We start from the raw sequence: 46,787 nt of genomic DNA, 5'->3' as shown, positions 1-46,787 counted from the left end.
GCCTGGACTCCAAAGGCTATGGACGCGACCAGCCAGCAGCCAATGCCGGCCAGCGCGACGACGAGGCGCAGAGCGGGATGCCACTGCGGGACGCGGCCTTTGAGATAGATCGAGAGCAGCGTTCCAGCGGCGAAGAACTGGAACTGTACGAAGCTGTTCGTCCACTGGCTGCTGAAGCCATTCGTCGGATGCATGGCGTAGACGACGACAGCTACATACGAGACGGCAATGAGGAACAGCGAGATCGTCTTCACGCCGAGGCGCCGACCTAAGAGGGCGATGATAGGGATGGCGATATAGAACTGCTCTTCGACGGAGATGCTCCAGAGGGGATTCACGGGATAGGCGGGAACCCAACCATGCAGGCAGATCCACCAGTTGCCGGCAAAAAAGGTGAAGGCGAGCCACGAGGCAGGATCCTTGGCGCCTGCCCATGGAACAAACTGTGTGAGGACGACCAAGCCGTAGAACACCAGGAAGTACAAGGGCCAGATGCGCAGGATGCGGCGCATATAGAACGCCTTGAGTTGGATGGTGCCAGTTTCGTCGCTCTCGCGGAAGAGAAGTTCGGTGATGAGGAAGGCGCTGAGCAGGAAGAAGACAGGAACACCCAGGTCGCCGAGTAGGCAGATATTGTAGAGCCAATAGTGCTGCGCCGGGTCGATAGGAATGAAGTCCATCCGATGGACGATGAAGACGATCATGAAGGCCAAGAAGCGGAGTACATCGAGTTCAGGGCGATAGTAGCGTTTGAGGGTCATCGTGCGCGGGTAAACCTTTCCTGCGATTTGCCGTAGCGATAATTGCGAAGTAGTCAGCGCTGATTTTGAGGGCAAGATGGATGGAATCGAGACTATCACCGCGAAGAGAGAGGCGAAGCAAAAGCAGGTCCTCCGCATCGCGAAGGGTGAAAGGATAGGAGTTCAGGACTTTAGTTTGAAGGCCTTGGTGACGATGGCGTTGGGAGAGCTTCCTGCGGGCAGGATGGTGAAGAGCGTGGGGCCGGTCTTGTCCTGGGTGCGGATGACGGAGACGTCGCCGGAGTGGGCGTCGGCGGCGAGGAGAAGATGCTCGTCGGCGGAGAAGGCGAGGGCGTCGGGCTCGGAGCCGGTGTGGACGCTGTTGGAGACGCGGCCGTCGTCGATGCTGTAGAGGCTAAGCGAGTCAGCGCCGAAGTTCGAGACCCAGAGCGAGCTGTTGTCGCGGCTGACGATACCGTGGGTGGGCTTGTTGCCGATGGCCTGGGTCCAACCAACCTGGTTGTTCCAGGTGTCGATCTCGGAGATGCTGTCGGAGTCGAAGTTGGAGACGAAGATCTCGCCGCCGTCGGGCTTCATGGCGAGGTTGACGGGGGTCTTGCCGACGTCGAGCAGGGTGAGGATGTGATCGGTCAGAAGGGATGGGTTCTGCTTCGCGTTCCAGGAGTTGGGGTCGGCGGCGAGGCTGACGGCCATGACCTGATGGCCGCCGGAACAGGCGACGAAGGCCTTGGAGGAGTCGGGGAGAATGACAGCGTCGGTGGCTCCGGGGCAACCGTCGAAGGTGGCGCGGAAGTGCAGGATGTGGGTGGGGTCCGAAGGGGATGCTTCGTAAGGGGCCACGTCGTAGAGAGAGATGCTGCCGCTGCCGCGATTGGTGACGACGAGGGTGCGGTTGTCGGGCGAGATGCGGGCGAGGCCGGGCTGCTCGCCGGTGCCGGCCAGGGCGATCTCGCGGCGGTGGTCGAGGTCGATGACGGAGACGGTGTTGGAGCCGGAGTTGGCGACGTACGCGCGGTGGCCAGTGCCGTCGACACTGATGGCGTAAGGCCGGTGATGGACGGGGATGGTGGCGACGACGTTGTTGGTCTCGGCGTCGATGACCGAGACGCTGTCGGACTTGGTGTTGACGACGTAGACCTCGTTGCGGACAGGATTCACAGCGAGGCCGGTGGGGTCGTCGCCGACGCGGAGAGTGCGGTCCTGACGGAGATAGACGAGGTCGAGCACGGAGACGGTGTTGGAGCCGCCGTTGCTGACGTAGGCGAACTCGTGGTATCCGGCGGGGACGTCGGGAAAGCTGTTGCGGCGACAGCCGGAGCAGGCGGCGAGCAGCGCCAGGGCAGCGGCAGCGGAGAGAGAGCGGGATGGGAGCAGGAAACGGCGGGGGGTTGGCACTGTTGCGAGTCTATCGGGGTGGATTGGCGGGAGCAAGGGGTTTGGGATGACGTGCGGGGGACGGGAGAGACTTAGCACCGATTTGCACCGATGAACACCGATCTAAAAACGATGAGCGACCACGGAGGAACACGGAGGAACACGGATTTTAAGGGCCAGTCTTTGTTTGATCCGTGGTGGTCCGCGTTGATCCGCGGTCGAGTTTTATGTTGTGGCTTCGAGGATGGCGCTCTGGGCTGCGAGCAGGTCGCGGATGCCCTTTTCGGCGTAGTCGAGCATCTGGTTGAGCTGCTGGCGGGAGTAGGAGTTCTTTTCCGCCGTGGCCTGAGTCTCGATGAGGCCGCCGTCGGCGAGCATGACGACGTTCATATCGACTTCGGCGCGCGAGTCCTCTTCGTAGCAGAGGTCGAGCAGGACGTGGCCGTCGACGATGCCGACTGAGGTGGCGGCGAGCATCTGGCGCAGGGGGGAAGCCTTGAGGGTTCCCGCGGCGACGAGCTTGTTGAGGGCGATGGCCAGGGCGACGCAGGCCCCGGTGATGGCTGCGGTGCGGGTTCCGCCGTCGGCCTGGAGGACGTCGCAGTCGAGGATGATGGTGCGCTCGCCGAGGGCCTTCATGTCTACTACGCTTCTTAAGGAACGCCCGATGAGGCGCTGGATCTCGTGGGTGCGGCCGCCGATCTTGCCGCGTTCGGACTCGCGGGCTGTACGGGTGAGGGTGGCCCGGGGGAGCATACCGTACTCTGCCGTGACCCAGCCGCGGCCGGAGTTGCGCAGCCAGCCGGGGACGCCCTGCTCGATGGAGGCGTTGCAGAGGACGCGGGTGTTTCCTGTCTCGATGAGGACCGAGCCCTCGGGCATGACGATGAAGCCGGGGGTGAGGCGGGTGGGACGGAGAGCGTTGGCGGCGCGATGGTCGGGCCTGAAGAGTTGCGAAGGGATTTGGGGCATGGTGGGATTATAGTTGCGAAGCGCTTTGATTACTAAAGTTTAGGTGCTTTTGTCCCGGAATGGGAAGGCGTTCCGGTTTGGGAGAATAGTCAAAATGGGAAATTATGCTGAGTATTTTGAAATATCCTATGAGGTAGGGGTAGCGCGGGTTCTGATTCGGGAATTTTGATTGTGATTACCGAGGGATGGAGTATAGTTCTGCTTTCTAAGCAATCACTTAGAGAATGAGTTCCAGTTTGGCACTTGAAATGATTACGAAAGTGCATCCGCTCTGGTGAGTGAGCGAATTTGGAGCTACGACATGCAGGCAATAGAGAGCAGGAGTGCCTCAGGATTGGTTGATCAGGGACAGAATTTCAGGGCGCTTCGATGCGGCGAGGGCGGGATCGCCGAGGGGGCAGGCCTTGCGCACGATGCAGGAAATCTGCTGGGCGCGCTGACGCTCTATTCGGAGCTGCTGGCGATGCCGGGAGTGCTGCATGAGGAGTACCGGGAGTTTGCGGGGGAGCTGCGGCTGCTGAGTGACCGGAGCTGGGCGATGATCAACCGCCTGGTAAACCATGCGCGCGGAGAGCGGGAAACGGCAGAGAGCGAAGGTGTGATACTGCCGGACTTGGTGGAGCGGTGTCGCGGGGTATTGAGCCGGGTCGCGGGGCGGCCGATCGAGGTCTCGTATGGTGCCGGAGCCTATGAGTTGGTCAACGTGCGGGCGGAGGCAGCGGAGCGAATTTTGACCAACCTGGTGAAGAATGCGGCGGAGGCGATGGTTGGAGGCGAGAGCATCGCGGTGTCGGTAGAAGGTGCGCTCGATGCCGGTCGGCGACGCGTGGTGATGACGGTTCAGGACCAGGGCTGCGGCATGAGCGCAGCGGCGGTTGGCAGGCTGATGCGGGCTGGGGGTATCTCATCGGCCCGCGGCAGGGGAATCGGCTTCTGCGTGGTGCGGGAGCTGGTGGCGATGTCGGGCGGTTGCCTGAACATGCACAGCGAGGTTGGAGTGGGAACGAGCATTTCGGTCGAGTGGTACTCGGCTCAAGCCGAGGTTGAAGTTGAGATTGAAGTGGACTGCGGCGAGCAGGATGCCGTGGCGTGTTGACGAATTTCAAACTGGAGTAGGCAGAGGAGGATTGGATGGCTGGAGTGATTGGATGGGACGAAGAAGTTCCGACGGGCGTGCTGATCGGGTTGACTCCGCTGGGCGGAGCGGCGGTTGCCGAAGAGGTAAAGAAGGACCGTTCGGCCGGGCACATGGAGCTGCTGCATGTGATGGTCGTCGATGACGACGAAGCGGTACGTAAGGCCTGTTGCGAGATAGCCAGCCGGCTGGGCTGCGTCGTGGTTGGCGCGGGCAATGCGACGGCGGCGCAGGCGATCCTCAAAGACCATCAGATCGACCTGATCCTGCTGGACCTGAAGCTGCCGGGCGGCGGCGGGATGGCCCTGCTGGAGCAGGTGAAGATGCTGCATCCGGAGACGGCGGTGGTGGTGATGACGGCGTTCGCAACGGTGTCGTCGGCGGTGGAGGCGATGCGGATTGGAGCGGGCGACTATCTGACCAAGCCGTTTGCGCTGGAAGATTTGACGCTGGTGCTGGAGCGTGCCGGACAACGGCACCACATGGACGTGCAGAGCCGCCAGTTGCGGGAGCGGCTGCGGACGCAGCAGGGCATGGGCGGGCTGGTGGGTCAGTCGCCCGAGATGGAGAAGCTGTACAGGATTCTGTCAAAGGTGGCTTTCTCGACGCACCCGGTGCTGATCCTGGGCGAGAGCGGGACGGGTAAAGAGCTGGTGGCGCGGTCGATCCACTACAACGGGACCAATGCGGCGAAGCCGTTTATCGCGGTGGATTGCGGCTCGCTGGTGCCGACGCTGATCGAGAGTGAGCTGTTCGGGCATGTGAAGGGCGCGTTTACCGGGGCTGACCGGGCCAAGGAAGGCTTGCTGGCCTCGGCGGACGGCGGAACGGTCTTTCTGGATGAGATTGGCGAGCTTCCGCTTGATATGCAGTCGAAGCTGTTGCGGGCGTTGCAGGAGAAAGAGGTGCGTCCGGTGGGCGCGACGCAGGCGCGGCCGATCTCGGCGCGGGTGCTGGCCGCGACGAACCGCGACCTGGCGACGATGGTGGAGCAGGGACGGTTTCGCAAGGACCTATACTTCCGGCTGAACGTGGTGAATCTACGGATTCCTCCGCTGCGCAACCGGCGCGAGGACATCGCTCCCCTGGCGATGCACTTTCTGGCGAAGATGCAGAAGGAGACGGGGGTGGAGCGGGTTTTCTCCGACGATACGCTGCGGATGATGACCGAGTATGACTGGCCGGGCAATGTGCGCGAGCTGGAAAACGCGATCGAACGGGCGTGCGCTTTGTCGTCGGGACCGGTACTGCACATGGGCGATCTGCCAACGCAGTTGCAGGACTTCAGGATGCAGCGCGGCGGTGTGAATCCAGCCGTAGGCGACGGCGATGAACAAGAGAGCGAACGGGCTGCGCCGAAGGCCGGGATCGTCTCGATTGCGGAGTTGGAGAAGAAGGCCATTATGGATACGCTGCGGCAGTTGGATGGTGACAAGCTGATGGCGGCGCGGCTGCTGGGGATTGGCAAGACGACGCTTTATCGGAAGCTGAAGGAGTATGGGATCGCCGAAGCTTAGGGGAGAGGTGGTCTGATGATGAGCGTGTAGGTTCGGATTGTGTTGGCGAGACGCATTCTCAGGCGATTGTTCTTAAGTCGCATTGGGTTCGCCTGGCGGGTCTGACCTTCATTCTGTTTGCGGAAGCGCTGCACACACGCAACTGGGCAGGGTTCGCCGTGATGCTGGTCCTGACGACCGCCGCGCTGCTTTATCGCATTCATGTGGAAGAGGCTGCTTTGTGCTCGGCCTTTGGCGAGGAGTATGCCGTCTACAGCAGGATGACCAAGCGCTTATTCCTGGCATGTATTGATTCGGATGGAATGGAATGGGGTGAGGTAGATTGTCAGAAGGTGTTTGGGAGGAGAGCGATTATGCGGTGTACGCATCTAAAAGAGATTCAGAAGGTGAAGCCTTCGTCGAAGGGCTGTGAGGATTGTTTGAAGATCGGCGGCCAGTGGGTGCATCTGCGGATGTGCATGATCTGCGGACATGTCGCGTGCTGCGACTCGTCTCCAAACCGCCATGCGACGGCGCACTTCCACGCGACCAGGCATCCGATCATGCGATCGGTGGAGCCGGGAGAAGACTGGGGCTGGTGCTATGTGGATGAGATCGAAGTGAATGTCGTTTGATTCGACGAAGGTTTTCCGGCCTTGTGCCGGGTTTGCTATGCTGGGCTCACCCTTTGAAAGAGAGTGAGTACTCAGAAAATGTCAGAAGAAGCTGTAAAGATTACCGTTCGTCCTAACGGCCCGTTGCGGGTGGAAGGCCATATTGTGTTGACCGATGCCGATGGCAAGGAGTGGGACCTGACGGGCAAGCCGGCGGTTTCGCTTTGCCGCTGCGGGGCGAGCGAGAAGCGGCCATTCTGCGATGGATCGCACAACAAGGTGGGCTTTCAGTGCTCGGCCAGCCCAGCGCTGCTTACCTAGCATGGGGTTTTATGCCCGGGATAAAGATACGAATCGGCCGTGCCATGCGCGGTCGATTCGTATTTCCGGATACTGATTTTATTTTGAGGTAGGGTTTTGATGCGCGTTCGCCGATGGTTTGCCGTGACACTTTGCGGGTTGGTGCTGGCGTCTTCGGCTGCGGCGTGGGCGGGGCAGAGATCCACTGATCCAGTTACGGTCACGTTGAGCGCGAGCGCGCTGGACCAGTATGTGGGGCAGTATCACGGGGCTGAAGAGCCGGATGCAGTGGATTCTGTGTACCGTGAGGGCGACACGTTATATATCGAGAGTGAACGAAAGGCGCGGGCAGAGCTGCGCCCCGAAGGTGGAGACCGCTTCGTCGCGCCGGGGTCGTTGTTGCGGACGGAATTTCTGCGCGATGCCGGCGGCAAGGTGACAGGCGTAAAGATGATGTACGGCCCCAATGCTTCGTGGGAGCTGCAGCGCTTCAGCGACGCAGGAGTTCGGCTGAACCATGCGCTTGCTTATACGCGCAGCGTGGTGATGATGCCGATGCGCGATGGGGTGAAGCTTCATGCGGTGATCCTGCGGCCAGTGGGCTCGGAGACGAGTGGAGCGCCGCTGCCGTTTATGATGCAGCGGACGCCCTATGGCACCGACGATAACAGCTCGGACAGCGTGAACAGCAGCAAGCCTGAGCTGGCCGCGAGCGGATACATCTTCGTGTTTTGCGACATTCGCGGGCGGTACGAGTCGGAGGGTCAGTTCGTGATGAACCGGCCCATCGTCGCGCATTTAACGAAAAAAGATGTGGACGAGACCACCGATACGCGGGACACCATTGACTGGCTGCTGAAGAATATCCCCAACAATAACGGGCGCGTGGGTGTGATGGGGGTCTCCTATCCGGGATTTCTGGCGATGATGGCGGGGATCGATGCGCATCCGGCGGTGAAAGCGATCTCGCCGCAGGCTCCGATGACCGATGTCTGGATGGGCGATGACTTCTTTCACAATGGGGCGTTTCGCGAGACGTATGGATTCGACTATGTGCAGGAGCTGGAAAAACAGAAGACAACCAAGACCGTCGAGAGCACTGGAGACACCTACGATTTCTTTTTGCAGCATGTGAACTTCGCTGGCGCGGCTAAGGAAGCTCACATGAGCAAGCTGCCTACGGCAAAGGCGTTTCTGACGCAGCCTTCGTATACGAAGTTCTGGCGAGACATGGCGGTGCAGCCGCATTTGACCAAGGTAGAGGTGCCTACGTTGGAGGTTGGCGGCTGGTGGGATCAGGAAGATATGTGGGGAACGCAGGCCGAGTATGCCGCGCTGGAGCCGCACGACAGCAAGCATGAGGTTTTTCTGGTGCTGGGGCCGTGGAACCACGGTGGCTGGTCGTGGACGACGCGGCACCTGGGGCCGCTGGACTTTGGCGCGGCTACCGGGGACCAGTATCGGAAGCAGATCGAAGCTCCATTCTTCGAGAAATATTTGAAGGACAGAGCTGGTTTTGACCTGCGGGATACGGACAGCTTTCGGACGGGTGTGAATCAGTGGAAGCGCTATGATGCGTGGCCGCCGAAGGTTGGATTCAGAGCAGAGAAACTTTATCTGAATGATGGCGGTGGGCTGAGTTTTACGGCTCCGACGGGCGGCGGCGTGGCGGCGAGTTATGTCTCTGATCCGGCGAACCCGATTCCTTACCGGCACCGGCCGATTCAGGCGACCTATGGCAACGGCTCGAAGTGGCGGACTTGGCTGGTGGAAGATCAGCGTTTTGTCAGCGATCGGAACGACCTGGCTAATTTTTCTACCCCGGTGCTCGATCATGACGTGACGGTGACGGGGGACGTTATGGCGGATTTGTTTGCGGCCACCACGGGCAGTGATGCCGATTGGGTGGTAAAGCTGATCGATGTCTATCCGGAGGATGGGGCTGAGGGGATGGGTGGCTATCAGTTGATGATCGCGGACGAGATCTTCAGAGGGCGCTACGCCAAAAGTTTTGAGAAGCCGCAGGCGCTGGTTCCGGGGAAGGTGACGGAGTTCAAATGGAGCCTCCACGGGGTGGACCATACTTTTCTGAAGGGGCACAGAATTATGGTCGAGGTGCAGTCGAGCTGGTTTCCGCTGTATGACCGAAATCCGCAGACGTTCGTGCCGAATATCATGACCGCGCCGAAGAAGGCTTACAAGGCTGAAACGGAGACCATCTATGGTTCGACGCAGTATCCGTCGCACCTGGAGATTTCGGTCGCACAGTAAAGGTATTTGTCTCTATCTTTGTAGTCATTGGTTTGGAGAGGTGGGCTTGAAACCGACGCTTGGGAGACTGGCATGATTCGGACGATCAGCAGCCGGGAGGTTTATCGGAACCGTTGGACGCGGGTGCGCGAGGACGTGATTGAGCGGACGGATGGGCAGCGGGGAATCTATGGAGTCGTGGATAAAGACCCGGCTGCGATCATCATTCCGCTGGAGGTGACGGCGGAGGGCGCGTTCGTCTACCTGATCGAACAGTTTCGCTATACGGTGGGCGCGCGGCACCTCGAGTTTCCGCAGGGTGGCTGGGAGTTGGCGGAGGTGGACGCGGAGGAGATGGCGAGGGGAGAGCTGCGCGAGGAGACCGGGCTGACGGCTGCGAGGATGACTCATCTTGCTACGTTGCAGATCGCCTATGGGGTCATGAATCAGCAGCAGCATGTATTTCTGGCCGAAGGGCTGACGATGGGCGAGGCCGAGCCGGATGTGGAGGAGCACGACCTTGTGGTGCGTCGGGTGAGCGTCGGCGATTTTGAGCGGATGTTGCTGGGCGGTGTGATTGTGGACAACTGCTCGGTGGCGGCGTGGGGGCTTTACAAGGTGTGGCGGGAGCGGCAGTAGAAATCGTTAGCGCTAACTTGGATTTGTCGATACATTGGAGCCATGCTTTGGAAGCGGCTTCTTTCCTGTTCGGTTGTACTTTTTCTTCTTTCGAGTGCCTTGGTGCAAGCGCAGCCTGCGACGGCTCCTGCGGAGGGTGTGCTGCAGCGGCTGATGCCTCAGCTTGCTCCGCAGTTCCAACTGGCGCTGACTCCACGGATTGACCACAAAGATTACTTTCGCATTACAGGAACGACTGGCCATATCCGAGTGGAGGCCGGGACAACGCCTACGCTGTTGTTCGGCGTGAACTGGTATCTGAAGTACGTTGCTCATCTTCAGGTTTCCACCAACGGGCTTCAGCTTGGAAAGGCTGGGTTGAAGCTGCCTGCGCCTGCTGCGCCGATTGAGCGGCCTGCACTTTATCCGTGGCGCTATGCGCTGAATGAGAATGTCGATGGCTACTCGGCGCCTTATTGGAGTTTCAAGCGATGGCAGCACGAGATCGATGTTCTGGCGATGAGCGGGACGAACGCCGTGCTGATTGAGCGGGGAACGGACCTTGTGCTTTACCAGACGTTTCGCGACGCAGGGTATTCGGACGAGGCGATTCGGCGATGGATTACGCAGCCTGCGCACCAGAACTGGCAGTTGATGGGGAACATGTGTTGCTTCGACGAGCCGATCTCGATGGAGCTGCTGAAGAAGCGAGCGGAGTCGGCAAAGGAGCTGATCGCGAGCCTGCGGCGGCTGGGGATTACGCCGGTGCTGCCGGGGTACTACGGGATAGTTCCAGCGGATTTTGCAGCGGCTAATCCGGGTGCGCATGTGATTACCCAGGGCGATTGGAACGGCTTTACGCGTCCGGGCTGGCTGGATCCCAGGGACTCGCACTTTGCCAAGCTGGCTGGGTCCTTCTATCGGCATCAGCGGGAGCTCTATGGCGATACGACGATCTATGACATGGAGATCTTTCAGGAGGGCGGGGGCGCCGGCGACGTTCCCGTGGCCGGGGGTGCGAAGCGGGTGCAGGAGGCGCTGGAGCGCGCGCATCCGAATGCGTTGTGGCTGCTGATGGCGTGGCAGAACACGCCTTCGCCGGAGTTGATCGCCGGAGTGGACGTCAAACATATTCTGGTTGCAGATATCGAGCAGGGACGGATTCCGCGAGATAACCGCGATGCCCAGTTTGGCGGTGCGGCGTGGCTGTATGGCGGGCTGTGGGAGTTTGGCGGACGTACGACGATGGGAGCTCCACTGTATGACTATGCGGTGCGGTTTCCGCTGATGGCGAAGCGGCCGGGTAGCCATATCGCGGGTACGGCGCTGTTTACCGAGGGCCTGGACACGAATCCTTATGCCTTCGATCTTTATACGGAGATGGCGTGGCACGCTGATCCGGTGGATCTTGCGGCATGGACGAATGATTATGCGGAGCGCCGCTATGGCGGAGAGGATGCTCATGCGCAAAAGGCGTGGCAGATACTGCTGAAGACGGCCTATGGCTATCGTGCTGACGGCAATCGGAAGCATGGCGAGCGCGATGCTTCGCAGGATTCACTGTTCAACGCGCAGCCTTCGCTGACGGCGAAACGGGCGTCCTCGCCGGGGCCGGACGTGTTGCGGTATGAGGCTGCCGATCTGCAACCTGCGCTGACGGAGCTGCTTGAGGTTGCCCCTGCGCTTCGCAGCAGTGAGACGTATTGCTATGACGTGGTAGATGTGGCGCGGCAGGTGATGGCGAACGAGAGCAGAAGGCTGCTGCCACTGATTAAGGCTGCTTATGAGGCCAAGGACAAGGCGGCGTTTGCGAGGCTGACGGCGGAGTGGCTTCAAGATATGAAATTGCAGGATGATCTTCTGCGGACCGATGGCGATTTTTTACTCGGGCGGTGGCTCTCCTATGTTGCGCCTTGGTCCTCATCAGCGGCGGAGAGCGAGCGGCTGAACTACGATGCGCGCTCGATTCTGACGACGTGGGGAAATCGCAGCGCAAGCGAGGCTGGACATCTGCATGAATACGGCAACAAGGACTGGGCGGGGTTGACGAGCGATTACTATATGCCGCGATGGAAGTTATACTTTGACTCGCTGACGAAGTCGTTGGCGACGGGGCAGCTGCCGGCGCCGATTGACTGGTATGCGTTTGGCGACCGATGGAACCATAGCCGCACGCACTATACTGCTACACCGGAAGGCGATAGCTATGCTGCTGCGCTCGAAGTTGCGCGACAGCTTCACCTGGCGCCAGGAGAATCGAAATGACGAGTGAGACGAAGACGGCGCTGGTTGGCTGCGATGAGGTGACGACGACGCGGGTGAAGCCGGGACGGTTGATGTCGATCGACCTGCTGCGCGGGTTGACCATCGGCTTCATGATTCTGGTGAACAATAATGGCAGCCGCGATGCGTACAGGGAGCTTGAGCACTCTTTATGGAACGGGTTTACTGCTACGGATTTGGTCTTTCCGACATTTTTGTTTCTGGTCGGCGTCTCGACGGTGTTTTCTACGGCGTCGCGTCTGGCGCGGGGGGATAGCAAGCAGTCGCTGTTCCTGCATACGCTGCGGCGTGCCGTGATTTTGTTTCTGCTGGGGCTGCTGGTCAACAGCTTTCCGCACTTCCACTGGCATACGCTGCGGTTCTACGGCGTGCTGCCGCGCATTGCGATCTGTTACTTCGTTGTGGCCACGCTCTATTTAATCAATCCAAAGTGGAAGAACAAGCTGGTGCTTGCGGTAGCTCTGCTGGTGGGTTACTGGGCGTTGATGCGGTTTGTTCCCGTGCCGGGCTTTGGGACGCCAGGGCGTGATGTTCCTTTGCTCGATCCTGATCGCAATCTGGCAGCGTGGCTCGACCGCAATATCTTTGCGGCTTCGCACCTTTACGAGCGGACGCGCGATCCCGAGGGGCTGCTGAGCACGCTGCCCGCACTGGCGACGACGTTGATGGGATTGCTTACGGGCATCTGGCTGCGGACGCAGCGGGCGCTGACCGAGAAGGTGCGCGGCATTGCCATTGCGGGCGTGAGTTGCGTGGTGCTGGGATGGGCGTGGAACTTCTCCTTTCCGATCAATAAGAAGCTATGGACAAGCTCCTTTGTGCTGTTCGCGGGGGGATTGAGCTTGTTGCTGCTGGCGCTCTCGATCTGGATGTTCGATGGAGGGACAGAAGGAGAGACGAAGGCGGCGAAGCGGTCGGGGTGGTTTACTCCGCTGCTGGTCTTCGGAACGAATGCGATTACTGCGTATGTGTTCTCAGAGCTGCTGGCCGGGGGGATTGGGAGCATCCTTGTGCGGCCGGGCATGAATCTTCAGCATTGGCTCGCGAATGGAATTTTGAGCGCAGTGCCTTATCCGGCGTTTGCTTCGCTACTGTACTCTCTTGGGTTCGTCGCTTTTTGCTGGCTGCCTACTTATCTGCTGTTTCGGCGAAAGATCTTCATCAAGATCTGAGCCGGTCTTTCAGAAGAGTGACGGTCGCGCCGAAGCTCCCAACAGTGTGTTGCTGATGGAGGCGGTGGTGTGATGACCCTCGCCGCCTCCCCACGAGAAGAGCAAAGAGACAACGGGGAGGCCGCCAGCGTGGACGGTGAGGCCTGCGGTGAAGGTGTGGCGGAGATGGTTGAAGGAAATATCGTCGCGGTTCATACCTACCTTGGCTTCGTCGATGGAGAAGAGAAAGCCCGCCGGTAGTTTGCCGAGCGAGTGCTCGAACGTTTCGCGCAGCAGCAGAACGTTGGGTGCGCGGAAGCGGTAGTCGGGATAGCTGGCGAGGATGGGCTGGCCGTTGAGATCGGAGCCGCCGATGGTGGGATCGAAGTAGAAGGGGACGACGCTTCCGGCGTTGGCGATGGAGCCGCTCATGAAGAGGCGAACGGCAATAGAGCCTTCGAGATTTTGCGTAAGTGAGACGTGGGGGCAGGCGGTAGTGGTGGCGCTTGTTGAGCAACTGTCGGGGCCGTTTTGGTCGTTGGCTGCGGTAAGACGGACGTTGCGGTAGAGCGGGAACTCATGGCCGAAGTCGGCCGTCCAGCGGCGAAAGGAGTAGTGTGAATCCGACACGGCGATGAACTGCTGGAATTGGAGGAGATAGTTAAGGCGGAGCGAGTCGCGGAAGAGCGAGGGACGAATGCGGAGGCCCTCACCAGCTTGCAGAAAGCCGGGCTGACTGGTGAGGCCGGGGGCAGTGGACTCGTTGTAGAGAAGCGCGATGGAGGGGCTGGACTCTCCGTTGTTGCCGCGTAGCTGGGGAATGCGGCCGTTTAGTTCGCCGACGAGCGAGATGCCGGTTTTGCCAGCGAAGGGAACAATGGCGCTGGCTCCTGCGATGGTTTGCGTAAGGCCGAAGACGCTTCGATCGGCGGGGAGCGTGTTGGGGCCGAGGCCGTAGAAGTAAATACGGTTGAGCGACGTGGTCTCGGCGTAGAGATTGAAGAGTGGAGCGGTGCGGTAGAGGGGACTGGTGCTTTTTGAGGGACCCGAGACTACGATGATCTTTCCACCGGGCTGGCGAAAGGCCTTCAGGTAGGCACCCGCGCGCCAGGAACCGTTGCCGCTGGCTACGGCGTCGAGGTCCCAGTTGAGACGCCACTCATTAGCGAAATCCTTGTGCTCGACGAAGGCTGCGCCTGCGGCGATGCCGTTCTGCGGGGCGAGGCTGCCGACGGCAATGTGCATGGGCTGGCCGGTGACGACAGTTTCGGCGCAGTTGGCGAGGCTGCCGAAGTTGAAGGTCTTGCACGACTGGAGCTGCTCGCCTTCGCGGCGGAAGTCGGAGTGGATACGGCCCTCGTTGCCAGACTGTGGATGTGCGGGCGGCACGGCGAGCATCAGCGTGGAGAGTAGAAGTGAGCACGTAGTCGCAGTCATGGTCTCTTCTTCTTCGCAGAGTTCGCGGGAGCTCGTTTTTTGGTGCGGGGTTTCTTTGCGGAGGCCGAGGCGGCGAGGTCGATCTGCTGAGGTTGGCGAAGCGGCTTTGGAATTGCTCTCAGGGCAGGCGTATTGTCGCGTCTCTGTGGTCGAGGGACGCGGATGGGAGCGGTCGTTTGCGGTGCGGCTGCGGACTGGTCGCGCAGTGCTGCGGTCATCTCGGCGATGTACCGGGACGCTGCGTCTTCCGTGGTGAGGTCGTGAGGTGAAAACTTTGTGGGCAGGTCGAGCCGCAGCTTCTGCTCGAGATGCTGGAAGTGCCTGATCTGCGACTTGATCAGATCGGAGATCGGCCGATTCTTTCGGAACGCTTCTGGAGGGGGCCCGGGAACGCGAATGATGGCCATGGTGCGGCTCCTGTGGGTTATTCGAGTTGGAAGCTGGGGCAGTCGTCGTCGCTGCGCATGGTGTCGAGCGAGAGGAGGTCGAGGAAGGTGTTCGCCACTTTCTCGCGGGGTGAGCGAGCGTCGTAGGCGCCGATGAAAAAGTCGGTGAGAGTGGCGGGGATCGAGGCATGTTCGAAAACATCGTTAATGACAGCCCCTTTTTGCACCCACGGAGAGACGAGGATGGCAGGCACGCGGACCCCGAGGCGGTCGAAGTGGAAGGCGTCGAGAGTGCCGGTGTCTGCGGGCTGGGCGACGAAGCCGTCGGGCGTGCAGGCGGGTGGTGGAACGTGGTCGTAGATGCCGCCGTGCTCGTCGTAGACGATGAGGATGGCGGTGTTGGGCCAGAGCTTGGGGTTATTGCGGATCTTGTTGTAGACGGTAGCGATGAACTGTTCGCCGGCCCGAACGTCGTGGTCGGGATGCTGGTCGCAGGCGATGGCTTCGCCGCTGCCGTCGGGTGCGTCGTGGTCGGTGTAGTTGGGCTCGATGAAGCAGTAGTCGGGGAGCGCGTTGTCATCGCAGGCGCGGAGGAAGTCGGGGAAGGTGCCGAAGAGGCTGGGCTCATTCTGAAGGAGGTTGACGACCTCCATCGTGGAGCTTGCCTGGTCGTAATAGAAGAGCTTGACGGTGTGGTTCGCGGCAAGCAGGCGGTCGTAGATGCTCTTGTATTGTTTGCCGACGTAGAAGAGGTCCATGCTGACCTGACCGAAGGAGGTGCCGTAGTGAGCGAAGGCACGGTTGCAGATGGTGGGGCCGGGGATGGAGGCGAACCAGCGATTGAAGAGGGCGTATTCCGTGGCAAGCGTAGTGAGGACCGGCAGCTTGTCGGGAGTGAAGTAGTAGAGGATCTTTTGCGAGTGGGCTACGTTCTGCTGCTGGGTGTAGTAACTGCGCACGAAGCCCTGCATGGTGGGCGGGAGCGGCGGACCGTTGGCGGGGTCCCCGAAGATCTGCAGGTTGACAGCGGCGAAGTGGTGGTTGGGATCGGGATCGAGCTGGCTCTGATATTCCGCCTGCGGCAGGACGGCGGCCTGAGCGCCAGTGGTGTCGGGATTGGTCTCGTTGCCGGTTAGCCCGTCGATGGATGGATATTGCGCCTTCAGGGCGCCGAGCATGTGGTCGAAGGAGCGGTTCTCCATCATGAGAACGACGACATGCTTTAGTTGCTGGATTCCGGGTTTTGATCTGTCTGGAGTCATTCCCGCGTCCTCGCTGATTTGTGAGGCTAAGTATGTGGGCAACGTGAAGGGAATGTCTACTAAAATCGTCGGACAGCAAGGCAAACATTGAGACTTAGGCCAGGATTTTTGCATCTGAAAAAGATGATTGAAGATTTTGGCGCACGAGGGAAGAAGCGCGTGAACGAGAGCGGAAAGATTGAGCGCAAACGTGGATTGTGGCGATGGATTGCTGTCTCTGCCTTGCTTGCCGTCATTGTGCTGGTGGTGGTGGCGGATGCCATGCTGCATCGCGCGGGCCCGATTCTGAAAGGGCGCGTGGTCGAGACGTTGAGCACGCGGTTCAAAAGCCGGGTTGAACTGGACAAGTTCCAAGTATCGGTGCTGAGCGGGTTGGAGGTCTCGGGCGACGGGCTGCGGATTTATCCACCGGACGATGTGGTCGCCGCTGGAGCGACGAAGCCCTTGATCTCGTTGGGGCACTTTTCTTTTCATGTTCCGCTGCACGGATTGTTTTTGAAGCCGACGCATGTGGGAACGGTGCATGTAAAGGGGATGTCAATCAATATTCCACCGCGCCAGATGAGGCAACAGGCGCAGGGGCCGAACCGAAAGCTGGGCAAGATCAAGATCGTCGTAGATGAAATCGTCGTTGACGACTCGCGGCTGGTGATCGGAACGAACAAGCCGAATAAAGATCCAAAGGACTTTGAACTGAAGCAGATTGTGATGCACAATGTGGGACAGAATGATCCCTGGAAGTACGACGCAACCTTGGTGAACGCTGTTCCGAAGGGCAACATTCACGCGGTCGGGACATTCGGCCCGTGGAATACGGAAAGCCCTGGAGACTCGGCGGTGACTGGACACTATACCTTCGATCATGCGGACCTGAATACGATCAAGGGCATCAGCGGAATGCTCTCTTCCGTAGGAGACTTCAAAGGCCAGCTTAACCGCATTGAAGTAGAGGGAACTACGGAGACTCCAGACTTTGCGATCGATACGGCGAACCATCCGATGCCTTTGCACACGGCGTATCACGCAATTGTGGATGGGACCAGCGGCGACACCTATCTGCAACCGGTGGAGGCAAAGCTGGGTGGGTCGGAGTTTTCGTGCAGCGGCGCAATTGTGAATGTGAAAGGCAAGGGGCACATCATCGACCTCGATGTGAACGTTCCGAATGGGCAGATTCAAGACTTTTTGACGCTCGCGGTGAAGACAGAACCGGCAGTGATGACGGGGCAGGTGTCGATAAAGGCGAGGCTTCATATTCGTCCGGGCAAGGAGAGCGTGTCGAAGAAGCTGGGATTGCAGGGAGCATTTACGCTACAGCGGATTCACTTCACGAATCCTGAAGTCGAGGACAAGGTGGACATGCTGAGCCTGCGAGCGCAGGGAGATCCGAAGGCGGCCAAACCGGGGGCAGCGGACGTTCATTCACAGATGAAGGGAATGTTTGTGATGGGCGATAGAAGGCTGCGCTTCTCGAATCTGCTCTATACGCTGCCGGGCGGAACGGTGCAGTTGAGCGGCGTGTACTCGCTGGATGGGCGGGAGTTCGACTTTACCGGAAAGGTGCGGACCGAGGCGAAGCTGTCCCAGATGGTGGCTACGAAGTGGAAGTCGTGGCTGCTGAAGCCGGTCGATCCTTTCTTCAGCAAGAATGGCGCCGGGACCGAGGTCCCCATCAAGATCACCGGAACCAAAGGAGCACCGAAGTTTGGATTGAACTTTGGGCATAAAGATAAAAAGAGTAGTAATCCATAGCGGCTAGCTATTGCCAACATGATCTTCCATCGCAGGTCCCAGCGGGCTTTGTATGATGCCCATTTCGATGTAGATAGGCCGCATGATGGTGCGAATGGATTTCAGCCGCGTTGTAAACCATAGAGACCCGGCGAGACAGAAACTCCCTGTGATCATGATCGCGTGAGGCGCGCCGAAGCGGTGGGCGAGGGCACCCGCGAGCAGGCTGCCGAAGGGCGCCATGCCGACGAAGGCCATCGTGTAATAGCTCATGACGCGGCCGCGTTTATCTTCGGGCACAAGCGTCTGAATAACAGTGTTGCTGGCGGCCATGCCCTGCATCATGCCGAAGCCGACGACCGTCATGAGCAGAAGCGAGAGCACAAGATTACTGGACAGGCCGAAGAGAATGAGCCCGGCACCGAAGACAGCGGCGGAGATCTGAATCATGGTGGTGAGGCCGCGGACAGTCTTGCGCAGAGCGAGCGATAGCGCGGAGACGAGCGCTCCTATGCCGGAGGCTCCCATGAGGAAGCCAAGAGTGTGCGGACCGCCATGCAGTACCTGCGAAGCGAAGATGGGCATGAGCACGACAAAGGGCATCCCCATGAGACTGAGCAGCGCGAACAGAGTGAGGATGGTGCGGATCGGATGGAAGCCGGTGACATAAGCCCAGCCTTCCTTGAGCTGTTCGAGCATGGGCGCTGCGGCCTGCCGGATGGGAGCCCACGGAATGGTCATCATCAGCAGTGAGACGACGACGGCGATATAGCTGAAGCCGTCGATGGCAAAACAGTAGCCTTCGCCGACTGCCGCGATGACGATTCCCGCGAGTGCAGGACCGATAAGCCGGGCCATGTTGACCATGGAAGAGGTAAGCGCGATCGCGTTGCCGAGGTCCTGCTTGTCTTCGACCATCTGGATGACGAAGGCCTGGCGGGCGGGCATATCGAAGGCGTTGATGAGGCCCTGCAAGGCGCTGAGAGCGATGATCTCGTGGATGGTAATGACTTTGGCGAGGGTGAGCGCGGCCATGGCGAGCGACTGCACGCCCGCGAGAATCTGCGTACAGACGAGGAGGTTGCGCCGGTTGAGGCGGTCGACGAGCACACCGGCGAAGGGCGCAAGCAGGAAAGTGGGAATCTGTCCGGCGAAGCCCACGAAGCCCAGCAGCAGCGCCGAGCCGGTAAGCCGATAGACGAGCCACGAGGTGGCGATGCGCGTCATCCAGGTGCCGATGAGCGAGATGCTCTGGCCCGTGAAGTAGAGACGATAGTTGCGATGGCGCAGCGCTCGCCACGCATGGGCGTAGCGGCTGGTGGATTTCGTCGATGATTCGGTCGAATTGGCCATGCCTGGAACTTAGATGTGTTTGCGGGCTTGCCGGACCATCTCTACAAGAGCGGTTCGGGTTTCGGTGGACGTGCGGACCTCATTCGGGAAATTGATGCGGGTTCCCTTCATGCCATCGGCCGTCCTGAGGCGGAGGTGAAAGCCGAGGCGATCGACGGCGGTCATGCTGGCCTCGATCGCTTCGAGCTGCGAGTGGGTACGTGCGAGAAGGATCATGGCGTCGGTATGGTCGGCATTCATGTGGGCGAGGATGCCGCCGGACTCCGCGCTGAGCGGATCGGGTGCGGCGCGGGTGTAATCGTCCGCGGTAACCCAGCCCATGACGCCGAAGCCGCCGACGTAGTAGAGGTCGAGGACGTCCATGCGGAAGAAGGAGAAGTCGGCGAAGTCGACCCAGTAGCGGGAGTTCTCGTGGCGCGCGAGGTAGAGTTCGCGGACGGCGAGCCTGTCTTCTTCGGGCACCTGCAGGATGTTGCCGATGAGCGTGGCGCGCGCGGCGCCGAGGGGGTCGCCGTCGGCTGCGGGCTGGGTGACGAAGAGGCTGGCTCGCGGGTCGGCTTTGATGTTCTGCGTATGCATTGCCATGTTGCTGATGAGGAATAGCGGCCGGCCGGTGGGATCGAACGCGTAAGGCATGAGTGAGCCGAAAGGGAAGCCGGGCTGCTTGCGCGAGAGCGTGGAGAGCGTCGCGAGGGAGTTGAGATGGAGGAGGGTGCGGGTGCGCTCGGCGTGCGTGGGCTCGGGGATGATAGGAAGGGCGGGGCCGGTATAGGCGTGTTGCGGACGTGAGGACATGGGCTCCGATCCTGTTGCGAAGTTTGAGCGTCGTACTGAAATTTCGGACTCTGTATTTAGAGTATCGCTTGTTGTAAGGCGCTATGTTTTGCGGATGGTCTGCCGCTTACGCCGGGCAAAGCGAACTGCGCTTTCGATGAGGATGAGAGCGAGTCCAGCGAAGAGCATGATCGCTGATGTTGCCGGGGAGAGCGGGAGATGTGAGGCCGTCCAGCGCATGAAGCTCAGCCAGATGAGGATGGCGAGGGCGAAGGTGCCGTCGTCGACGAAGAGGCCGTAGATTTCGCGGAGGATGGTTTTGATCCAGTTCATGATTGCCTCTCGCTGAATGCAGGGGCCTGCGATTGGCCGCGGCAGATTGGCACCATGACCAGAGCGATGGCCAGGTAGGCGGCGATGAGGATGAGGATCGACCAGTCGCCTGCGGGCCATGCGAGGTGCATGCCTTCGCCGACCCAGAAGGTTCCGAAGGCCGAGAGAAGAACGCCGACCGTGAACTTGAGCGTATTTTCAGGGACACGCGCGAGTGGGCGGTGCAGGATGAGGCCGAGGGCGATGACAACAAGCAGCGCGGCTACGGCTCCCAGGCTTGCCGGGAGCAGCATTCCGGTGCCACCTGCTCCGATGGCAATGACGATGAAGACCACCTCGGTGCCTTCGAGCATGGTGATGTTGAAGGCGGCGGCGAAGGCGACCTTGTCCCATGCAGTGTGGCCGGTGCCGAGGTTGCGCATGGTCTCTGTGTTCTTTGCAAACGCAGCCTGCTCGTCGTGAAGAGCGATGAGTCCGGCGGAGCGAAGGACAGCCTTACGCAGCCAGCGGAGGCCGAAGAGAAGCAGGAGCGTGCCGACAACAAGTTGGATGATGGGCAGCGGGATGCGAGTGAGCGCGGCTCCGAGTGCGGCGATGATAATGAGAAGCACCGCGATGGCTGTGGCAGCGCCGATCAATGCGGAGCGCCAGCCGCGGACGCTGCCGACGGCGAGGATGACCGTCAGTGCTTCGACGCACTCGACCAGCGAGGCGAGGAAGGACGCGACGACCGACGTTCCCATGTGTGCCCAGCCGATGCCCATATATCTCCTAAACTCAATGCTATTCGATGCGTTAGTGGACAGTCTTCATGCGGCGGGACATGAAGTCCATGAGGAGATAGTTGCCGAGATTTTCGGGGCTGGTGAAGTAGGCTTTGCCACGACACATGGCCGATACTTTTTGAACGAACTGGACGAGGGCAAAGTCGCTGGCCAGCATGAAGGTGTTGATCATGATGTTGCTGCGCTTGCAGCGGCTAACCTCTTGCAGTGTCTCTTCGATGACCAGAGGATCGAGGCCGAAGGCATTTTTGTAGATGCGGCCGTCGGCAAGAGTAAGCGCGCTGGGCTTGCCGTCGGTGATCATGACGATCTGCTTCATGTCCTTGGTTTGACGGGCGAGGATGCGCTGGGCGAGGCGCAGGCCCTCGCGGGTGTTGGTGTAGTGCGGGCCGACCTTGACGCGGGAGAGCTGCGAGATGGGAATCTCTTCGGCGCTGTCGTGAAAGAGGACAATGTTGAGCGTGTCGCCGGGGAACTGGGTACGGATGAGATGAGCGAGCGCCATGGCGACGCGTTTGGCTGGCGTGAAGCGATCTTCGCCGTAGAGGATCATCGAGTGCGAACAGTCGAGCAGAACGACGGTGGCGCAGCTTGAGGTGTAGTCGGCCTGCTGCACGTGGAGGTCGCTGTACTCGATGTTGAGGGGCGTGTTCTCTTCGCCTTCGACGGCGGTGCGAATGCCTTCGCGGGCGAAGACGCTCGAGAGTGTTGCAGTGAGATCGAGGTTGAGCGTGTCGCCGAACTCGTAGAGCTTGCTGCTGCCGTTGGTCTCGACGCCTGCGGCCTCGTGGCGAGTGTCGTGGCGGCCGAGATTGGATTTGCCGAGCGGACCGAGGAGTTCACGAAGAGCTTTGTAGCCGAGGAAGTCCATCGACTTGTCGGTGACCTCGAAGCGTGCCTGGGAGTTACCTTCGCCTTGTTCGCCCTGTCCCTGTTCGGGCATCTCAGCGTTGATGAAGTTCTGCTCCTGCATCTTCTGGATGATCTGATCGACTAACTCCTCGACCTGATCGGCATTGAGCTGGTCGAATTTCTCCTGTGCCTCTTCGTCGAAGAGCTCGCCGGATTCGAGCGCCTGCTTGATGGCGTCGCGCAGATTGTCGAGGGTCTGGTCGTTGAACTCCTGAAACTGCGAGTAGGGATCGTTGAATCCCGAATCGAGCAGGAAGTCGGAGAGGGCCTGCATCAGATCTTCCAGCCCGAAGCTGGAGGAGAGGTCGCCGGTGAACTTGGTATAGCGGATGCGCTTCATAGGGCTGTCTACCAGTTTAGACGCGCTGGGGTGGTCCGCAGTCGCTCAATTCGCCGCACAGCCCACAGTTACTATGCGCGCGTGCCTGCCATGACGGCGAAACGGTTGTCCTTGAACCAGCAATCGGCATCGGCGAAGCCTGCTTCGCGGAGCCAGAGAAGCTGATCGGCGACGGTGGCGCAACGGTCTTCCTGCTGACGGAAGAGAGATGCGGTGATCTGCGGCTCGGTGGCTCCTAAGGCGCGGACCTGCAGAAGCCAGAGGGCTTTGTAGCGTTCATCGAGCGCGGGGGTGGGGCCAGCTACCTGTTCGGCGTTGATGAAGACGCCCTTAGGGAGCAGAGAGGCGAAGACCTTTTTGAAGAGGCCACGTTTGTCGGCGTTGTCGAGGTGGTGGATGGAGAGCGAAGAGACAACGGCGCAGAGCTTCTCCGGCAACGGCTCAGTGACATAGTTGGCGTGCTGATAGGTGATGTTGCGGTCGTTGCCGAGGCGATCGCCCGCGAGTGAGAGCATGGGTGTGGAGAAGTCGATGAGGTGAATGCGCGCATTGGGAAAGCGGTTGCGGATGAGGATCGTGAGCAGACCGGAGCCCGCACCGAGGTCGAGGATGTTCTTTGCGCCCGCAGGAATGAGATCGATCGCCCAGCGGTAGAAGTTATCGCAGCCGGGAATGAGACGGGAGCGGTCGGCGTCGTAGGTGGAGGCAGTGGCGTCGAAGACGGCTTTGGTGCGGTTAATCATCTCTTGCTCCTTGTAGAGAAGCATAAGATAGGCGAATGATGTTTTCTATTTATATAAAAATTATGAATACTTGTATTTGTGCTTCAAGGCAGGGAACGGACTTCATGCACGGAGCATGCGCGCGTAGGTAATTAGCGTACGAGGCCAGCGAGGACAGTGGTGCTGCCGCCGATGCGTGTGGCAAAGGTGGGCTGTTCGAGGCCTTTCTGGATGGGAGCCGGCATGCGTGCGGAATCGGTGTCGTGCGAGTAGAACTCCGCAAAGGCAAAGAAGTCCGGGCCATCATCCAGCAGTTGTGTCTCAGGAGTGTAGGACTTGATAATCGCCGGGTCTGCCAAAGCGCTGCCGAGGAAGTTGACGGCGTCGTGGATGGTGCGGCCGCTGGGTGAGCGGTATTCGTAGAGGGGAACGTGCTGGCGCTCGGCGAAGGACGCCAGCGGAGTAAGCGGCTGCAATGCGAAGGATTGATAGTGAATCGCGCGCTCGTGACGGGCCATCTCCTGTGGGAAGGCGCCCCGTTGGTCGAGTTCGTTGATGGCTTGTTTGTAGACGCCGACGCCCCAGTCGAAGAGGCTGTCGTCGGAGGAGATGACGCCGGTCGAAACCGCCGCAAGACCGCGCCAGTAGTGGTGATTGTTTGTCTGTTTGCCGGCCTTATCAAATTCGACAGTTTGGTGCGCGACCTTGTTCATCCACTGGATATCACGCTTCACGACTGCCTGATCGAGCGATGGCTCGTTGACGAGAACAGACTCGCTGGTGGCGATGGCGCTTAGCGTCCACTCCACCTGATACCACGCCTGCGAGCTCTTCTTCGGCGTGTAGTCGAGCAATGCGCCAGCCTGTGCCCATGCGTCGATCTGCTGTTGTGCACACTGCGCCTCCTGCTTGTTGGAGGTGACCAGCCACTGATTCATGCCAGCGGTGACGCGTGTCTCGAAGTGGCCATAGACGCGGGTCACCGGGGCCTCTGCAGGGTTGATCGGCCCATGCCCTCCGCCGAGATAGTGCGGCGGGATAATCATGCGGCCTGTGGGAGCAGGTACCTCAGGCAGTTTGGTGCAGAAGCTGAGAGAGGCGATGGCCTTTGCGATGCGCGGATCGGTATTGTGTGCCAACTGCGCGTGGCGCTGCTGCACGTCGATATAAGATGCCTTGGGATTGGTGACGTGTTCGGCGGCGAACGCGGCTGTGCATGCGAACGCAAGGGCAATGACTGCGCACTTCTCTACAAATCTGGTAGACATACTGATCCCATCTTTATTGCAGGTGCGATGAGCGATTGATTCAAAGGTTAGTTGAAGCCGCGACGGGTGCGGTTTTTGGCGGCGAAGTCCACTTCCTGTTCGCGTTCGCGCATCTTCTCGGCGTAGTTGGCGGCCTGATCGTTGCGTGACTTCTTTTCGGCGGCGCTAAAGACGCGTTCTTCTGCGCGGCTGATGCGCTTGTGAGCGTACATGCCTTCGAGCAGGAATTCGGCGGCGCTTACCGCTACTTCGGGCTTGGATTTTCCATTGATCTGCAATGGCGAAAGCTTTTCGAAGAGCCCCTGAATCTGCTGGAGCTCGCCGAGCGATCCGGAGGCAGGCTGGGCGTCGTTGAGCTGAACGGTGCCGCCAAGGTTGAACCATTGCTCGATCTGCTGGGTGTTGGTTGCGGCGAAGTACTGATCGAAGACGCTGGCTACACTGGCCCGGATGATCTCGCGAATGACGGCATCGGCTCCGCGCATCTCGCCTTCGTACTCAAGCTCAACCTTGCCGGTGATGCCGGGGAGTGCAGCATAGATATCGCCGACGCGAGGAACGGCAAGCTTTTCGTCGTGGAGCAGAGCGCGGCGCTCGGCATTGGAGATGACGAGTTCCATGGTGCTGATGGGCAGGCGCTGCGAGACGCCGCTGCGCTTGTCCACCTTTTTGTCTTCGCGGGCGGAGAAGGCGATCTGCTCGACAATCTGGCGGATGTAGTGGGGAACTTCGATGTTGCTGGCGGGACGCCTGGACCAGGCTTCCTGCGTGGTGATGGTGATGGCTTCGTCGATGGACTCGGGATAGTGCGTGCGAATCTCGCTGCCGATGCGGTCTTTGAGCGGCGTGACGATCTTGCCGCGAGCGGTGTAGTCCTCGGGATTGGCACTGAAGACGATAGCTACGTCGAGCGGCAGGCGGACGGGGTAGCCCTTAATCTGCACGTCGCCTTCCTGCATGATGTTGAAGAGTGCGACCTGAATCTTTCCGGCGAGGTCGGGGACTTCGTTGATGGCGAAGATGCCGCGATTGGCGCGGGGCAGCAGACCGTAGTGCATGGTCAGCTCGCTGCCGAGGTCCTGGTTGCTGCGAGCGGCTTTAATCGGGTCGATGTCGCCGACGAGATCGGCCACGGTGACGTCGGGGGTAGCTAGCTTTTCGACGAAGCGGTCGCTGGGGCTAAGCCATGCGATGGGAGTCTCATCGCCGAGTCTGGCGATAAGGTCGCGAGCAAACTTCGAGATGGGAGCGTAGGGATTGTCGCGGGTCTCGGCTCCGGCGACATGGGGGCAGGCGGGATCGAGGAGGGTGGTAAGCGAGCGCAGGATGCGGGACTTGGCCTGTCCGCGGAGGCCGAGGAGGATGAAGTTGTGCTTGCTGAGGACCGCGTTGACGATCTGCGGGACCACGGTGTCTTCGTAGCCGACGATGCCCGGGAAGAGCCGCTCCTTCGCGCGGAGCTTGGCGATGAGGTTTTCGCGGAGCTCGTCCTTGACGCTGCGGGCGAGGCGTTCGGGGGTGAATTCTGATTTGCGGAGTTGGCCGAGGGTGGTGGGGAGTGCGGTCGCCATGTCTAAGTATAGATGTTTGGCGGGAGCAGAGGGTTCGGGGCACCCGTCTGCCGCAGCCGCTTCAGATTTGTGGCTTAGGTAATCTCGTCGCGCAAGGCTTCCATCTCGGCGAGAGCGTGCTGGTTGCCTGTGCGGTTGGCGGCGGCGATTCCTTCGTGGAGACGCGTGGCGGCCTCTTCGGTGCGGCCCAGTTTGACGAGGGTTTGAGCGGACATCTGGTAGGCGGGAACGTAGTCGGGGTTGTGCCCGAGGAGGGTGTTGAACTCGGCGAGGGCCGCGTCGGTGTTGCCTTCGGTAGCATAGGCCATAGCTAGGCCGTAGCGGGTGAAGGCGTCGGTGGGGTTCTGCTCGAGGATCTGGGTGAAGAGGGCGATCTTGTCCATAGCTGTATGGTGCGGTGTCTGGACTGGGCTTGGCAAATGGACGCCGGCTCAAATTAAGGCAACACCGACTGAAGTCAGAGCAGCGCGAGGCTGAGACATTTAGACTTATAGGTAATGAGCGATACGGTTTTAGAGCGAACGGTGGAAGAGTCGCAGTCGGAGCGGAGCGAGATTATCTTTCCGGGCGATGCGAATGCGCTGGGCAACCTGTTTGGCGGACGGCTGATGCAATATATCGACTTGGTGGGAGCGATGGCGGCGAGCCGTCATGCAAGGGCGATTACGGTGACGGCCTCGATGGACCATCTCGATTTTGTGGCTCCGGTGCGGGTAGGCGATCTTCTGATTCTGAAGGCGAGCGTGAACCGCGCCTTCAAGACCAGCATGGAGGTTGGGGTGCGTGCCATGGTGGAAGACGTTCGCGCGCAGCGGCTCCGGCATGTCTCTTCGGCCTACCTTACCTATGTGGCGGTGGACATGGATGGCAAGGGAATTCTGGTTCCAAAGCTGGTGCCGGAGACAGAGCACCAGAAACGTCGGTATGAAGACGCAGGACGGCGGCGCGAGATGCGTGCAGGAGAGACGATGCGCAAGAAAGAGATGCGTATGTCGCTGGGCGAGGGCTGGCATTGTTGATGGATGTTTGAGCTCTCCACGATTTAGCTGCGTCAGCGCGATTAAAGATTGAACGATTCGGGAAGAGGAGATCGAAATGGGACACATGGGAGCAGGAGCACCGCAGGGGCCACAGCCTTTGCCGGGAGTGGAGTATGTCGTCGCCGTCGGCAGCGGCAAGGGTGGAGTCGGCAAGACGACGGTGGCGGTGAACCTCGCGGTTGCGCTGGGCAAGCTGGGGTATAAGGTTGGTCTGATCGACGCCGATATCTATGGGCCGAATGTGCCGATGATGCTGGGCGTAACGCGGCAACCGAACATCGTTGGCGAGAACCGGATCGAGCCGATTGTGTCGCACGGGGTGAAGTTTATTTCGGTTGGGCTGATCTCGCCGGGAGATAAGCCGATGGTGATGCGCGGGCCGATGCTGCACCAGATCATCCGCCAGTTTTTGCAGCAGGTGGAGTGGGGCGAGCTGGATTTTCTAATCGTCGACCTGCCTCCGGGGACGGGCGATGTGGTGATCTCGCTGGTGCAGACGGTGCCGCTGACCGGCGCTGTGGTGGTTTCGACGGGCTCGGGCGTAGCGTTGCAGGACGCACGCAAGGCGCTGGAAATGTTCCACCAGGTGAAGGTCGAAGTGATTGGCATGGTCGAGAATATGTCACAGATGACGCTGCCGAGCGGCGAGGTCATCGATGTCTTTGGCGCAGGCGGGACAGAGCGCACGGCGGCGCAGTTTGGGCTGAATTTTCTGGGCGGAGTGGAGCTTGATCCTTCGATCCGCGAGGGCGGCGACAAGGGTCTGCCCATCACTCTGGCTGGGCCGGATTCGGCGAAGGCGAAGGCGTTTTATGAGATAGCGGAGAAGGTCGCGGCCAAGGCCCGGGAGATCGCCGACAACAGCGAGGATGTGCTCGAAATCAGCTAAAAATAATGGAAAATTGGCTGAAATAGTCGCATAGATGTTGGGCAGTTGACGGCCAGCGTAGAGTTAAAGGTACCGGGAGGTAGCTGGAATGGCGGATGCGGAGCGGGTTACGGCGCGGCAGCGAGCCATTCTGACGGCTGTTGTCGAAAGCTACATCGAGACCGGCGAACCGGTGGGCTCCGGGACGATCGCACGGTTGCAGATGAGCGATGTCGCTGGCATGAGCTCGGCTACGATCCGCAATGAGATGGCGGAACTGGCCGATGCGGGGTTGCTGGAGCAGCCGCATACCTCGGCGGGTCGGGTGCCGACGGCGCGGGCATTCCGCATGTATGTGGAGCAGTTGAGCGGCGGCGCGAATCCCAGAGTGAATCCCAGGATTGATGCGACGCGGCTTCCGGCACGGTCGCGACGGCAGATCGATTCGAGTTTTGTGGGGTTGGCTGGAGTGCAGGCAGTGTTGGAGCGCACCTCGCACGTTCTGGCTACGCTTTCGAGCGGCGTTGGCGTAGCCATCGCCGCAGCAGCAGATGGCGACATGCTGGAGCATGTACATTTTTCGCGGTTGGCTCCGGCGCGGGTGCTGGCCGTTGTTGTGACTCGGAGCGGGATGGTGCGTGATCGCGTGCTGGCTTTGGACCGGGACCTGACGCTGCGCGAGTTGGAGACGGCGGCGAATTTTCTGAATGAGAACTTTCGCGGATGGAGCGTGGAACGGGTTCGCTCGGAGATCGCCCGGATGCTGGAGCGGGAGCGGAACGAATACCAGCTCCTGCTGAATTCTGTGCAGCAGCTTTGGGTGAAGGCGGTTCCAGAGAGCGATGTTCCGGTCCAGACGGTCTACGTAGAGGGTGTGGCCAATCTGCTGGGCAGCCAGGGAATGGGCAGTTATGAGGACCGTGAGCGCTTGCGCGACGTGCTGGCCGCGCTGGAGGCGAAGCAGCGGCTGGTTGAGCTATTGAACGCCTATATTGACGCCCGACAGGAGAGTGTCCGCGTGGTCTTTGACCTGGAAGAGCAGGCTCCCGAGATGGCCGGGCTGGTGCTTATCGCGGCCCCGGCGCGGATGGGCGGCGAGAGCCGGGGAACGGTGGGCGTGATCGGCCCGAAGCGCATGCACTACGAGAACACGATGAATGCGGTGGGCTATATTGCGCAGGTGTTTGACCGGATGCTGCATCCAATTGAGTGATGGCATTCTACTGGTGGGGTAGACGATGACAGTGGAGCGGCAGTGGGATCGACTCGCGCGATGGGCGGGAATGGGCAACAATAGAAGAGGGAACGATATGAGGAGACACGATCACATGCAGGACGAGATGACGGTGGACGCGGTGCAGGAAGGCGATGTTGCGTCTGGCGCGGCGACTGAACCGATAAGTGAGACGAGTGCTGCCCACGCCGAGTTGGAGCAGGTGAAGGGCGAACGCGATCAATTGATCGACCGGCTGGCGCGGTTGCAGGCCGAGTTTGAGAATGCCCGCAAGCGCGAGGCGAAAGAGCGCGCCGATGCGCGGGATTATGTGGTATCGAATACGGTTGAGCCGTTTCTGGGCGTGATGGATAACTTCCAGCTCGCGCTGAAAGCCAATGGCACGGTGGAACAGCTTCGCGCCGGTGTGGAGCTGATTCTGAAGCAGATGGAGGACGCTCTGCGGGGGCTGAATGTGGTTTCGGTGGAGACGGTAGGGACGCAGTTCGACCCTCGATTCCACGAAGCTTTGGGCAGCATTGAAACCAAAGAGTTTCCCGATCATCAGGTATTAGAGGAGATTCGGCGGGGCTACAAGATCCGCGAGAAGCTCTTGCGACCGGCTCTCGTGAGAATCGCCGCAAATGCAGACCAGGTTGCCGATTAAGCGCGTAGATGAAAGGCGCACCTGCAAAGTTATAGAAGAGAGACTGTGGAATGAGTGCGACGGCAAACGTGACAAAAGTTGATTTTTACGAAGTATTAAGCGTTTCTCGGGACGCGAACGATCAGGAACTGAAGACGTCCTATCGCAAGTTGGCGATGCAGTATCATCCCGACCGGAACCCGGACGATCCCACGGCGGAAGAGAAGTTCAAGGAGTGCAGCGAGGCTTACCAGGTCCTGAGCGACCCGGAGAAGCGCGCGGCCTACGACCGTTATGGCCATGCGGCGTTCAGTGGCGGTGCTCCGGGTGCGGGTGGAAATCCGTTTACCGGTGGCGCGCAGGACCTTGGCGACATCTTCGGCGACATCTTCGGCGAGATGTTCAATATGGGTGGCGGTGGCGGGCGCAAGGCTTCGCGGGTGCAGCGCGGGCGCGACCTGCGCTATGACCTGACGCTGGAGTTCGAGGAGGCGGTCTTCGGCAAGGAGAAGGAGATCACCATCCGGCGGATGGAGACCTGCGTGGACTGCAAGGGTTCAGGCGCGGCCAGGGGCAAGGCTCCCGTGACCTGTACGCAATGCGGCGGACGCGGCCAGCAGCGGTTTCAGCAGGGATTCTTCTCGGTCGCGCGAACCTGCTCGGTCTGCGGCGGCACAGGCACGCTGATCGTCGATCCATGCCAGACCTGCCGGGGCGAGACACGGGTGCAGACGGAGCACAGCATTCTGGTCAAGGTTCCGGCGGGCGTTGAGCAGGATACGCGGATTCGCTACCAGGGCGAGGGCGAGGCCGGGAAGTTTGCCGGGCCTGCGGGCGATCTTTACGTCGTCCTGAATGTGAAGGCGCACAAGTTCTTCGAGCGCGATGGAGACGATCTGCACTGCGTGATGCCGATCTCGTTTCCACAGGCGGCTCTGGGGACGGAGTTGGAGATTCAGACGCTTGAAGGCCCAGCTACGATCAAGGTGCCCGAGGGGACGCAGAGCGGTAAGGAGTTCAAGCTGCGCGGCAAGGGCGTGCCTCACCTGAACTCGCACGGCAAGGGCGATCTGGTCGTCGAGATTCGCGTGCAGACGCCGGGCAAGCTCAACAAGCAGCAGAAGGAGTTACTGCGGCAGTTGAGCGAGACGATGATCGTCGAGAACACGCCTACATCGCGCGGTCTGTTCGACAAAGTAAAGGAAATGTTCAGCTAAACAGGCCTATCGACCGCGGATTACGCGGATGAACACGGATTTGGAGTATTGTCCGTTTTTATCCGTGTAATCCGCGGTCGATTTGTTTTTGTGGGTCAGGCCAGGCAGGACGAGGCGATTGCAATGGCGGCGATGGCGGCGGTTTCGGCGCGGAGGATGCGCGGGCCGAGCGTGACGGGAGTCCAGGCGTTCGCGGTAAAGATCGCCATCTCTTCGGGGGTCCAGCCGCCCTCCGGGCCTATCGCTAGAGCGACGGACTCATAACCCGTAGGTCGCGCGGAAGCGGCAAGCGCTGCGGACAAGGGAGTGGCTTGTTCGGTCTCGCTGAGCAGGATGCGCGTGGGGCTTTGCTCTTGTTCGAGGGCAGCTTTCAGCGTGGCGGGATCGGCGATCTCGGGGATGTCGGTGCGGCGAGACTGCTTGGAGGCCTCCAGCGCGATGCGCCGCCAGCGCTCGGCTCGCTTTGGAGCGGCGAGAGCGAGATGCTTCTCGGTGCGTCTGGCGAGGATCGGGGTGATGCGTGAGACGCCCAGTTCGGTCGCCTTTTCGATGGCCCATTCCATGTGATCGAATTTGAAGATTGCAAGCAGCAGGTGGAGCGGGAGCGCGGCGTCGGCTTCGAGCTCTTCGTGGAGCGTAAAGAGCACGTCCTTGTCGGAGACGCTGGTGACTTCGGCGCGATGAAGGAAGCCTCCGGCGACTACGTCGAAGATCTGGCCGGGCTCGGCGCGGAGAACACGGGCAAGGTGGGCGGCTTGATCGCCGGTGAGCGAGGCGGTGGTTGCGGTCCAGGTGTCGGCGATCCAGCGGCGGCGGGTCATGCCTGATTATTACTGATCGAAGTTGGTAGAGACAGTCTTGTTGTTGAACGGGATGGCGATAGGGAAGGCTCCGCCGTGGTAAAGGTCCACGTCAAGGATGGCGGATTTGCGGTGGTTCCAGGTCTCCAGGGTGATCGGGAACTGGAGCAGAACCATACCTTCGACCGATGTACCGGGCGCGATCAGGGTTTCTCGCCGGAGCGGAGCCGAAGCGAGGGGTTTCAGGCCGGGGAAGGAGGTGTAGATATTGGGCAGGTCCTTCGCTTCAGCGGCGCTGGTGGTGATCTTCTGGTCGTCGGAAGTGGTGACGGTGGCAGTGAAGTCCTTGAGGAAGAGAGGAAGGTGCAGAGGGTCGTCGACGCGCAGGTTGGCGAGGACGTAGAGGTTGTCCTCTGCTTTGTCGCTGCCGACGACGATGGAGTCCGACTTATAGACCGTGTGCGTCGGGTAGATGGCGGTGTGCGTGATGGTCAGATCGACTGCTTGGGTCGGGGTGTGGCGAATGACAAGTGCGATTACAACGCCGAGCAGAAGAAATGCAATGAGCACAGGCGCAATCAGGTTACGGTGTGCGTGCTGTTCAAATTTTAAGTCGTTCACTGGATTGAGCATAGCAAGGGAAATTGGAGATCCGATAGATTTTTTGACCGGCTGACTACACCAAAGTATGCATACCTCGGAGCCGTGCCGGAATTGTTTTACTGGACGGCGTATTCGTCGAGCAGAACGCTGATGAGGGCTGCGGTCGGAACGGCGACGAGAGCACCGACGACACCGGCCAAAGCGGTTCCGCAGAGCAGGGCGATGAGGATGGTGAGTCCCATCAGGTTGACGCTGGAGCGCATGATGCGTGGGGTGAGATAGGCGTTTTCGATATTGATATAGATGGCATAGAAGATGAGAACTCCAGCCATCTTGCTCCACGAATCCAGAGCGGCGACACCGGCGGCCAAGATGATGGTGACGACTCCGCCGGCGATGGGGATGATGTTGAACAGTCCCATCAGGACACCGAGCAGAAGGAAATAACGGACGTGGAGGATGCCGAAGACGATGGTGCTGGAGATGCCAAGGATGAGCATGAGCAATCCCTGGCCGAAGAGCCATTTGCTGATCTTGAGCTCTGCCTTTTGGAACGTGTTGTCGAGGCGCGCGCGCTGCTGGTAGGGGAACAGCGAGAGGAAGAAACGGTAGGCGTATTCGCCTTCGAGCATGAAATAGATGCAGAGGAAGGCGGCGGTGAGGATATCGAAGAGGTGCGAGAGCCAGGCGGGCAGCGAGGTGAAGATGAAGCTGGCGGTCTCTGTGAGAGTACCTTCCGCTTTCTGGATCATGGAATCGACGTTGAATTTGGCGGCGAAGGGAAGCCTGTTGATGCGGTCGATGGTTGCGGGGATGCGCTGGGGAAGCTCGGTTGAAAACTCCCGGAGGTCCCTCAGGACAGGAGGGAGGCCGAAGGTAAGGAAGATGGTGAGCGCGAGCGCGGCGCCGACGATCAGGATGATGATGGCAACTCCGCGCGAGGGACGGTAGCCGCGAATGCTGTATCTGGTGATGCGGGTGACGACCGGGGTCAGTACGACGGCGAAGAGGGCGCTGACGTAGATGATCTCCAGCTCTTTGAGCAGGTGCCATGCGAGATAGAGGGCAAGCAGGATGCCGATGCAAAAAAGGATGTGGCCGCGTACTGCTTTGCGGGATTCTTTATCGCCGGGGTTAAGATCGGGCGTCGAGGTGGCCAGCGTGATTCTCCTGTAGGTTGCTGACAGAGTTGGATGCAGATCGTGCGCGCGCAGCGGCTCAGAGGCGGGAGTGCGGAGCTTTATTCAGCGCAGTAATAAGGAAATCAACGGTCTCGTCCTGGGTGAGGGCTGAGGTATCGACGGTGAGGTGGGCGAGGCGGAGATAGAGCGGGTGGCGAGTGGCGAAGCGGAGTTGTGCCGCATCCGGATCGGCCAGGACGGGCCGGGCGAGGCCCTGCATCATGCAGCGGTCAAACAGGACGGGGAAGGGAGCGTCGAGGAAGATGGTGAAGGTCGCGGGGGTCTGCTCCAGCAGCAGGCGGTTGGTGAGGCCTTCGGGGGTTCCGCCGCCGAGGGCGAGGACGGTGTTGGAGCGACCGAGCGCGGAGGCCAGCGCGGTCGATTCGAGCCGGCGGAAGTGCGCCTCGCCGTGGCGCTCGAAGAGCTGGGGAATGGTGGCGCCGGTGCGGTGCTCCAGATGAGTGTCGAGATCGAGGAAGGTCCAGCCGAGGCGCGAGGCGAGGGTGCGGCCGATGGTCGACTTGCCCGCTCCCATGAATCCGGTGAGGACAAGGCGTCGAAGGTGCGGCGGTATCGCTGGAGTGATGGCTGGCTTCGCTCCGGCCTCGGTCAGCGCGTCTGGTTGGTTGCTGGTCATGGCGTCTCCTTTAGTTTAGTTCGCAGTGGATGGGTGGCTGACATGCAAAAGCCGCGATCTTTTGGGGATCGCGGCTCGGGAAGATCGAAGACTCTGAAGGGTGTCTGTGGGTCAGAGAGTCATGCGAGGGTTCCGCCGGGCCGCAATTGCGGGCCAGAAGCGGAAGCTAAAAAATACGGGCTGTAAGCCGCTCGACATGATCAGTTCACGATACACGGACGATGGGATGGTTGCAAGAACCAGATATGGCCCTGGGTGAAGTACCCCCCTCCCCCCTACCTGTTTGCTAAAGTCTTGCATTTAGGGGACTTATTTCCAAAGTCTTGATTGCAAAAGGTTTAGGTTCAGCACTTAGACTGGGCCTGCGCAAGCGGTTTCGAGTGGGTTGTAGAGGATCAAAAACAGGCAACAGCAAAAGCAAAGACGAAATGCGGGGGTTCTTCGCTGCGCTCAGAATGACGACGATTTTTGATGGCTCCACGGCATCTACAAAACGGGTCCAGAGAGGTTCTCGCCCTCATATAGTTTTGGCGGTTCGAGCAAAACGCAGATTCCCTTCGGGAATGACAAACAAAAGGGAAGCAATAAAGGGAAGCGATATTTGAGAGGGAATAGCTATAGAGAGGTACTCTGCTTTTTAGTTTAACAAATGGCGCGAAACTAAAAAGCAGATTGGATGGTTTTCTTTTTGAGATGACAAGTAATTTATTTTCAGTATCTTACGGGGAATAATGAAGTTCCACGTGAGCCTCGGGGGCTTGACAACAAAATGAACGAGGCCGACATGGAGCAACAGGGGAATGGCTATTTAGGACGGGTAGCGTCGGCGTGGATGCGGTCGGAATCCATGCCTTCCTGAATCCTCTTCCAGACGTTGTCACTTGGTTCAAGGGTGGGTTGGAGCAGGAGGCTGGCCTGATCGGCGATGTACTGAAGATCCCGGACGAGGGCCGAACAGTTTTCGCAGGTCTTCAGGTGTTCGACGAGATCGGGATCTTCGGGAACGCCGTTGCTTCCGGAGGCAAAGAGGTCGGGAAGCTGTTCCTGAAAGTCGGCACAGGAGATGTCGTGGGATTTTGAGTTGGAATTCTGCGAAGTCATTGAGCGGCCTCCTTGAGGCCCGCTTGCTGGATAGACTGTTCGGGTTGACGAAGCAGTTCGCGTAGCTTGAGTCGTGCCTTGTGTAGCTGGGATTTGCTGTTTCCGGTGGAGCATTCGAGCATGGTGGCAATCTCATTATGCTCGAAGCCTTCGACGTCGTGGAGAATGAATACCATGCGGTAGCCGGGGGGTAACGAGGCGACGGCACGCTCGAGCGCGACACGGTCGACCGATCCGGCGAGCTGGGGGTCTCGGCTGCCGAAGTCGCGCTTGGGCGCGTCGTCTTCCGAGGGGTTGATCGTCTCTTCGAGGGAGACGAGGTTCAAGCCTTTTTTGCGAAGATGCATCAGGACGAGGTTGACGGTGAGGCGATGCAGCCAGGTGGAGAAGGCCGACTCGCCGCGAAAGCTGCCGATCTTGCGGAAGAGATGGAGGAACGCCTCCTGGGTCATGTCTTCTGCTTCGGAGACGTTGCCGAGCATACGCAGGCAGAGGGTATAGACGCGGCGCTTGTGCAGCGCGTAGAGCTTGGAGAACGCCTCGGCGTCTCCTGCCTTTGCGCTCTCGATCGCCTCGGCTTCTCCGGCGATCGGCGGATTTCGTTTGAACAGGCTGGGCCCGGGCTTGGTTTCAGTCATTCTTAGGCCTTGTTGCTCCATGAGGGTTGAACTCCATGTCTGTGCATCGCTTCGTTTTCGCCTGCCTGAAGCTTATCGCAAACGTAGGGATTTTCGAGGTTCTATGGTTTGAGGGGAAATACGGGGGAAAGGTTGTGTGGTGGGTGGGTGATTCTGGGGTCGAGCTTGTGGATCATGAAGCAAAAGCAGATCCTCCGCCTGCGGCGAAGAATGACAAGTTTGGGGTGGTGTTGGGGGGAGCTCACGAGCCGATGAAGCGGGCGTAGAGCGAGCGGGCCAGCGTTACGTCGGTTGTGCCCTGGATGATGGCGCGGCCGTCGGCGAAGAGGGTAAGGGTGTGGGGGGCGCGTTCGAAGCGGAGCAGCAATTCGTTGAAGCGGACTTGTCCGTGAGGTGCGAGGCGATCGCGCATGGCGGCGAAGTCGACGGGGCGATGATGCTCGTGGATCTGGACGGAGTTTCGTCCGCAGAGCGTGATGTGAGGGCGGCCTTCGCCGGCGAGATGGCTGAAGAGGCGCTGACCGCAGACGGCGCAGTCGGGATTGGGGCGATTGGTCGAGATCTCCGAGCGCTCGCTCGTCCACAGGTCGAAGGACAATAACGACCGGCGCATGAGGTTGGGCTGGCCCGTGAGGAATTTGAGGGCTTCGGTGACTTGAATGGAGGCTGCAAAATTGACGGCGGTGGCGAGGATGCCGGAGGTGTCGCAGGTTTCGACCGGGCCGGTGGGAGGCTTGGGAAAGATGCAGGCGAGGCAGGCAGTGGGATCGGGCGACGCGCTGCCGGGCAGGATGTTCATGGTCGCGGCGTAGGCGCCGATGGCGGCGGCGTAGATCCAGGGCTTCGATTGCTGAACCGCATAGTCGTTGAGGAGGTAGCGCGTCTCGAAGTTGTCGGTGGCATCGAGGATGAGGTCGGCCGGGCCAAGGAGCTCGTCGATATTGGCGGGCACGAGGTCGGCGATGTGGGCATGGACGACGACGCCGGAGTTGAAGAGTGCGATCTTGCGGCGGGCGGCCTCGGCCTTGGGCAGGGATTCGAGCGCGTCGGCTTCGTCGAAGAGGACCTGGCGCTGCAGGTTCGATGGCTCGACGAAATCGCGGTCGATGAGGGTGAGCGAGCCTACTCCGGCGCGAGCGAGCAGCGATGCGGCGGCGGCTCCGGTGGCTCCGACGCCTACGACGGCGACATGGGCTGAGGCGAGCTTTTGCTGCCCCGCGGCTCCAATGCCGGGGAAGAGGATCTGGCGCGAGTAGCGGTCTTCGTTGGAGATGGCCGTGGGCGGTGCGACGGGCTGAACGGGGGATTGGGGCATGATCGAAGCTGCTACGCGCTAAAAGGACGCGCTCTTTCGTAGTATAGGGAATGCGTGGCTGGTTGCGTGGTGTCAGCCGACATTGCCGCGGTTTTTGGCATCCAACCCGGTTCAGGAGCAAGTCTTTGTGTTGCCGCAATTAGGTGTTCGGTATTGTTCTGGTTGAGACAAAAACAGGAAATGGTGGGATCTGCTTGCCGGATTGGCTTAAGAGAGGACGTGGGGTGTTGATTCGACGGAGAGGAGGTGCAGGTTGCGCTGCCGCGGCTCGGTGGGTCGGAGCGACGGTGCTGCTGTGCGGGCTGGCTTTCGCGCAGGATGTGCCTGTGCCTGCATCGACTCCTTCGACTACGGGCGGGATGCAGGAGCCTTCGGCGGCGACGAGCCCCCTGGCTGTGCCACAGGCTTCTATGTCGGAGACGCCGGAGCAGGCGCAGCAGCGCATCAACTCTTCGCTGGCCGATATCGGCCCGGGACTTTCGACGACGGTGTGGCAATGGAAGGGGCTCACCGTCAGCAAGATCGAATTTGAAGGCGTGACCTTCGACGCGACTGACAAGCTGCCCGACCAGCTTGCTCAGAAGGTGGGTGAGCCGTTCGATCCGCAGAAGGTGCGCCAGAGTACACGCAGACTGTTTGCCAGCGGACGCTACCGCGATGTGGAAGTGCGAGGCGTTCGAAACGGCAATGAAGTCACACTGATCTTTGCCGGGTCGCCACGATACTACGTTGGGCGGGTGACGATCGCGGGGGTCAAGAACGAACGGCTTACTTCCTTGCTGGAGTATGCGACCAAGCTCAATCCGGGGACCGCGCTTACCCGGTCGGCAGTGCAGGATGGAACCGACAGCATCAACGAGACGCTGGAGCAGCAGGGCTTTTACCAGCCAAAGGTCTCTGCGAAGACCGAGACCGATCAAGCCGGAGACCAGGTAAACGTGACCTACACGGTGGACGTTGGCCCGCAGGCGAGGATCGGGCAGGTGCAGTTGGAGGGGACGGATCCTGGGCTCACGCTGCAGCAGTTCAAGAAGACAGGAAAGTTGAAGACCGGGAAAAAGGTCTCTCGCGATACGACCAGCAATGCGCTGACGCGGCTGCGGTCTCGCTATCAGAAGAAAGACCATCTGGAAGCGGTTGTGACGCTGCAGAAACAGACTTACGTTCCGGTGCGCAAGCAGCTCGACTATAACTTCCATGCGAACCAGGGACCGGTGGTGAAGGTAGAAGTCGAAGGGGTAAAGCTCACGAAGAGCCGTCTTCATCTGCTGGTTCCGATCTATGAAGAAGGGACCATCGATAACGACCTTTTGAACGAGGGTGTCTATAACATTCGCGACTATCTGCAGCAACGCGGATACTTCGACGCGACGGTAAAGGTCCGCGTGGTGGGGGAGGATACGCCCTCCGAGCGGGTCGTCTTCGCGGTTGATCGCGGGGTGAAACATAAGGTCATGGCGGTGAACATCAAGGGCAACAAATATTTTTCGACTGATCTGCTGCGGGAGAGGATGCAGGTGCAGAAGTCCAACGCCTATCAGCGTAGCGGCAGGTATAGCCCTTCGCTGGTGACGGGGGACGTCAACTCGATTGAAGCTCTGTATCGCGCCAACGGATTTGACCAGGCGAAGGTCACGACGGACGTGAAAGATATTGATGACGCGGCGAGCGGCAAACCATTGAAGGCCGCTCAGATTCGTGTGACCTACGTGGTTGCCGAGGGGCCGCAGCAGAAGTTTGGCACCATCGATCTGGCCGGCGTCGATCCGAGCCGGACCAAAGAGTTGAAAGGGCTGATGAATTCGCAGCAGGGTCAGCCCTTTTCGCTGGTCACCCTGTCGGGCGACCGCGATGCGGTACTGGGGTACTACCTGAGCCATGGCTTCGACCAGGCGAGGGTTGAGGTCAAGCAGGATAATAAAGCCGATGCCAACAAAGTAAATGTGACGCTGAACGTGACCGAGGGGCCACAGGTTTTTATCAACCATGTGCTGTTGTCGGGAATTGAGCATACGAAGCCGAAGGTAGTGGAGAAGAGCATCCTGGTTCATCCGGGCGATCCTCTCGACCAGAGCGCGCTGCTGCAGACGCAGAGAAATCTATACAACATGGCGTTGTTCAACGAGGTGGCGACGGCGGTGCAGAATCCGTCCGGAGATGCGCCGACAAAGAATGTGCTGGTGCAGTTGACCGAGGCGAAGCGGTGGAACGTGACCTATGGTGCTGGTCTGGAGGCGCAGACGGGGACGCCCAGCCGCGGCGCGGTCTCTGATGCTTCGTGCATACAACTGGGGAAAAAGCCTGGCTGTAACAGCGACTTTTCGCAGAACGGAAAAACCGGCGTAAGTCCGCGCGTTTCGATCGACGTGTCCAGGATTAACCTTCGAGGGACGGAGAATTCGTTGACGCTGCATGGGTCGTACGGCCTGCTGGAGGAGATCGGAACTCTGACGTTTCAGAACCCGCATCTACTGGGTGCGAGGAACATATCTGCCGCAGTGACCGGCGGATATTCGAATGTGCAGGACATCACGACGTTTGCGTCCTCGACGTTGCAGGGCGATTTTCGTGTGACTCAGAAGGTGAAGAAGGCGGACACCTTCATTTATGACTTTGAATATCGCCGGGTAAAGGTCGAGAGTCTGCAGGTTTCAGCAGCCCTGATTCCTCTGCTCTCGCAGCCGGTACGTGTAGGCGGTCCGGGGATTACGTGGTTCCACGATACGCGGTCGCCTAGTCCTCTTGATGCGGCGAAGGGATCGTATACGACGATTCAGGCGTTTCTCGCATCGTCGAAGTTTGGCTCTCAGACAGACTTTTACAAGCTGGATGGAACGAACTCGAGCTACTACCAGTTTGGCAAACAGAAATATGTGCTGGCGAGGAGCACGCGCATCGGATATGAACGCTCTTCAGGCGAGAACCCGAACGCGACGACCGATGTTTGCCAAGGGGTTCTTCTGACGACGAATCCAAGTTGCGATGCGATTCCGTTGCCGGAACGGCTCTATGCCGGTGGTGCGAACTCCCATCGAGGTTTTGGAATCAATCAGGCTGGCCCGAGGGACCTGCAGACAGGCTATCCCGTGGGCGGCAAGGCCGTGTTCGTAAATTCGGTGGAACTGCGCTTGCCGCCTCCGACACTGCCGTATGTGGGCACCAGCGTCAGCTTTGTCCTGTTTCACGATATGGGAAACGTGTTTCAGAATGCGGAAGATATGTTTCCCAGCTTCCTTCACTTTCATCAACCGGATAACAAGACCTGCTCCGAGGTGTCGGGCAAGGTCGGGGAGTGTAACTTCAACTATTTTTCTCATGCCGTCGGCCTCGGAGCGCGTTATAAGACGCCGGTCGGTCCGATCCGGGTCGACTTCAGCTACAACCTGAATCCGACGGTGTACCCGGTGATCTATGACTTCAATAACAACCCTCCGCACGTAGGTCATTCTGGTCATTTCAACTTCTTCTTCAGCATTGGACAGAGCTTCTAAATGGATTCGATCAGCGACAAAGCGAGGATGTGGCGGCAGGCTGGAGCGACGGTGCTGATTGCGATGACCGTGCTGATGGGTGGGCAGTTGCTTTGTGCTCAGAAGCCTGCGGTGCTGCCTGGGCAGCCGTCGACGCTTCCTGGCACAGGACAGGGAACGGTGCTGGACCGCGTGGTCGCGGTGGTCAACGGGGATCTCATTCTCGAGAGCGATGTGGATGAGGAGATGCGGTTCGAAGAGATTCAGCCTTATCGGACTACCGATGAGAATCACTCGCGTGAGCTTACGGTGCGGCGGCTGATCGATCGATTGCTGATTCTGCAACAGGCGGATCTGGAGCCCGAGACCGCTGTCTCGGACAAGGAACTTGATGGTCAGCTGATGACCCTGCGCAAGGATATTCCAGAGTGCAAGCAGTATCACTGCGAGACGGACGCGGGCTGGGAAAAATATATCAATGCCCATGGCTTTACGCTCCAAGAGTTTAATCAGCGGTGGCGTGAGCGCATGGAACTGCTGCGATTTATCGAGGTGCGGTTTCGCAACGGCATTCGGATCTCGGACGATGACATCAAGAACTACTACGAGAAGACGATGCTGCCTGAGTATGCGGAGCGGCACGTAGCGCCGCCGAAGCTGGGGACGATCTCTCCGCGCATTGAAGAAGTATTGCTGCAGCAGCGGGTCGGCAACCTCTTGCGAGACTGGCTGACGTCGCTGCGGGCGCAGGGACGAGTGCGCATCATGAGGCCGGGTGAGGTGGCGCCGTGAGCGATGCTGAGAAGAGACCGCTGCCGGACAGGATCGAGCAAAAGCTCGAGCAGAAGCTTGCCAGCGTGAAGCGCTCGCTTGGCGGGAGGGTCGCGCACGTGATTGCGTGGATCTTCGCTGGCTTCAGCGTCCTGTTGCTAGTGCTGGTTGCGGCGTTCTCGTGGTATTCGACTACGGCGAACTTCAATCAACGGGTGAACAAGGTGGTTGTGAATGTGCTCGAGAACGCAACCGGCGGCCGGGTGGAGTTGAAGGGCATCCACTTCACGCTATGGCACCTGGCGATCGAAGCCGATGGGCTTGTCATTCATGGTCTCGAAGGACCGGGAGAAGCGCCTTATCTGTCGGCGGACAAGATCCAGGTACGGGTCACGATCTCCAATTTCTTTTCTCATGTGGCCGGAACGGGGATTGCATCACACATCAGCCTGAGCTTACTGCGCGTCGACCATCCGCAGATCCATCTCATGATCGACAAGAACGGGAAGACCAATCAACCTGTGCCGAAACATCCAAGCACAAGCAACGAGCCGGTCATCGATACCCTTCTCGACTTGAAGGCGAAGCAGGTGGAATTGGCGAGCGGCGTGTTTCTGCTGAATGACCGCGCGGTTCCATTTGATCTAGCGGCTCGCGATGTCGATGCAGAGGTTTACTATCTTGCTTCGAGAGACCACTATGGCGCGACGGTGGATCTCAAGGACCTTCGGACGAAGCTGGGCAAAGAGCCAGCGGCTGACTCCACGCTTCACGTTGAAGCCGAGGTGGGCCGCAATATGGCGGAGTTGAAGAATCTTGTTCTGCATACGGGAAAGGCCTCGAATATTAAAGCCAGCGCGAGCCTTCACAACTTTGCGCATCCCGATTGGCAGGCCAGCGTGGAAGGCACGTTGGAGCTTAGCCAAATTGCGGTGTTAAGCGGTGTGGATGGGTTGAAGGCCGGCACGGTGGACCTCGCCCTGAAAGGCCACAGTTGTGATGTATCGCCTGTGGTCGCTCAGAAGCATCCCAGGTTCTGGCAGCGGCTTCATCCTCGATCGAATGCGAAGCCGAGCACTAAAGTTTTGCCGCCCGATCCCGATTGCATTGCGGGATATTTGCTGGTGGGGTCGGCGAAGATTCACAAGGCGGCTTATCGCGATGAATACGTTCGCCTGCATGATATTGATGGCAGCTCGCAGTTGCACATCACGCCAACGGAGTTATTGCTGACCGCATTGACGGGATATCTGCCGGGCGGCGGGAGCGCGGCGGGAGAGTTGCGCATCTCCAACTGGCTGGGTGAGGTTCCCGCGGATGCGCCTGCGACCTCGCCGACGACCAAGGCCGTGGTCACGACAACGAATACGACGGCGAAGGCGATTGGCGCGAAGGCTCCAATTACAGGCAAGACGACGTTGCCTCCGGTGGTCAGCGCGCATGCCTATCTCTCCGCGACGATTAATAAAATTCCGCTGCGCACGATCATGGACATCACAGCGCCGGAGAACTACGGCGATCTGGGCTTCGACACTGCGGTCAGCGGTCCTGTAAAGATGGAATGGGGCGGTCCGGCTAAGGACATCGCCGACACGGTGGTTGCCGATGGCACTTTGAAGTTTGCGCCGACCGGCGTTCATCGCAGAGGAGCGCTCTCCGATATTCCAGTGACGGGGCAGGCAAAGGCGCACTACTCAGGAAGCAGCGAGACGGTTGAGATTCAGAGTGTGACCATGCAGACGCCGCAATCGAATATCGACGCGAGCGGCGTGCTTGGAGTCAACCTGGGCGATGCTTTGACGGCGTTGCGCGTCGATATGACTGTGCGCGATATCGGCGAATTCAACCAACTTTTGCTGACGCTGGGGCTGGAAGGCAATGGGAAGAAGGGTGCGGCCGCTATTCCGGTGGTTCTGCATGGCGCGCTTCAGTTCAATGGAACGGCGCGGGGTGCGATTCGCGACCTCGAGGTGAAAGGCCACCTTGAGGCACAGAACATGGAAGCGAAGATCGGCACTGCCGACGCTCTGATCGATTCACTGGTAGCTGACGCTGAGTACTCGCCCAACTCCGGGCTTCTGGTGGCGACCTCCACCATCAAGCGCGGGACCGCGGTGTTGAATGTGACTGGCGATCTGGAGCCGAGGAAGGCAGTGTCACATCGCGGCGTTACTACCTACGAGTGGGACGAGGGCATGTCGATCAATGCGAAGATGCAGTTGGCTGACGCGCAGATGGCCGACCTGGTTCAGATTACGGGGCAGCAGCAGAAGGTTCCGGTAACGGGAACCGTTGCGGCAGAGGCGCATGTTCTGGGGACATTGAGGGACCTGAATGGAAGCGGGCATCTCTCGCTGCTCAAGGGTGTCGCGTATGGTGAGCCTTACGATTCGGCTGTCGCCGATCTGACAGTGCACGGGCAGGATGTCGAGGTGACGGATCTTCTGCTGAAGCTTCACGGCATGCAGATTGCCGGTGATGGCGGCTACGACATGGGCACGGAGCATCTGCATGGCCACATTGACGGTCAGAATCTGCTGCTGTCGAAGTTCGATACGCTGCGGAAGACGACCTCGAATCTTGACGGGACGCTGAGTGTCGTTGCGGATGCGAATGGGACTCTAAAAGAGCCAGGGCTGAAGGCCAACGCGAAGCTTACCGGGATCACCGTCATGGGGCAGCCGGTGGGCGATGCCGTGGCGGATATTCATACGCAGGGACAGAGGATGTACGTCACAGCCAGCTCGACGGTGACAGGCGCGAAGCTGGATGCGACAGGACAGGTGCAGTTGACGGGTGACTATGAAACCGAGGCGAAGTTGACGCTTACGGGACTCGACATCGGCAAGCCACTGGCGATGTTTGGCTCCAGTGCGTTGAAGGCGCAGTCGGCCATCAACGGCGTCGTCACGGTGAATGGTCCGCTCAAGACTCCGAAGGCTCTCAGCGGAACGGCTGAGTTCAATCCGGTTGACGTGAAGCTGCAGGGAGTTGAACTCACGGCGGCGGAGCCTTTGAAGGCCAGCCTGCGCGATGGCACGGCCACACTGGAGCAGATCCACATCACCGGGCAGGATACGAATCTTCAGTTCAGCGGAACGGCGCAGCTCTTCGGCTCGACCGATCCCAAGGGTGGCAAGCTGAATGTGAAGGGAAGCGGAAGCGTCAGCATGGCGCTGCTGCACACCTTCCGTCCCGACCTGATCACCAGCGGCAAGGTTGAATTTACGGTTGCGGCGGGCGGACAGGTTAAGAACCCTGCGCTGACTGGCAAGGTGCAGTTCGACGACGTGAACGTCGCCATGGACGGCATTCCGAATGGCCTCAACAAGATGAATGGCACGCTCGTCTTCAACGAAGACCGGTTGCAGGTGCAGAGCCTGACGGCGACCACGGGCGGCGGCCAGTTGAAGATTGGCGGCTACATCCGTTATCGCAACGGCTTGTTTGCCGACCTGACCGCGACCGGCGATGTGGTTCGGGTGCGGCTCTATGGCTTAAGCGCGACGGCCACTACGAAGCTGAGACTGCAAGGTTCTGCGGACAGCGCACAGCTGAGTGGAACGGTGTTGCTTACCCGTTTCGGCATCGGGGCCGATATTGATTTAGCGGCTTTCTCTTCAGCGGGCGGTATCAGCGCGCCTCCCGATCCGAATGCTCTCTCTAACAAGATTCGCCTCGATGTGCGAATCACGAGCTCGCCTCAACTCGATTTTCAAAATTCGTATGCCAAGCTTGCGGGAACGGTAGACCTGACGATTCGCGGAACGGTGGCGACGCCCTCTGTTCTGGGGCGCGTTCAGATTACCGACGGCAGCGCGACCTTTGCCGGTACGAAGTACCAGTTGCAGCGCGGCGATATCTACTTCACCAACCCGGTGCGGATCGACCCGATCATCGACCTCGACGCTACGGCACAGGTGGAGAACTACGACATTACGGTAGGCCTGCACGGAACCATGACCAACCTCAAGCCGACCTACAGGTCAGAGCCTCCGCTGAGCGAAGCCGACGTTTTTGCGCTGCTGGCACTGGGGCGCACACAGGAAGAGGCGCAGATCTATCAGGAGAAGCAGGCGCAGGCGGGGACTGATCCCACAACCAGCGCGCTGCTGGGCGGGGCGCTCAATGCGACGGTAAGTAATCGCGTCGAGAAGCTGTTCGGCGTCGGCAGCGTTAAGATCGATCCTGCGTTTGTGGGGACACTGGGAAACTCGGCGGCGCGCATTACCGTTCAGCAGCAGCTATCGAAGCAGATCACGGCGACCTTTGCCACCAACGTGAACAGTTCGGCACAACAATTGATTCAATTGCAATACGACCTCAATCACAATATGTCCATCGTGGTGACGCGCGATGAGTCGGGTGTCTTCAGTATTGTGTATAAACTGCGGCAAAGATATCGTTAGCTACCGGGCAAAGCCCGGATTGCATCTCATCATGGGAACACCGTGGGCCGCGCCCGGACTATTTGAGGCTGGTTCACCGGAAGGAAAGACGAATGTCGGTATCGAAGAGAATGAAATTTGCAGGACTTCTCGGGTTATCGTGTGTGCTTTTATTCGGACCTGCCGCAAGAGGTATCGCGCAGGCGCCCGCCACTGCCACCGCAGGAGACAACGCAAACGACGCGCAGATTCAGACGAATCTGACGAAGACGTTGAACAACAAGCGGTTCAAAGGTGTAACCGCTTCCGTACAGGACGGCATGGTTACGCTGAAGGGAACGGTCGATGTCTACAGCGATAAGGAAGACGCGGACAAGCGCGCTCACCGTGTTAAAAATGTGAAGGGCGTCCAGAACCTGGTTGAGATCGGCGGTCCGGTCGTCGAGGATGCGACGCTCCGCAACAAGCTGGCGGAGAAGCTAGTCTACGACCGCGTGGGCTACGGAACGACGGCCTTCAATGCGCTTACGATTGCGGTGAAAGATGGTGTGGTGAGCCTTGGCGGCACGGCTTACGGGCCGGTGGACAGGGACTCGGCGGTCAGCCTGGTGTCGAATTATCCCGGCGTAAAGGACGTGGTGGATAACATCAACGTAGCGCCGGTATCTCCGATGGACGACCGTATTCGACTCGCCGAGGCGCGTGCGATCTACGGTGCGCCGCAGTTGAACAAGTATGCGCTCGATCCGGCGAAGCCGATTCGGATTACCGTCGTCAATGGAAATGTGACCTTATCGGGCGTCGTGGATAGCCAGTCGGACAAGGATATTGCCGGTATTCGGGCAAATGGCGTCGGTGGAGTCTTCAAGGTGGTCAACAACCTGCAGGTGGCGGGCGCACCGGCTCAGAATGAAAAATAGTCTTTCCAATTGAACAAGAGGTCACGTTGGCGATGCCGGCGTGGCCTCATCTCTTTTACGATAGAAGCATGGCTTCTTTGTGGAAGAGCACTGCTGTAACGCTTGAGATGATCAAGTGGGAACATTCGATCTTTGCCCTGCCGTTTGCGCT

40 protein-coding genes are annotated in these 46,787 nt (G+C 59.6%); 18 read left to right on the top strand and 22 right to left on the bottom strand.

The window, feature by feature from the left end; translation table 11 throughout:
• The 3 genes from VMU57_RS19490 to rph all read right to left on the bottom strand — a co-directional run.
• Positions 1–761 (bottom strand): acyltransferase (locus VMU57_RS19490; protein WP_325386460.1); only part of this gene is annotated, 761 nt, incomplete at its 3' end.
• Between the two features lie 162 nt (positions 762–923).
• Positions 924–2,156: a YncE family protein gene (locus tag VMU57_RS19485; protein ID WP_325386459.1), complete on the bottom strand. Its 1,233-nt coding sequence runs from the start codon at positions 2,154–2,156 to the stop codon at positions 924–926.
• 204 nt (positions 2,157–2,360) lie between these two features.
• Positions 2,361–3,107, bottom strand: a complete 747-nt coding sequence (rph, locus tag VMU57_RS19480) for a ribonuclease PH (RefSeq protein WP_325386457.1) — start codon at positions 3,105–3,107, stop codon at positions 2,361–2,363.
• 274 nt (positions 3,108–3,381) lie between these two features.
• Here rph and VMU57_RS19475 point away from each other — a divergent pair, with 274 nt between their 5' ends.
• The 8 genes from VMU57_RS19475 (at position 3,382) to VMU57_RS19440 (ending at position 12,975) form a co-directional block, all read left to right on the top strand.
• Positions 3,382–4,203, top strand: a complete 822-nt coding sequence (locus VMU57_RS19475) for a HAMP domain-containing sensor histidine kinase (RefSeq protein WP_325386455.1) — start codon at positions 3,382–3,384, stop codon at positions 4,201–4,203.
• A gap of 35 nt (positions 4,204–4,238) precedes the next feature.
• Positions 4,239–5,759 (top strand): sigma-54 dependent transcriptional regulator, encoded by a 1,521-nt coding sequence (locus VMU57_RS19470; protein WP_325386453.1) that lies wholly within the window; start codon positions 4,239–4,241, stop codon positions 5,757–5,759.
• Positions 5,760–6,112: 353 nt separating this feature from the next.
• Positions 6,113–6,373: a UBP-type zinc finger domain-containing protein gene (locus VMU57_RS23210; RefSeq protein ID WP_414648690.1), complete on the top strand. Its 261-nt coding sequence runs from the start codon at positions 6,113–6,115 to the stop codon at positions 6,371–6,373.
• 78 nt (positions 6,374–6,451) lie between these two features.
• Positions 6,452–6,673, top strand: coding sequence for a CDGSH iron-sulfur domain-containing protein (locus VMU57_RS19460; RefSeq protein ID WP_325386449.1), 222 nt, complete (start codon positions 6,452–6,454; stop codon positions 6,671–6,673).
• Between the two features lie 99 nt (positions 6,674–6,772).
• Complete coding sequence (locus VMU57_RS19455) at positions 6,773–8,923, top strand: CocE/NonD family hydrolase (protein WP_325386447.1); 2,151 nt, start codon at positions 6,773–6,775, stop codon at positions 8,921–8,923.
• A 72-nt stretch (positions 8,924–8,995) separates the two neighbouring features.
• Positions 8,996–9,541, top strand: coding sequence for an NUDIX hydrolase (locus VMU57_RS19450; protein WP_325386445.1), 546 nt, complete (start codon positions 8,996–8,998; stop codon positions 9,539–9,541).
• Between the two features lie 102 nt (positions 9,542–9,643).
• A complete protein-coding gene (locus tag VMU57_RS19445; RefSeq protein ID WP_325386443.1) occupies positions 9,644–11,785 on the top strand; it encodes an alpha-N-acetylglucosaminidase in 2,142 nt (713 codons plus the stop codon).
• Positions 11,782–12,975 carry an acyltransferase family protein gene (locus VMU57_RS19440; protein ID WP_325386441.1) on the top strand — a complete coding sequence of 398 codons (1,194 nt, stop codon included), beginning with the start codon at positions 11,782–11,784 and terminating at the stop codon, positions 12,973–12,975. The genes VMU57_RS19445 and VMU57_RS19440 overlap by 4 nt, the downstream gene beginning before the upstream one ends.
• Before the next feature lie 9 nt (positions 12,976–12,984).
• Here VMU57_RS19440 and VMU57_RS19435 read toward each other — a convergent pair whose 3' ends face one another.
• The 3 genes from VMU57_RS19435 to VMU57_RS19425 are packed head-to-tail and all read right to left on the bottom strand — an operon-like array spanning position 12,985 to position 16,039.
• Positions 12,985–14,391 (bottom strand): hypothetical protein, encoded by a 1,407-nt coding sequence (locus VMU57_RS19435; protein ID WP_325386439.1) that lies wholly within the window; start codon positions 14,389–14,391, stop codon positions 12,985–12,987.
• Complete coding sequence (locus VMU57_RS19430; protein ID WP_325386437.1) at positions 14,388–14,798, bottom strand: hypothetical protein; 411 nt, start codon at positions 14,796–14,798, stop codon at positions 14,388–14,390. Before VMU57_RS19430 ends, VMU57_RS19435 begins: the two co-directional genes overlap by 4 nt.
• 17 nt (positions 14,799–14,815) lie before the next feature.
• Positions 14,816–16,039 carry an alkaline phosphatase family protein gene (locus tag VMU57_RS19425; RefSeq protein ID WP_325386435.1) on the bottom strand — a complete coding sequence of 408 codons (1,224 nt, stop codon included), beginning with the start codon at positions 16,037–16,039 and terminating at the stop codon, positions 14,816–14,818.
• Between the two features lie 108 nt (positions 16,040–16,147).
• Here VMU57_RS19425 and VMU57_RS19420 point away from each other — a divergent pair, with 108 nt between their 5' ends.
• Positions 16,148–17,791 (top strand): hypothetical protein, encoded by a 1,644-nt coding sequence (locus VMU57_RS19420; protein ID WP_325386434.1) that lies wholly within the window; start codon positions 16,148–16,150, stop codon positions 17,789–17,791.
• A gap of 3 nt (positions 17,792–17,794) precedes the next feature.
• Here VMU57_RS19420 and VMU57_RS19415 read toward each other — a convergent pair whose 3' ends face one another.
• The 9 genes from VMU57_RS19415 to VMU57_RS19375 all read right to left on the bottom strand — a co-directional run bounded on the left by VMU57_RS19415 (position 17,795) and on the right by VMU57_RS19375 (position 26,211).
• On the bottom strand, positions 17,795–19,123 hold the full coding sequence (locus VMU57_RS19415; RefSeq protein ID WP_325386432.1) for an MFS transporter: 1,329 nt from the start codon (positions 19,121–19,123) through the stop codon (positions 17,795–17,797).
• A 9-nt stretch (positions 19,124–19,132) separates the two neighbouring features.
• Positions 19,133–19,918, bottom strand: a complete 786-nt coding sequence (locus VMU57_RS19410) for a HugZ family protein (RefSeq protein ID WP_325386430.1) — start codon at positions 19,916–19,918, stop codon at positions 19,133–19,135.
• 81 nt (positions 19,919–19,999) lie between these two features.
• A complete protein-coding gene (locus tag VMU57_RS19405; protein WP_325386428.1) occupies positions 20,000–20,230 on the bottom strand; it encodes a hypothetical protein in 231 nt (76 codons plus the stop codon).
• Positions 20,227–20,994, bottom strand: coding sequence for a hypothetical protein (locus VMU57_RS19400; RefSeq protein ID WP_325386426.1), 768 nt, complete (start codon positions 20,992–20,994; stop codon positions 20,227–20,229). Before VMU57_RS19400 ends, VMU57_RS19405 begins: the two co-directional genes overlap by 4 nt.
• Before the next feature lie 31 nt (positions 20,995–21,025).
• Positions 21,026–22,267, bottom strand: a complete 1,242-nt coding sequence (locus tag VMU57_RS19395; RefSeq protein ID WP_325386424.1) for a vWA domain-containing protein — start codon at positions 22,265–22,267, stop codon at positions 21,026–21,028.
• 71 nt (positions 22,268–22,338) lie between these two features.
• Positions 22,339–23,010 (bottom strand): class I SAM-dependent methyltransferase, encoded by a 672-nt coding sequence (locus tag VMU57_RS19390; protein WP_325386422.1) that lies wholly within the window; start codon positions 23,008–23,010, stop codon positions 22,339–22,341.
• Between the two features lie 131 nt (positions 23,011–23,141).
• Complete coding sequence (locus VMU57_RS19385) at positions 23,142–24,257, bottom strand: alginate lyase family protein (protein ID WP_325386420.1); 1,116 nt, start codon at positions 24,255–24,257, stop codon at positions 23,142–23,144.
• 47 nt (positions 24,258–24,304) lie between these two features.
• Positions 24,305–25,828 (bottom strand): sigma 54-interacting transcriptional regulator, encoded by a 1,524-nt coding sequence (locus VMU57_RS19380; protein ID WP_325386418.1) that lies wholly within the window; start codon positions 25,826–25,828, stop codon positions 24,305–24,307.
• Positions 25,829–25,902: 74 nt separating this feature from the next.
• Positions 25,903–26,211, bottom strand: coding sequence for a tetratricopeptide repeat protein (locus tag VMU57_RS19375; protein ID WP_325386416.1), 309 nt, complete (start codon positions 26,209–26,211; stop codon positions 25,903–25,905).
• 114 nt (positions 26,212–26,325) lie between these two features.
• Between VMU57_RS19375 and VMU57_RS19370 the strand changes: the two genes are divergently transcribed.
• From VMU57_RS19370 to dnaJ, 5 genes are all read left to right on the top strand, one after another.
• Complete coding sequence (locus VMU57_RS19370) at positions 26,326–26,847, top strand: acyl-CoA thioesterase (RefSeq protein WP_325386414.1); 522 nt, start codon at positions 26,326–26,328, stop codon at positions 26,845–26,847.
• Positions 26,848–26,923: 76 nt separating this feature from the next.
• Complete coding sequence (locus VMU57_RS19365) at positions 26,924–27,757, top strand: Mrp/NBP35 family ATP-binding protein (RefSeq protein ID WP_325386413.1); 834 nt, start codon at positions 26,924–26,926, stop codon at positions 27,755–27,757.
• A gap of 88 nt (positions 27,758–27,845) precedes the next feature.
• Complete coding sequence (hrcA, locus tag VMU57_RS19360; RefSeq protein WP_325386411.1) at positions 27,846–28,949, top strand: heat-inducible transcriptional repressor HrcA; 1,104 nt, start codon at positions 27,846–27,848, stop codon at positions 28,947–28,949.
• 97 nt (positions 28,950–29,046) lie between these two features.
• Positions 29,047–29,616 (top strand): nucleotide exchange factor GrpE, encoded by a 570-nt coding sequence (locus tag VMU57_RS19355; RefSeq protein ID WP_325386409.1) that lies wholly within the window; start codon positions 29,047–29,049, stop codon positions 29,614–29,616.
• Positions 29,617–29,684: 68 nt separating this feature from the next.
• On the top strand, positions 29,685–30,812 hold the full coding sequence (gene dnaJ / locus VMU57_RS19350; RefSeq protein WP_349255572.1) for a molecular chaperone DnaJ: 1,128 nt from the start codon (positions 29,685–29,687) through the stop codon (positions 30,810–30,812).
• Between the two features lie 95 nt (positions 30,813–30,907).
• Here the strand turns inward: dnaJ and VMU57_RS19345 are convergent, their stop codons facing one another.
• The 7 genes from VMU57_RS19345 to VMU57_RS19315 form a co-directional block, all read right to left on the bottom strand.
• Positions 30,908–31,633, bottom strand: coding sequence for an RsmE family RNA methyltransferase (locus VMU57_RS19345; RefSeq protein ID WP_325386405.1), 726 nt, complete (start codon positions 31,631–31,633; stop codon positions 30,908–30,910).
• 9 nt (positions 31,634–31,642) lie between these two features.
• Entirely contained in the window at positions 31,643–32,233 is a 591-nt protein-coding gene (locus tag VMU57_RS19340) for a hypothetical protein (RefSeq protein WP_325386403.1), read from the bottom strand.
• Positions 32,234–32,331: 98 nt separating this feature from the next.
• Complete coding sequence (locus VMU57_RS19335) at positions 32,332–33,297, bottom strand: AI-2E family transporter (protein WP_325386461.1); 966 nt, start codon at positions 33,295–33,297, stop codon at positions 32,332–32,334.
• A 136-nt stretch (positions 33,298–33,433) separates the two neighbouring features.
• Positions 33,434–34,033, bottom strand: a complete 600-nt coding sequence (locus VMU57_RS19330) for a shikimate kinase (protein ID WP_325386401.1) — start codon at positions 34,031–34,033, stop codon at positions 33,434–33,436.
• An 804-nt stretch (positions 34,034–34,837) separates the two neighbouring features.
• A complete protein-coding gene (locus VMU57_RS19325; protein WP_325386399.1) occupies positions 34,838–35,134 on the bottom strand; it encodes a hypothetical protein in 297 nt (98 codons plus the stop codon).
• On the bottom strand, positions 35,131–35,772 hold the full coding sequence (locus VMU57_RS19320) for an RNA polymerase sigma factor (protein WP_254060135.1): 642 nt from the start codon (positions 35,770–35,772) through the stop codon (positions 35,131–35,133). The genes VMU57_RS19325 and VMU57_RS19320 overlap by 4 nt, the downstream gene beginning before the upstream one ends.
• A 241-nt stretch (positions 35,773–36,013) precedes the next feature.
• Positions 36,014–37,087: a ThiF family adenylyltransferase gene (locus VMU57_RS19315; RefSeq protein WP_325386395.1), complete on the bottom strand. Its 1,074-nt coding sequence runs from the start codon at positions 37,085–37,087 to the stop codon at positions 36,014–36,016.
• Positions 37,088–37,314: 227 nt separating this feature from the next.
• On the opposite strand from VMU57_RS19315, the gene VMU57_RS19310 reads away from it, so the two are divergent.
• The 4 genes from VMU57_RS19310 (at position 37,315) to VMU57_RS19295 (ending at position 46,636) form a co-directional block, all read left to right on the top strand.
• Positions 37,315–40,578 carry a POTRA domain-containing protein gene (locus VMU57_RS19310; protein ID WP_325386393.1) on the top strand — a complete coding sequence of 1,088 codons (3,264 nt, stop codon included), beginning with the start codon at positions 37,315–37,317 and terminating at the stop codon, positions 40,576–40,578.
• Positions 40,579–41,349, top strand: a complete 771-nt coding sequence (locus VMU57_RS19305; protein WP_325386391.1) for a peptidylprolyl isomerase — start codon at positions 40,579–40,581, stop codon at positions 41,347–41,349.
• Positions 41,346–45,737: a translocation/assembly module TamB domain-containing protein gene (locus VMU57_RS19300; RefSeq protein WP_325386389.1), complete on the top strand. Its 4,392-nt coding sequence runs from the start codon at positions 41,346–41,348 to the stop codon at positions 45,735–45,737. The genes VMU57_RS19305 and VMU57_RS19300 overlap by 4 nt, the downstream gene beginning before the upstream one ends.
• 110 nt (positions 45,738–45,847) lie before the next feature.
• The gene (locus VMU57_RS19295; RefSeq protein WP_325386388.1) at positions 45,848–46,636 is read left to right on the top strand and encodes a BON domain-containing protein; all 789 of its coding nucleotides are present in this window, start codon (positions 45,848–45,850) and stop codon (positions 46,634–46,636) included.
• Positions 46,637–46,787 lie beyond the last annotated feature (151 nt).

The organism is Edaphobacter sp. (assembly GCF_035532915.1).
Taxonomy (GTDB): domain Bacteria; phylum Acidobacteriota; class Terriglobia; order Terriglobales; family Acidobacteriaceae; genus Edaphobacter.
The sequence above is the reverse complement of the archived record's forward strand: the minus strand, read 5'-3'. Positions and strand labels throughout refer to the sequence as shown.

Excerpts from the sequence above, each read along its gene's own strand:
- VMU57_RS19375 (WP_325386416.1), bottom strand. The coding sequence starts at position 26,211 with ATGGACAAGATCGCCCTCTTCACCCAGATCCTCGAGCAGAACCCCACC.
- VMU57_RS19365 (WP_325386413.1), top strand. The coding sequence starts at position 26,924 with ATGGGACACATGGGAGCAGGAGCACCGCAGGGGCCACAGCCTTTGCCG.
- hrcA (WP_325386411.1), top strand. The coding sequence starts at position 27,846 with ATGGCGGATGCGGAGCGGGTTACGGCGCGGCAGCGAGCCATTCTGACG.
- VMU57_RS23210 (WP_414648690.1), top strand. The coding sequence starts at position 6,113 with ATGCGGTGTACGCATCTAAAAGAGATTCAGAAGGTGAAGCCTTCGTCG.
- VMU57_RS19355 (WP_325386409.1), top strand. The coding sequence starts at position 29,047 with ATGAGGAGACACGATCACATGCAGGACGAGATGACGGTGGACGCGGTG.
- VMU57_RS19395 (WP_325386424.1), bottom strand. The coding sequence starts at position 22,267 with ATGAAGCGCATCCGCTATACCAAGTTCACCGGCGACCTCTCCTCCAGC.
- VMU57_RS19390 (WP_325386422.1), bottom strand. The coding sequence starts at position 23,010 with ATGATTAACCGCACCAAAGCCGTCTTCGACGCCACTGCCTCCACCTAC.
- VMU57_RS19450 (WP_325386445.1), top strand. The coding sequence starts at position 8,996 with ATGATTCGGACGATCAGCAGCCGGGAGGTTTATCGGAACCGTTGGACG.
- VMU57_RS19385 (WP_325386420.1), bottom strand. The coding sequence starts at position 24,257 with ATGTCTACCAGATTTGTAGAGAAGTGCGCAGTCATTGCCCTTGCGTTC.
- VMU57_RS19305 (WP_325386391.1), top strand. The coding sequence starts at position 40,579 with ATGGATTCGATCAGCGACAAAGCGAGGATGTGGCGGCAGGCTGGAGCG.
- VMU57_RS19380 (WP_325386418.1), bottom strand. The coding sequence starts at position 25,828 with ATGGCGACCGCACTCCCCACCACCCTCGGCCAACTCCGCAAATCAGAA.
- VMU57_RS19425 (WP_325386435.1), bottom strand. The coding sequence starts at position 16,039 with ATGACTCCAGACAGATCAAAACCCGGAATCCAGCAACTAAAGCATGTC.
- VMU57_RS19295 (WP_325386388.1), top strand. The coding sequence starts at position 45,848 with ATGAAATTTGCAGGACTTCTCGGGTTATCGTGTGTGCTTTTATTCGGA.
- VMU57_RS19455 (WP_325386447.1), top strand. The coding sequence starts at position 6,773 with ATGCGCGTTCGCCGATGGTTTGCCGTGACACTTTGCGGGTTGGTGCTG.
- VMU57_RS19460 (WP_325386449.1), top strand. The coding sequence starts at position 6,452 with ATGTCAGAAGAAGCTGTAAAGATTACCGTTCGTCCTAACGGCCCGTTG.
- VMU57_RS19370 (WP_325386414.1), top strand. The coding sequence starts at position 26,326 with ATGAGCGATACGGTTTTAGAGCGAACGGTGGAAGAGTCGCAGTCGGAG.
- VMU57_RS19415 (WP_325386432.1), bottom strand. The coding sequence starts at position 19,123 with ATGGCCAATTCGACCGAATCATCGACGAAATCCACCAGCCGCTACGCC.
- VMU57_RS19435 (WP_325386439.1), bottom strand. The coding sequence starts at position 14,391 with ATGACTGCGACTACGTGCTCACTTCTACTCTCCACGCTGATGCTCGCC.
- VMU57_RS19345 (WP_325386405.1), bottom strand. The coding sequence starts at position 31,633 with ATGACCCGCCGCCGCTGGATCGCCGACACCTGGACCGCAACCACCGCC.
- VMU57_RS19330 (WP_325386401.1), bottom strand. The coding sequence starts at position 34,033 with ATGACCAGCAACCAACCAGACGCGCTGACCGAGGCCGGAGCGAAGCCA.
- VMU57_RS19400 (WP_325386426.1), bottom strand. The coding sequence starts at position 20,994 with ATGGGCATCGGCTGGGCACACATGGGAACGTCGGTCGTCGCGTCCTTC.
- VMU57_RS19470 (WP_325386453.1), top strand. The coding sequence starts at position 4,239 with ATGGCTGGAGTGATTGGATGGGACGAAGAAGTTCCGACGGGCGTGCTG.
- VMU57_RS19315 (WP_325386395.1), bottom strand. The coding sequence starts at position 37,087 with ATGCCCCAATCCCCCGTTCAGCCCGTCGCACCGCCCACGGCCATCTCC.
- rph (WP_325386457.1), bottom strand. The coding sequence starts at position 3,107 with ATGCCCCAAATCCCTTCGCAACTCTTCAGGCCCGACCATCGCGCCGCC.
- VMU57_RS19405 (WP_325386428.1), bottom strand. The coding sequence starts at position 20,230 with ATGAACTGGATCAAAACCATCCTCCGCGAAATCTACGGCCTCTTCGTC.
- VMU57_RS19325 (WP_325386399.1), bottom strand. The coding sequence starts at position 35,134 with ATGACTTCGCAGAATTCCAACTCAAAATCCCACGACATCTCCTGTGCC.
- VMU57_RS19430 (WP_325386437.1), bottom strand. The coding sequence starts at position 14,798 with ATGGCCATCATTCGCGTTCCCGGGCCCCCTCCAGAAGCGTTCCGAAAG.
- VMU57_RS19410 (WP_325386430.1), bottom strand. The coding sequence starts at position 19,918 with ATGTCCTCACGTCCGCAACACGCCTATACCGGCCCCGCCCTTCCTATC.
- VMU57_RS19320 (WP_254060135.1), bottom strand. The coding sequence starts at position 35,772 with ATGACTGAAACCAAGCCCGGGCCCAGCCTGTTCAAACGAAATCCGCCG.
- VMU57_RS19440 (WP_325386441.1), top strand. The coding sequence starts at position 11,782 with ATGACGAGTGAGACGAAGACGGCGCTGGTTGGCTGCGATGAGGTGACG.